Annotated in this window: 61 protein-coding genes, 1 other RNA gene and 1 riboswitch (2 of these 63 cut by a window edge); of the genes, 28 read left to right on the forward strand and 34 right to left on the reverse strand. The window is 51.1% G+C overall.

The window, feature by feature from the left end:
- A protein-coding gene (locus PsAD37_RS02585; RefSeq protein ID WP_063294804.1) for an NAD-glutamate dehydrogenase crosses the window boundary here: on the forward strand, positions 1–1,387 show its end. The gene continues 3,422 nt to the left of window position 1, outside the view; only the last 1,387 of its 4,809 coding nucleotides appear in the window; its start codon lies off the left edge, out of view; it ends in the stop codon at positions 1,385–1,387.
- Between the two features lie 76 nt (positions 1,388–1,463).
- On the opposite strand, the gene PsAD37_RS02590 is transcribed toward PsAD37_RS02585, so the two are convergent.
- The 11 genes from PsAD37_RS02590 to hisB all read right to left on the reverse strand — a co-directional run bounded on the left by PsAD37_RS02590 (position 1,464) and on the right by hisB (position 9,238).
- The gene (locus PsAD37_RS02590) at positions 1,464–1,769 is read right to left on the reverse strand and encodes a hypothetical protein (protein WP_063294282.1); all 306 of its coding nucleotides are present in this window, start codon (positions 1,767–1,769) and stop codon (positions 1,464–1,466) included.
- 152 nt (positions 1,770–1,921) lie between these two features.
- Positions 1,922–2,179: a SemiSWEET family sugar transporter gene (locus PsAD37_RS02595; RefSeq protein ID WP_057463038.1), complete on the reverse strand. Its 258-nt coding sequence runs from the start codon at positions 2,177–2,179 to the stop codon at positions 1,922–1,924.
- A 166-nt stretch (positions 2,180–2,345) separates the two neighbouring features.
- Positions 2,346–3,125 carry a GNAT family N-acetyltransferase gene (locus PsAD37_RS02600; RefSeq protein WP_063294805.1) on the reverse strand — a complete coding sequence of 260 codons (780 nt, stop codon included), beginning with the start codon at positions 3,123–3,125 and terminating at the stop codon, positions 2,346–2,348.
- A 92-nt stretch (positions 3,126–3,217) separates the two neighbouring features.
- Entirely contained in the window at positions 3,218–4,180 is a 963-nt protein-coding gene (locus tag PsAD37_RS02605) for a hypothetical protein (protein WP_063294806.1), read from the reverse strand.
- A 325-nt stretch (positions 4,181–4,505) separates the two neighbouring features.
- Positions 4,506–5,471 carry a type I pantothenate kinase gene (gene coaA / locus PsAD37_RS02610; protein ID WP_057463035.1) on the reverse strand — a complete coding sequence of 322 codons (966 nt, stop codon included), beginning with the start codon at positions 5,469–5,471 and terminating at the stop codon, positions 4,506–4,508.
- A 54-nt stretch (positions 5,472–5,525) separates the two neighbouring features.
- Positions 5,526–5,849: a phosphoribosyl-ATP diphosphatase gene (locus tag PsAD37_RS02615; RefSeq protein ID WP_063294807.1), complete on the reverse strand. Its 324-nt coding sequence runs from the start codon at positions 5,847–5,849 to the stop codon at positions 5,526–5,528.
- A 54-nt stretch (positions 5,850–5,903) separates the two neighbouring features.
- On the reverse strand, positions 5,904–6,683 hold the full coding sequence (gene hisF / locus PsAD37_RS02620) for an imidazole glycerol phosphate synthase subunit HisF (RefSeq protein ID WP_057463033.1): 780 nt from the start codon (positions 6,681–6,683) through the stop codon (positions 5,904–5,906).
- Complete coding sequence (hisA, locus tag PsAD37_RS02625; protein ID WP_063294808.1) at positions 6,680–7,423, reverse strand: 1-(5-phosphoribosyl)-5-[(5-phosphoribosylamino)methylideneamino]imidazole-4-carboxamide isomerase; 744 nt, start codon at positions 7,421–7,423, stop codon at positions 6,680–6,682. Before hisA ends, hisF begins: the two co-directional genes overlap by 4 nt.
- 45 nt (positions 7,424–7,468) lie before the next feature.
- A complete protein-coding gene (hisH, locus tag PsAD37_RS02630) occupies positions 7,469–8,122 on the reverse strand; it encodes an imidazole glycerol phosphate synthase subunit HisH (RefSeq protein ID WP_063294809.1) in 654 nt (217 codons plus the stop codon).
- A gap of 13 nt (positions 8,123–8,135) precedes the next feature.
- Entirely contained in the window at positions 8,136–8,609 is a 474-nt protein-coding gene (locus PsAD37_RS02635) for a DUF2628 domain-containing protein (protein ID WP_063294810.1), read from the reverse strand.
- 35 nt (positions 8,610–8,644) lie between these two features.
- Positions 8,645–9,238, reverse strand: a complete 594-nt coding sequence (gene hisB / locus PsAD37_RS02640) for an imidazoleglycerol-phosphate dehydratase HisB (RefSeq protein ID WP_063294811.1) — start codon at positions 9,236–9,238, stop codon at positions 8,645–8,647.
- A 204-nt stretch (positions 9,239–9,442) separates the two neighbouring features.
- Between hisB and pyrF the strand changes: the two genes are divergently transcribed.
- The 3 genes from pyrF (at position 9,443) to PsAD37_RS02655 (ending at position 11,788) form a co-directional block, all read left to right on the forward strand.
- On the forward strand, positions 9,443–10,159 hold the full coding sequence (pyrF, locus tag PsAD37_RS02645) for an orotidine-5'-phosphate decarboxylase (protein ID WP_063294812.1): 717 nt from the start codon (positions 9,443–9,445) through the stop codon (positions 10,157–10,159).
- Positions 10,160–10,286: 127 nt separating this feature from the next.
- Positions 10,287–10,955: a pyroglutamyl-peptidase I gene (pcp, locus tag PsAD37_RS02650; RefSeq protein WP_063294813.1), complete on the forward strand. Its 669-nt coding sequence runs from the start codon at positions 10,287–10,289 to the stop codon at positions 10,953–10,955.
- Between the two features lie 395 nt (positions 10,956–11,350).
- On the forward strand, positions 11,351–11,788 hold the full coding sequence (locus PsAD37_RS02655) for a type III secretion system chaperone (RefSeq protein ID WP_153039665.1): 438 nt from the start codon (positions 11,351–11,353) through the stop codon (positions 11,786–11,788).
- Between the two features lie 69 nt (positions 11,789–11,857).
- Here PsAD37_RS02655 and PsAD37_RS02660 read toward each other — a convergent pair whose 3' ends face one another.
- The gene (locus tag PsAD37_RS02660) at positions 11,858–12,790 is read right to left on the reverse strand and encodes a S9 family peptidase (RefSeq protein WP_193778200.1); all 933 of its coding nucleotides are present in this window, start codon (positions 12,788–12,790) and stop codon (positions 11,858–11,860) included.
- 289 nt (positions 12,791–13,079) lie between these two features.
- On the opposite strand from PsAD37_RS02660, the gene PsAD37_RS02665 reads away from it, so the two are divergent.
- The 5 genes from PsAD37_RS02665 (at position 13,080) to PsAD37_RS02685 (ending at position 20,084) form a co-directional block, all read left to right on the forward strand.
- Positions 13,080–13,589, forward strand: coding sequence for a DUF2867 domain-containing protein (locus tag PsAD37_RS02665; protein WP_063294816.1), 510 nt, complete (start codon positions 13,080–13,082; stop codon positions 13,587–13,589).
- A gap of 344 nt (positions 13,590–13,933) precedes the next feature.
- Complete coding sequence (locus PsAD37_RS02670) at positions 13,934–15,991, forward strand: methyl-accepting chemotaxis protein (protein ID WP_063294817.1); 2,058 nt, start codon at positions 13,934–13,936, stop codon at positions 15,989–15,991.
- Between the two features lie 201 nt (positions 15,992–16,192).
- Positions 16,193–17,791 (forward strand): DUF4173 domain-containing protein, encoded by a 1,599-nt coding sequence (locus PsAD37_RS02675; RefSeq protein WP_208991649.1) that lies wholly within the window; start codon positions 16,193–16,195, stop codon positions 17,789–17,791.
- Positions 17,792–17,793: 2 nt separating this feature from the next.
- Entirely contained in the window at positions 17,794–18,495 is a 702-nt protein-coding gene (locus tag PsAD37_RS02680) for a response regulator transcription factor (protein ID WP_063294818.1), read from the forward strand.
- Positions 18,492–20,084 (forward strand): HAMP domain-containing sensor histidine kinase, encoded by a 1,593-nt coding sequence (locus PsAD37_RS02685; protein ID WP_063294819.1) that lies wholly within the window; start codon positions 18,492–18,494, stop codon positions 20,082–20,084. Before PsAD37_RS02680 ends, PsAD37_RS02685 begins: the two co-directional genes overlap by 4 nt.
- A gap of 408 nt (positions 20,085–20,492) precedes the next feature.
- Here the strand turns inward: PsAD37_RS02685 and rsgA are convergent, their stop codons facing one another.
- The 6 genes from rsgA to secB form a co-directional block, all read right to left on the reverse strand.
- Positions 20,493–21,533, reverse strand: a complete 1,041-nt coding sequence (gene rsgA, locus PsAD37_RS02690; RefSeq protein ID WP_063294820.1) for a ribosome small subunit-dependent GTPase A — start codon at positions 21,531–21,533, stop codon at positions 20,493–20,495.
- A 318-nt stretch (positions 21,534–21,851) separates the two neighbouring features.
- The gene (locus PsAD37_RS02695; RefSeq protein WP_063294821.1) at positions 21,852–22,652 is read right to left on the reverse strand and encodes a protein-L-isoaspartate O-methyltransferase; all 801 of its coding nucleotides are present in this window, start codon (positions 22,650–22,652) and stop codon (positions 21,852–21,854) included.
- A 193-nt stretch (positions 22,653–22,845) separates the two neighbouring features.
- A complete protein-coding gene (locus tag PsAD37_RS02700) occupies positions 22,846–23,367 on the reverse strand; it encodes a hypothetical protein (protein WP_063294822.1) in 522 nt (173 codons plus the stop codon).
- Positions 23,368–23,571: 204 nt separating this feature from the next.
- Positions 23,572–23,997: a hypothetical protein gene (locus PsAD37_RS02705; protein ID WP_063294823.1), complete on the reverse strand. Its 426-nt coding sequence runs from the start codon at positions 23,995–23,997 to the stop codon at positions 23,572–23,574.
- A gap of 41 nt (positions 23,998–24,038) precedes the next feature.
- Positions 24,039–24,488, reverse strand: a complete 450-nt coding sequence (locus PsAD37_RS02710; protein WP_063294264.1) for a hypothetical protein — start codon at positions 24,486–24,488, stop codon at positions 24,039–24,041.
- Positions 24,489–24,652: 164 nt separating this feature from the next.
- Complete coding sequence (secB, locus tag PsAD37_RS02715; protein ID WP_063294263.1) at positions 24,653–25,162, reverse strand: protein-export chaperone SecB; 510 nt, start codon at positions 25,160–25,162, stop codon at positions 24,653–24,655.
- Between the two features lie 231 nt (positions 25,163–25,393).
- Here secB and PsAD37_RS02720 point away from each other — a divergent pair, with 231 nt between their 5' ends.
- Positions 25,394–26,749 (forward strand): ActS/PrrB/RegB family redox-sensitive histidine kinase, encoded by a 1,356-nt coding sequence (locus tag PsAD37_RS02720; RefSeq protein WP_063294824.1) that lies wholly within the window; start codon positions 25,394–25,396, stop codon positions 26,747–26,749.
- Between the two features lie 131 nt (positions 26,750–26,880).
- Positions 26,881–27,426 (forward strand): ActR/PrrA/RegA family redox response regulator transcription factor, encoded by a 546-nt coding sequence (locus PsAD37_RS02725; protein ID WP_057463014.1) that lies wholly within the window; start codon positions 26,881–26,883, stop codon positions 27,424–27,426.
- Positions 27,427–27,514: 88 nt separating this feature from the next.
- Here PsAD37_RS02725 and PsAD37_RS02730 read toward each other — a convergent pair whose 3' ends face one another.
- Positions 27,515–27,913, reverse strand: a complete 399-nt coding sequence (locus tag PsAD37_RS02730) for a hypothetical protein (protein ID WP_063294825.1) — start codon at positions 27,911–27,913, stop codon at positions 27,515–27,517.
- A 269-nt stretch (positions 27,914–28,182) separates the two neighbouring features.
- Positions 28,183–28,821 (reverse strand): septation protein A, encoded by a 639-nt coding sequence (locus PsAD37_RS02735; protein WP_063294826.1) that lies wholly within the window; start codon positions 28,819–28,821, stop codon positions 28,183–28,185.
- A gap of 369 nt (positions 28,822–29,190) precedes the next feature.
- On the opposite strand from PsAD37_RS02735, the gene PsAD37_RS02740 reads away from it, so the two are divergent.
- Positions 29,191–29,658 carry a DUF1499 domain-containing protein gene (locus tag PsAD37_RS02740; RefSeq protein ID WP_063294964.1) on the forward strand — a complete coding sequence of 156 codons (468 nt, stop codon included), beginning with the start codon at positions 29,191–29,193 and terminating at the stop codon, positions 29,656–29,658.
- A 177-nt stretch (positions 29,659–29,835) separates the two neighbouring features.
- Here the strand turns inward: PsAD37_RS02740 and PsAD37_RS02745 are convergent, their stop codons facing one another.
- The 6 genes from PsAD37_RS02745 to PsAD37_RS28255 form a co-directional block, all read right to left on the reverse strand.
- Entirely contained in the window at positions 29,836–30,543 is a 708-nt protein-coding gene (locus tag PsAD37_RS02745) for a class I SAM-dependent methyltransferase (RefSeq protein ID WP_063294827.1), read from the reverse strand.
- 257 nt (positions 30,544–30,800) lie between these two features.
- Positions 30,801–31,802, reverse strand: a complete 1,002-nt coding sequence (locus PsAD37_RS02750; RefSeq protein WP_063294965.1) for an iron ABC transporter permease — start codon at positions 31,800–31,802, stop codon at positions 30,801–30,803.
- Between the two features lie 56 nt (positions 31,803–31,858).
- Positions 31,859–32,797, reverse strand: a complete 939-nt coding sequence (locus PsAD37_RS02755) for an ABC transporter substrate-binding protein (protein WP_063294828.1) — start codon at positions 32,795–32,797, stop codon at positions 31,859–31,861.
- A 12-nt stretch (positions 32,798–32,809) separates the two neighbouring features.
- Positions 32,810–33,592, reverse strand: coding sequence for an ABC transporter ATP-binding protein (locus PsAD37_RS02760; RefSeq protein ID WP_063294829.1), 783 nt, complete (start codon positions 33,590–33,592; stop codon positions 32,810–32,812).
- Between the two features lie 343 nt (positions 33,593–33,935).
- Positions 33,936–34,146: riboswitch (cobalamin riboswitch) on the reverse strand.
- A 124-nt stretch (positions 34,147–34,270) separates the two neighbouring features.
- A complete protein-coding gene (locus tag PsAD37_RS02765) occupies positions 34,271–34,897 on the reverse strand; it encodes an RNA ligase family protein (protein ID WP_063294830.1) in 627 nt (208 codons plus the stop codon).
- 381 nt (positions 34,898–35,278) lie between these two features.
- On the reverse strand, positions 35,279–35,455 hold the full coding sequence (locus tag PsAD37_RS28255; protein WP_193778201.1) for a hypothetical protein: 177 nt from the start codon (positions 35,453–35,455) through the stop codon (positions 35,279–35,281).
- 260 nt (positions 35,456–35,715) lie between these two features.
- On the opposite strand from PsAD37_RS28255, the gene PsAD37_RS02770 reads away from it, so the two are divergent.
- The gene (locus PsAD37_RS02770; RefSeq protein WP_063294831.1) at positions 35,716–35,988 is read left to right on the forward strand and encodes a hypothetical protein; all 273 of its coding nucleotides are present in this window, start codon (positions 35,716–35,718) and stop codon (positions 35,986–35,988) included.
- Between the two features lie 486 nt (positions 35,989–36,474).
- Positions 36,475–37,821, forward strand: a complete 1,347-nt coding sequence (locus PsAD37_RS02775; protein WP_063294832.1) for a hypothetical protein — start codon at positions 36,475–36,477, stop codon at positions 37,819–37,821.
- 11 nt (positions 37,822–37,832) lie between these two features.
- Here the strand turns inward: PsAD37_RS02775 and PsAD37_RS02780 are convergent, their stop codons facing one another.
- The 5 genes from PsAD37_RS02780 to ffs all read right to left on the reverse strand — a co-directional run bounded on the left by PsAD37_RS02780 (position 37,833) and on the right by ffs (position 41,733).
- Positions 37,833–38,351, reverse strand: a complete 519-nt coding sequence (locus PsAD37_RS02780; RefSeq protein WP_063294833.1) for a GNAT family N-acetyltransferase — start codon at positions 38,349–38,351, stop codon at positions 37,833–37,835.
- Positions 38,352–38,466: 115 nt separating this feature from the next.
- Positions 38,467–39,078, reverse strand: coding sequence for a recombination mediator RecR (gene recR / locus PsAD37_RS02785; RefSeq protein WP_057463003.1), 612 nt, complete (start codon positions 39,076–39,078; stop codon positions 38,467–38,469).
- A 177-nt stretch (positions 39,079–39,255) separates the two neighbouring features.
- Entirely contained in the window at positions 39,256–39,582 is a 327-nt protein-coding gene (locus tag PsAD37_RS02790; RefSeq protein WP_057463002.1) for a YbaB/EbfC family nucleoid-associated protein, read from the reverse strand.
- A gap of 80 nt (positions 39,583–39,662) precedes the next feature.
- Positions 39,663–41,585, reverse strand: coding sequence for a DNA polymerase III subunit gamma/tau (locus tag PsAD37_RS02795; protein ID WP_063294834.1), 1,923 nt, complete (start codon positions 41,583–41,585; stop codon positions 39,663–39,665).
- Between the two features lie 49 nt (positions 41,586–41,634).
- Positions 41,635–41,733, reverse strand: an RNA gene (ffs, locus tag PsAD37_RS02800) — signal recognition particle sRNA small type.
- Between the two features lie 192 nt (positions 41,734–41,925).
- Here ffs and nudC point away from each other — a divergent pair.
- The 9 genes from nudC to PsAD37_RS02845 all read left to right on the forward strand — a co-directional run bounded on the left by nudC (position 41,926) and on the right by PsAD37_RS02845 (position 49,637).
- Entirely contained in the window at positions 41,926–42,891 is a 966-nt protein-coding gene (nudC, locus tag PsAD37_RS02805) for an NAD(+) diphosphatase (protein ID WP_063294835.1), read from the forward strand.
- A gap of 61 nt (positions 42,892–42,952) precedes the next feature.
- Complete coding sequence (locus PsAD37_RS02810; protein ID WP_063294836.1) at positions 42,953–43,567, forward strand: histidine phosphatase family protein; 615 nt, start codon at positions 42,953–42,955, stop codon at positions 43,565–43,567.
- 144 nt (positions 43,568–43,711) lie between these two features.
- A complete protein-coding gene (locus tag PsAD37_RS02815) occupies positions 43,712–44,386 on the forward strand; it encodes a sulfate transporter family protein (RefSeq protein WP_063294837.1) in 675 nt (224 codons plus the stop codon).
- 46 nt (positions 44,387–44,432) lie between these two features.
- Entirely contained in the window at positions 44,433–44,909 is a 477-nt protein-coding gene (locus PsAD37_RS02820) for a GNAT family N-acetyltransferase (RefSeq protein WP_063294838.1), read from the forward strand.
- 261 nt (positions 44,910–45,170) lie between these two features.
- The gene (locus tag PsAD37_RS02825; protein ID WP_063294839.1) at positions 45,171–45,701 is read left to right on the forward strand and encodes a dihydrofolate reductase family protein; all 531 of its coding nucleotides are present in this window, start codon (positions 45,171–45,173) and stop codon (positions 45,699–45,701) included.
- A 464-nt stretch (positions 45,702–46,165) separates the two neighbouring features.
- Positions 46,166–46,564, forward strand: coding sequence for a succinate dehydrogenase, cytochrome b556 subunit (gene sdhC / locus PsAD37_RS02830; protein ID WP_063294840.1), 399 nt, complete (start codon positions 46,166–46,168; stop codon positions 46,562–46,564).
- Between the two features lie 13 nt (positions 46,565–46,577).
- Positions 46,578–46,958, forward strand: a complete 381-nt coding sequence (gene sdhD, locus PsAD37_RS02835; RefSeq protein ID WP_208991665.1) for a succinate dehydrogenase, hydrophobic membrane anchor protein — start codon at positions 46,578–46,580, stop codon at positions 46,956–46,958.
- Between the two features lie 5 nt (positions 46,959–46,963).
- On the forward strand, positions 46,964–48,829 hold the full coding sequence (gene sdhA, locus PsAD37_RS02840) for a succinate dehydrogenase flavoprotein subunit (protein ID WP_057462992.1): 1,866 nt from the start codon (positions 46,964–46,966) through the stop codon (positions 48,827–48,829).
- Positions 48,830–48,854: 25 nt separating this feature from the next.
- On the forward strand, positions 48,855–49,637 hold the full coding sequence (locus PsAD37_RS02845; RefSeq protein ID WP_063294842.1) for a succinate dehydrogenase iron-sulfur subunit: 783 nt from the start codon (positions 48,855–48,857) through the stop codon (positions 49,635–49,637).
- Positions 49,638–49,717: 80 nt separating this feature from the next.
- Here the strand turns inward: PsAD37_RS02845 and PsAD37_RS02850 are convergent, their stop codons facing one another.
- Positions 49,718–50,404: an outer membrane protein gene (locus PsAD37_RS02850; RefSeq protein WP_063294843.1), complete on the reverse strand. Its 687-nt coding sequence runs from the start codon at positions 50,402–50,404 to the stop codon at positions 49,718–49,720.
- Positions 50,405–50,654: 250 nt separating this feature from the next.
- A complete protein-coding gene (locus PsAD37_RS02855) occupies positions 50,655–51,254 on the reverse strand; it encodes a TetR/AcrR family transcriptional regulator (RefSeq protein WP_063294844.1) in 600 nt (199 codons plus the stop codon).
- 209 nt (positions 51,255–51,463) lie between these two features.
- On the opposite strand from PsAD37_RS02855, the gene PsAD37_RS02860 reads away from it, so the two are divergent.
- Positions 51,464–51,817 carry a carboxymuconolactone decarboxylase family protein gene (locus tag PsAD37_RS02860; protein WP_063294845.1) on the forward strand — a complete coding sequence of 118 codons (354 nt, stop codon included), beginning with the start codon at positions 51,464–51,466 and terminating at the stop codon, positions 51,815–51,817.
- Positions 51,818–51,955: 138 nt separating this feature from the next.
- On the forward strand, positions 51,956–52,780 hold the full coding sequence (locus PsAD37_RS02865; protein WP_208991650.1) for a DNA polymerase beta superfamily protein: 825 nt from the start codon (positions 51,956–51,958) through the stop codon (positions 52,778–52,780).
- Positions 52,781–52,922: 142 nt separating this feature from the next.
- Here the strand turns inward: PsAD37_RS02865 and PsAD37_RS02870 are convergent, their stop codons facing one another.
- Positions 52,923–53,300: an MAPEG family protein gene (locus tag PsAD37_RS02870; protein WP_063286410.1), complete on the reverse strand. Its 378-nt coding sequence runs from the start codon at positions 53,298–53,300 to the stop codon at positions 52,923–52,925.
- Between the two features lie 262 nt (positions 53,301–53,562).
- Between PsAD37_RS02870 and PsAD37_RS02875 the strand changes: the two genes are divergently transcribed.
- From PsAD37_RS02875 to zapE, 3 genes are all read left to right on the forward strand, one after another.
- Entirely contained in the window at positions 53,563–54,021 is a 459-nt protein-coding gene (locus PsAD37_RS02875; protein WP_063294847.1) for a low molecular weight phosphatase family protein, read from the forward strand.
- A 188-nt stretch (positions 54,022–54,209) separates the two neighbouring features.
- Positions 54,210–54,749: an AprI/Inh family metalloprotease inhibitor gene (locus PsAD37_RS02880; RefSeq protein ID WP_063294848.1), complete on the forward strand. Its 540-nt coding sequence runs from the start codon at positions 54,210–54,212 to the stop codon at positions 54,747–54,749.
- Between the two features lie 234 nt (positions 54,750–54,983).
- Positions 54,984–55,529, forward strand: partial view of a cell division protein ZapE gene (gene zapE / locus PsAD37_RS02885; RefSeq protein WP_063294849.1) — the 5' end (the start) only. Its footprint extends 612 nt past the window's final position; 546 of the gene's 1,158 nt are visible here — the first part of the coding sequence; the start codon lies at positions 54,984–54,986; the stop codon falls past the right edge of the window.

The following is a 55,529-nucleotide window of genomic DNA, read 5'->3' on the forward strand; positions in this document are numbered from 1 at the left end:
CGGCATCACTCAGAAAGCTCGTATTGAGTTCTCTCGTGCCGGTGGCCGTTGTAACTCCGACGCGATCGACAACTCTGCTGGTGTAAACTCCTCCGATATGGAAGTGAACATCAAGATTGCGCTGGGCGCAGCTGTCAAGAAGGGTACTCTGACCACTCCGGACCGCAACGTTCTCCTTGCAGATATGACAGATGAAGTTGCTCAGCTGGTGCTGCGTAACAACTACTTGCAAACTCTGGCAATCTCACTCTGTGATCGTCGTGGTCTCGAAGATTTGGGCTATCAGGTCCGTATGATGCGTCAGCTTGAATCTCAGGATCTGCTGGATCGTGTTGTTGAAGATCTGCCGGATGATGTGACTATTGAGGAACGTGAAAAAGCAGGCCAGCACCTGTCTCGTCCAGAACTGGGCGTGCTGCTGGCATACGCAAAACTCACGCTTCATGATGAGCTGCTGAACAGCTCCGTTCCTGATGATGCCTACCTCGCGAAAGAGCTTTACCGCTACTTCCCGAAACAGATGGCAGAAACCTATACTCAGGAAATCGAAGGACACCGTCTGCGTCGCGAAATCATCGCAACAATGCTGGCGAACTCCATTATCAACCGGGGTGGCCCTGCATTCCTGACCCGCATTATCGATCAGACCGGTGCGTCTGTTGCAGATGTAGCACGTGCCTTCGCCGTGGTGCGTGATGCGTTTGGATTGACCCAGCTGAACGAAGAGATTGATCGTCTCGACAACACCATCTCCGGTGATCTACAGCTAGAGCTCTACACTCTGGTTCAGGATCTGGTGCTGGGTATGGTGATCTGGTTCCTGCGCAACGTCTCCTTCGAAGATGGTTTGGAAGCAGCGATCAACCGCTTCCGCGATACCGTCAAGCGTCTGTCTCCACGTCTGGAAACATTCCTTTCCGAAGAACGGGCAGCAACGCTCAAAGCGGAAACAGATCGTCTGGTAGAAGCTGGCGTTCCAATCATGATCGCGGCTCGCATTGCCCGTCTCATTGGCGAAATGGTGATCCCGGATATCGTTCTGGTCTCCGAAAAAGCCAACCGTGATGTGGACGAAGTTGCAGCTTCCTACTTCCGCGTAGCCGAGCACTTCAAGTTCGGTGCGATTGAAGAGTTGGCTCGTGAGTTTGTCATTCGTGATTACTACGATGGACTGGCACTCGATCGTTCCCGCTCCATTCTGGCGAATGCTCTGCGTGATCTGGCTGCCCAAGCTCTGGCAGATGCAAACGGCTTTGACGGCTGGCTGGAACGCAATGGCGGTAAAGCTGAAAGAACGCAGCAGGCAACCAACGAGATTTTGGAGAAGAACCTGTCGGTTTCCAAGTTCTCTGTGGCAGCTGGCATGCTGGCAGAGCTTGCAAACTAAGCTCTGCAAACAGTACAAAAAACAAAACCCCGGTGCAGCACCCTGCATCGGGGTTTTTCTATGCCTGAGACCAAAGTTATCTGTTCTTGGCGTTCTTCTCTTTTTCCATCGCCAGCCGCATCTCAAGGTCGGAGATATGCTTCATTGCGGCCTTTTTGTCCTCATCGCCGGTAGCAGCGCGGTACTTCTCACGTGCTGCGGCAATGTCATGGGTCAGCTGCACTTCGCGAGGGGCGGCAGCACGATCAAGCACACTCTTGTCTACGCCTTCGATGCGCTCTTCTTCGACCTTGGTTCCTGACTTTGAACGGAGCGCTTCCAACTGCGCTTTGAGTTCTTGTTGGGCGGCGGCGTTCTTATTGTTTTTATTGAGGTCGAACATGCTGGTTCCTTCTCACGTGTCAAAACATATCCTCCCCATAGATATGAATTTAAACCAGCGTCTCTGTCTATTACGTCCCGAAAGGTGTGCTGAACCTGAGCTTAATGCTGTGGGCCTCTATCTATTCAAATCCGACCATTCTGTGCGCGATCTCATTTATAGATCAGCTTGGCAGTCACAATCGCACCAACCGCGATAATGGAAATGATATTGCCAACAACAAGCGGCCAGGCCTCCATCATGATGCCATAGACAAACCAGAGCACTACAGTGCTCAGCACAAGAAGGTTTGCAGCAAGGGAGAGGTCTTTTGTCTCGCGAGACCGCCACGTTTTCACGGTCTGCGGAAGCCAACACAAGGTGCCAATAATGGCAGCGAGATAGCCGATGTAATCTGCGTAAACGAGCATAGTGATAATCGCATTTGTAATGTGAGATAAGAAAAGCTTGGGTAGGTGAAAACAGAGTAGCACAACATGAAATCTAGCGTAATAGGTGCATGTGCGGCAGGTCTTCGCACAAAAAAAGCCTCGGGCGTACCGAGGCTTCATCATCATTAGGTCGGCAAATAGGTCGTTAAAAGACTCGGACCTCTTCTCGTGCAACCAGTTCGGACAGCGTTTTGATGCGCGCGCCGTTTTCCTTGAAGTTCGCAGGTGAAAGCCATTTTTCAAAGGAGGCACGCAAAACGGGCCATTCGCTATCAAGCACCGAGAACCAGGCCGTATCCAGGTTCTTGCCTTTGACAACGGATGCCTGACGCAATGTTCCCTCGTAGCTGAAGCCAAGGCGCACAGCTGCTTTGCGGGAAACTTTGTTCAAGGCATTACACCGCCATTCATAACGACGGTAGCGCCATTTATCGAACACTCGCTGCATCATCAGGAACATCGCTTCCGTACCGCCGCACTTGCGTTGCAGCAGGGGAGAGAAGTGGATGTGCCCAACTTCGATGCTGCCAGTTTCAGGCACAATGTTCATGTAACTCGCAACACCAAGAGCTTTCCCGCCTTCTTGTTCAATGATAGCAAATGAAAACGGGTCGTTCCCGGCAGCCAACTCCTTGATGTATTGCTCAAAGCTTTCAAAGTCTAGAAAAGGGCCTTCATCCAGATAGGTCCAGTTCCGGCCTTCTGTATCGACACTGAACGCCTCATACAGGTCTTGCGCATGCTTTTCGGGGTCCAATCGCTCCAGTCTGCAAAAGTGACCGACCATCGTCTCGTCTGTCGGCAGCTGAGCCTGAGCCCAATCCAACATATCTTCGCCCACGACCTGCCCCAGTTCGTTCTGGTTTTGAGAGGGATCCTTTTCGGATTTCTCTGCGGATTTCAGTGCAGCTAGATATGCAAGCATTTTAGGCCTCCTCGGAATGTCCCGATCTGGAAAGTTTAAAGCACCAAAATGACAAAACCCCGACCTTTCAGTCAGGGTGTCATCATCAGGTATTAAAGGCGTTCAGAAGGATCGTTCTTTCTTACAAGAGCAGAACTTCCGCGTTCATTGTCGTCCTCGTCTTTCCTCGAAGACGTAAACGCCCAGAAACTTCGCTTAATGTCACCTTTGGCAAAACAGTCGTAAAAGTCGCGACGTCCATACATGGAGTTCTTGCTACAGCCGTAGCCGTACCAGTAGCAGGTATCGCTTTTCTTCACTTCAATGTGGCCGTGGCGATTGCGTTTGTCGCGGTTATAAACGCAGATCGAGCCATCTGGCGCACGGTCAGGGCTGCTCACGCGCAAGCGTTTGAAGCCATATTTCGGGAGAGCCTTGATCGCCATGTAAGCCGAGCCACCCGGAATGTAGGTGTCTACCAGACCTTCAGAAATCAGATGCTTCTTCACATAGCGGTAGCAGTAGGTCATACCGCGTCGGCGGCGAGCAGAGCGAACACGGCCAGAGCTTGCAGCCAGCACTGCGCCAGCATAGCCAATATAGCTGTCTTCTTCGCTACCGGCGATCTTGTCTGCTTCGTCACGGCTGAGTTTGGCAACTTCAGTCAGCGTGTAGGTCGAAAAATCTGCTTTGGAAATGTAAATGTCAGCGGTGATGCTGCCTTCTTCGTCCGGCTGGTCAACGCCCAGACGAACCAGCTCGCCTTTGGTTGGGTCAGTCGCCCAGTCCAGCACGCTCAGCTGTGCACCAACAGGTAGGATTTGTTGAAGAGAGGAGCCTGCCTTGCCGTCTTCAGCTGTCGCCCAGCCTTTAGCAAGAATTGGCTTGGCAACATTATAATTGCCGGAAGTGGTCAGCTTGTTTTGCGGAAGAGTATCTTTGCCGGAGAGCAGAGAAACTGGCTCCTCAGACAAGGAAAGATCCCCAAAAGAAGCGTTTGGCCCTGCAGCAACTGCTGTAGTGAGAACCAGAAAACTAAACCCTGCATACGCGGATACTTTTGCAAGCTGTAGCATAATTCCTCCGAAAGCCCTTTTTAGGCACAGCGGCACCGGTTCCCGCGCGCGTTGCATGCGAGATTGCTGGAACTTGGCAATAAGAAACGGTCGAGGCGCTCACGCGCTTCGTGGTTCATGCCAGTCTGATGATGGTGCGCAGCTGTCGTTTTACTGACGCAAGCTCCTGCTCGGGGGCATCTTGCACGCCGGCAGGCAAAACTTTCCAGCAAGCCTTCCAGAGAAAGCCTGCGGGCACTCAGTGCTCAAACACATGCAATACAGGTTGGCGCCTGCCTCTCGGTGCCAGTCTGTTAGTCAGCAATGTAAGAGCGCATTTGCTCGTTTAGATCTTGCGCAGCGCCACGGTTTCGATGCTGTGGTCTGTTCCCTTTGTCAGGATCAGATCAGCGCGTGGTCGCGTCGGCAAGATGTTCTGGCGAAGGTTCTCCAGATTGATGTTCTGCCAAAGGTCCTTCGCGATCTCTTGCGCCTTATCATTCGAAATTGTGGAAAATTTATGGAAATATGAACCGGGATCTCGGAATGCCGTCTCACGCAGACGCATGAAACGCTCCAGATACCAGCGTTGCAGCACTTGCTCTTCCGCATCAATGTAGATGGAAAAGTCAAAGAAATCAGAGACAAAGGGCACTGCCTTGGCCGCTTTAGGTTGATGCGAAGTCTGCAAAACGTTCAGCCCTTCGACGATCAAAATATCTGGCTGTTCGACTGTGACATGCTGTCCCGGCATCACATCATAGAAGAAATGAGAGTAAATCGGGGCACGAACTTTGCGCTCCCCACCCTTGATGTCTGTCAGAAATTTGAGCAGTGCAGAGCGGTCATAACTCTCAGGAAAGCCCTTCCGACGCATCAATCCTTCTGTTTCCAGAACAGAGTTGGGATACAAAAATCCGTCGGTGGTAATCAGGTCCACTTTCGGGCTGGCGGGCCAGCGCGAAAGCAATGCCTGCAACAGGCGAGCTGTCGTTGACTTGCCGACAGAGACCGAACCCGCAATACCAATGATGAACGGCGTTCGGGTCAGCTGCATGCCCAAAAAGCGCTTCGTTGCAAACTGAAGGCTTTGGGAAGCTTCCACGTAATAGGCAAGCAGACGAGACAGTGGCAGGTAAATATTCTTCACCTGCTCCTGAGACACAAAGTCATTGAGCGATTGCAGGTCTTCAATTTCCTGCATGCTCAACGTCATTGGTGTACCTGCGCGTAAAGACGCCCATTCAGTCTCTGTAAAGACAGAGTAGGGGGACAGGTCCAGCTCTTGGACTGGAGCGATTTCTTTATGCATAGCGTTAGCGCTCAAGGCCCCTCGTGCCTCCCACTTCGCGTGACAGGAAGAAAACTAGTCGTCCGTACGAGACGCTTTTTCTTCCAGTCCGGTTTGGCCGGTGCGTGCTGCAAGCTTAGCTAGAACTTCATCCAGCGACACATCGGAAACCTTCATAACAACAAGTAGATGATAAAGCAGGTCAGCTGCTTCAGAAGCAACACCGTCTCTATCACCTTCTACGGCTGCAATCGCAGTTTCAACGGCTTCCTCTCCAAGCTTTTGTGCACACTTGGAAACGCCCTTTGAAATGAGTTTGCGGGTATATGACATTTCATCGTCACTGTTCGCACGTGCAGCAACAATAACCTCTAGGTCCGAAAGGGTAAAATTGGTCATTTGGCTAGCCTTGTTGAGGCCGCTTCAGGTTTACTCTTAATACCTGAGCGAAATTTACTTATCCAGACGCATAGGAATTCCAGCATCTGCCATGTGTTGCTTGGCTTCTTCAATGCTGTAAGTCCCAAAATGGAAGATTGAAGCAGCAAGCACAGCAGTCGCGTGTCCATCACGAACACCCTCAACCAGATGATCCAGAGTTCCAACCCCACCGGAGGCGATCACAGGTACATGTACAGCATCCGCAATTGCACGGGTAAGCGGCAAATTGTAGCCCTCTTGCGTGCCATCACGGTCCATAGATGTAACAAGCAGCTCACCAGCGCCCAGATCCACTGCCTTACGAGCGAACTCAACAGCATCGATGCCGGTTGGCGTACGGCCCCCATGGGTGAAGATCTCAAAGCGCTCTTCTTCGCCTTCAGCAGAAACGCGCTTGGCATCAATGCTGACAACAATACACTGGCTGCCAAATTTCTGAGCTGCTTCCCGAATAAATTCAGGATTTTTCACCGCTGCGGTGTTGATTGAAACTTTGTCAGCCCCGGCGATCAGCAGTTTGCGGATGTCTTCAACGGTGCGCACACCGCCGCCTACGGTCACTGGCATAAAGCAGGCTTCCGCAGTGCGTTGCACAACATCATAGATGGTGTCGCGGTTGTCGCTGGAGGCTGTAATGTCAAGGAACGTCAGCTCATCTGCACCAGCTGCGTCATAAGCTTTAGCTGCCTCAACAGGGTCGCCAGCATCGATCAGGTCAACAAAGTTGACGCCTTTCACAACACGGCCATCCTTCACATCAAGGCATGGAATAATGCGCGCCTTCAGGGTCATGCGAGGCCCTCACGGCTTTTCTTGATCAGATCAAGCGCTTCAGCAGGGTCAAGACGACCGTCGTACAGCGCACGACCAGAAATCGCGCCCTCTAGAATATCGCAATCCGTTTCCATCAGACGCTCAATGTCCTTGATGTCAGCCAGACCACCGGAAGCAATAATCGGAATGCTTACTGCATTGGCCAGTTCCAGCGTGCTTTCAATGTTCAGGCCTTTCAGCACACCATCACGGTCAATGTCGGTGTAGATGATTGCAGCAACGCCAGCATCTTCAAACTGCTTTGCCAACTCAATCACGGTCAGTTCGGAGGTTTCTGCCCAGCCTTCAACTGCAACCTTGCCACCTTTGGCATCAATGCCAACAGCAATGCGGTCAGGGTACTTCTTGCAAGCTTCCTTCACCAGCTCAGGATCGCGCAGGGCTACGGTACCAAGAATGACGCGCGCAACGCCTTTTGCCAGCCAGTTGTCGATGTGTTCCATAGTGCGGATACCGCCGCCCAGTTGAACCGGGTTGGTGGTACTGGCAAGGATCGCATCAACAGCTGCGCCGTTCTTGGTCTCACCTGCAAACGCACCATCAAGGTCAACAACGTGCAGCCATTCAAAGCCTTGATCCTGAAACGTCTTTGCTTGCGCACCTGGGTCATCGTTAAACACGGTTGCCTGATCCATGTCGCCCAGTTTCAAACGAACGCACTGGCCGCTTTTAAGGTCAATCGCTGGAAAAATAATCATAATTCTGTCCTTGGACTTGTCTGTGTCACTGAAAGCGGGCAGCCGTTACGGCGCCCAGCTCAGGAAATTGGAAATCAAAGAGAGGCCGAGCTTCTGGCTCTTTTCCGGGTGAAACTGCGTGCCGACCATGTTGTCTCGTCCAACCATCGCAGTGAACTCACCCGCATAGTCAAAGCTTGCCAAACGGTGTTCAGGGTTCGCGGTCGCAAAGTGATAGGAGTGCACGAAGTAAGCGTGCAGGCCATCACCGCCGGTATTGATGCCTTCAAGCACCGGATGCTCATCACCGGTAACGTTGATGGTGTTCCAGCCCATGTGAGGAATTTTCAGCTCAGGATTAGCTGGTTTCATCGCTGTGACGTCACCACTGATCCAGTCCAGCCCTTCGGCCTTTTCAAACTCAAGCCCGCGAGTCGCCAACAGTTGCATACCCACGCAAATCCCCATGAAAGGTTTGCCTTTGGTCAGCACAGCTTCCGCCAATGCTTCTTCCATACCGTCAACAGCCTGCAGGCCACGACGACAATCGGCAAAAGCGCCCACGCCTGGCAGCACAATGCGGTCAGCCTTGGCAACAACTGAAGGATCAGAAGTTACCGTCACCTCATGAGTATGATGATGGTTATGGGCTGCATGCTCAAACGCTTTTGCTGCGGAGCGCAAGTTGCCAGAACCATAATCAATAATTGCCACACTCATGAAGAAACTCCTGTTATCGCTTGAGTGTCATTCCAACGACGTCAGTGTCGCTGGTTTGTGGAGCCATTGGCCCCTGTGGAAGCCGCACTTCACTTTTGGTTTTGGAAACGCGGTCGAAGAAACGAATTTCTGCCTCATCCAGATTGGCGGCAGTGATAAACCCGACAGTCTGCCAGTTTTTGCGGCGCAGGCTCCAGCTTTTCAAGAACCCGGCTTCCATCGCAAAAAACAAAGTGGCCAGCACGGTGATAAAGCCGCCAGTGGTCGACCCAAAGGCTTCAGCAATAAACACCAGCGCAATGATTGCTGCCAGATAACTGAGGAAGACCAGCCACATCCGGTTGTACAAAGACCAGAGCAGCGGGAAGAGCATCGCCCACCACGAGAAACCGTCTTTCACGAACTTGATGTTTCGTGCGTCCTCGTCCTTCAGGTGGTCAAGTGAAACCCCTGGTTCGGTCATGACATAATAGACAGCCAATTGCATTCTCCCTGAACAAGCAGAGCTGCGGGCCGAAAAGGTTAGCCGCCAAGCTGACCTTTTGTAGTTGGCACGCGTCCACTCTGGCGTGGATCTGGTTCGATAGCTGTGCGTACAGTACGCGCAACTGCTTTAAAGCATGTTTCCGCAATATGATGGCAATTGGTGCCATATAGGTTTGCAATGTGCAGTGTAAAACCTGCATTCATGGCAAACGCACGGAAGAACTCCTCAAAAAGCTCAACATCAAACGTGCCAACCTTGTCCCTTGGGAAGTCTACCTGCCAGACAAGGAAAGGACGACCGGAGACATCCAGAGCCACACGGGTCAGGGCTTCATCCATCGCAAGGTGCGTGTCTGCATAGCGGGTGATGCCGCTCATGTCGCCAAGCGCTTCTTTAAACGCTTGCCCCAGAGCAATGCCCACATCCTCGGTGGTGTGGTGGTCGTCAATATGGATGTCACCATCTGCGCGGATCGTCATGTCCACGAGCGAATGTCGGGAAAGTTGTTCCAACATATGATCAAAGAAACCAACACCGGTTTTGATGTCGTACTTGCCTGTGCCATCCAGATTGATGGAAACAGAGATCGTCGTTTCTTTTGTGCCGCGGGCAATAGTGGCCTGACGCATGGGATGTCCCTTGATAAGTTTATAGTCCTTATACTCATGCAAAACCCCTGCACAAGCATTTAAAGACGCGCCGTTTTAACAGGCTAAGGGATCGCTGAAAATACCCAAAGATGAAAAAGCTAGGATCTGCTACTCCCTCTGGTATTTCTCGGCACAAACTGTTAGGAACTGAGCCGTTTATCTAGCAGATATTTGGAGCCTCGCATGTCTTATCGCCCAGCAAGTGCAGTCGATCGCCTGATCCTCCCTCTGGATGTTCCAACAGTTGATGAGGCCCGCCAGCTCGTCAAACAAACACAAGGACTTGTCGGCACTTACAAAATCGGCATGCAACTCCAGTTCGCAGGTGGTCTTCATTTCGCTGAAGAGATGGCGAAGGAAGGGCATTCCATCTTTCTGGATGTGAAGCTTCTGGATATCGACAACACCATCACCAGCGCAGTGAAAAACGTTGCAAAAATGGGCATGAAGTTCATGACTGTGCACGCCTACCCGAAAAATATGCGCGCAGCCGTGAAGGCACTGGAAGAAGTCGGGAACAAAGACCTCTGCCTGCTGGGCGTCACCGTGCTCACCTCAATGGATGAGCAAGACCTCAAAGACGCAGGCTATGTCGGCCCTACAGCAACCTTGGTGGAACAGCGTGCGCTTGATGCGGTAACTGCTGGCGTCGGTGGCATTGTCTGCTCGCCAATGGAATCCGCCACCATGCGTGCCAAAGTTGGCGACAAGCTCTGCATTGTGACACCAGGCGTACGCCCTAAAGGCGCAGATGCAGGCGATCAGCGCCGCGTGATGACACCTTACGACGCAATCAAAGCTGGTTCCGACTACCTCGTCATCGGCCGCCCAATCTACCGCGCCGAAGACCCCCGCGCCGCAGCTGAAGCTGTCGTGGCAGAAATTGAAAGCGCTCTATAAAGTCACAAACGTGGGAGCCTCTGTCATGCAGAGGCTCTTTTTGCTTCATCTGTCTTTGTCTCTTGAACAAAGGCTTAAGCTGCTCTGGGTACCATTTGCGCGATCTAAACGAGAGGGAGCGCATTTTATGGAAACCATTCTCATCACAGGCTTTGGCGCCTATGCCAATACGCCCACTAATCCGGCAGAAAAGCTTGCGCTGGCACTGGATGGTGAAGAGATCGCTGGTGCTAAAATCGTCTCCCGCATCGTCTCTGGCAGCTATTTTCACTGCATAGAAGAAACCGTCGCTGCCATGGAAGAGCTGAAACCCAGCTCTGTCCTCATGCTGGGTGAATATGGTGGTCGCTCCATGATCACGCTGGAGCGCCTCGCACAAAACCTCAACGACTGCGCCCGCTATGGCGTAACCGATACTTCAGGCGTCACACTTCAGGGCGAGCTGACCGTGCCAGATGGGCCAGTTGGCTACTACGCAACTGTTCCTCTGCGCGCCATGACACAAGCCATGCGGGATGCAGGGGTGCCAACGGATATTTCGGACTCAGCTGCCACGTTCTGCTGCAATCATCTCATGTACGGCGTCCTGCACCACATCGCGAAACACAATCTCCCAGTTCGGGCTGGTTGGGTGCATCTGCCTCATTTGCCGGAGGTTGCCGCTATGATCCAGAATCTTGGTGCACCAAGCATGTCCGTCGACACTCTGGTCAAAGGTATGCGTGCCGGCATTGAGGCGTTGCAGGCAAATCATCAGGACCAGAACATCAACATCATCTCCAAGATGCTGATCTGAAAAGGACACACCCGAGCACCAAAAAACAACACATCGGGCACAGAAGCGTCTTTCAACACTTATCCAAGCCCTCTGACGCCGAGTTCAGTAGATGTGATCGATATGAGTTGTGCCTCACGGATCACACAACTTACCTTCCTGCCCTCGCAGTTTTGCGGTTCAGGCCAGATCACAGCAGCGTTATTTAGGTGGTAAGATTGACGATTTCCGCAGGTACATCACGGCTTTGTGTCTCATAGAAGACAGTTTCTGCCCTTATTCCAATTCATAGTGGTCACTGGAACTTCCTGCCTCAAAACCAGGGAGCTCTTAGGAGAATATTCGATATTTTCCGCCACTATAGAAACAAATGGATTGGATGGTCTGTCTTGCAGAATATGACACCGCAAACACTTATGAATAAGGTTGCATCGGATGGCGGCATGGAAGCGCCTGTCTTTAATACAGACGGTGAGTGTACGCTGAATGCCGATGATATTGAGATCCACATGCGGGCCTGCGACAAGCGCCTGAAGATGATGGCCTACCTCTCAGAGGATGCCGACGTACCGCAGCATGTCATGGTTCAGATGCTGCACGAGAACCATACCGCAAAGAACCGCTTTACCTTCATTCGTGTTGCCCTTGGCCAGCCTGCCGTTGTTTCCTGCATCGCTCTTGAAGAGCTTGATGCCACAGAACTAAAACTGTTCCTTGCAGAATTCAAAGAAGTTGTCCGTGCGTGGAAGCCAAAGTTCACCCCTGCCTCCCAACGTCAGTGCGAGCGCAAGATGAAGCGCGATGGTGTCTGTCACTCGCAGGATAGCGCCAAGGCAAAGTTGGAACTGCATTAATCAGCAGCCCAAGCTGACAATCCATCCCCCACCATAAAAGAAAAGGGCAGAAAACTGCCCTTCGATGGATCAATCCAGCTGCGCCAACCATCCCTTAATGTCGGTGATGACCTGCTCGACCATGCTTTCCCCTCCAGCCCCCTTAAAGGAGTGGGTCATGTCTGGGTAGGATTTGTAAGTAATATAGGTCTTACTCAGCTCCGTGAGTTTCGCAATCTGTTGATCAACAGCTTCAGGTGAAACGCTTTGGTCTTGCCCACCTTGCACAATCAATAAAGGGTTCTCAACTTGAGCCAGAATCTCTAACTGATCTAGTTTCAGCATAGCGTTCCACCAGCTATAGCCGTGCCCACTCATGTTGACGTCAAACGGTTTGCTTGTGGTGATCTGCTGCGCAAAGCCTTTGAACCCAGCAGAGGCTTCTTTAAACGCCTCATTAGGCATGCCGCTGGACTTCATGTTGTGCAGGATATCATCAATAAAGTGACGCCCTCCACCATTCAGAGCAACACTGGCCGTCACAAAATCAGTTTTTGCAGCAATCATATTGGCAACCACAGCACCTTCACTGCCGCCAACTAAGAACACGCGCTCGTAAGTCCCGCCTTCTTTCAGCTGATTGATAGTCTTGATGTAATCTGCTGTTCGACGTTCCGGAGAGGCATTCTCGATGTAATCCGCTGGGCAATCAGGGTGAACATCGCTGCTGCGATCCCACGAGAGGTCCGATGTGATCCCGTATTTCTCAACGGTCAGAACATCCGCTTCGGGCAAAACTCGAGAAAACTGCTCATTGATCAGAGTATTGTGAGCAAGGCTGTTGCAGTCTGAGCCTTGAATGAGAACAAGGAGGTCGGTCGCGTCCTTCGGGCTTTGGGATTTCAGATAGATTGTGATCTCACTGCCGTCTTCACGCACAAGATAAAGGCCTGATGCAAAAGCGGCCTGAGCAGTGAAGAGAACGGAACACCCAATAGCAACACGAAGCAAACTAGATTGCATAAATTCCCCCATGAGCATACCCAGCAAGCGCACAGAGCCATACAAAAAAGCCTGTCTTGCTGTACCTCATACTCAACGTGATCTGCCCGTAATATAAAAATAGAAACACCGAACTGGTGCAAGGAAAAGTGTGCTGCAATCATAAGGCGAGAGTGTGGCACCTAAGATATATAATTATAGTTTCAGGCAAGCTGCGTAACAGGATCTAATCCGTTGTCTATAAAAGTACTTTAGATTATTCTAAAGAGATGGTCACATTAGTCATGGCTGCATTGAAGGAGCATCAGAAATGCCGGAAATCTCATCCCTCCCGGTCCCTCAATTGGTTGCTCCACGCGAAGAGCTTAACTTCTATCACGTCAATTCTTTGAAGATAAACGCACAGCCAACCGCATTTGAAATCTACCGTGCGTTGTTCAGCAAACGCTCCGCTTGGCTCAGCGCTGCGTTTTGGGTGAGAGACCAAATCTCCGCATTAGCGGGCGTCACAAAGATAAAAGGATTTGGAGACAAACGTACAGCCACTCCGCCTGCTGCGGGAGAATATCTCGACTTCTTTTTGGTGGAACATATCGAGGATCGCGAGTTAGTGCTCACCTCAAGAGACAAGCACCTCTCAGTCATGACCACCATCAGTGTCGACGCTGCAAATGAAGGGGCGCTGGTCCGCATCACGTCCTCAGTCATCACCCACAACTGGTTCGGCAACCTCTACATGCTGCCGGTTGGCCCAGCCCACAAGTTCATTTCCTGGCGCATGCTACGTAACGTAAGTCGTGCATTTTGCTCAACTAAGTAAAACGCTTAATCAGAATGTATTAGTCTACTGAATGAGGCGTTTTATTTCGAATCTCTGCTCTGATTTAAGTTTGTCTGCGAATAATTGTTGATCTGATTAATCAGTTTACTGATATCTCTAATGTTTGTTTTTAAAGAATATGCGAAATAACTAATGTTTTTTATCTGATTAACAAAAGGACTTGATTTCCAGAAAAAGAATTTCTGAACAAGGCTCTATCAAAAGTGCAGCTTTCACACGATTCCAAATGCTACTCGCATGCATGAAATCGGCCCTGTATCGTTAACTAGCCGTAAATAAACAAGGGAAAATGCTTAGCTAGATTTCAGCGGACCCATATTATCATGTTTGCATATTTAGCTAAGCTCAGAATTGTTCATACCATTACACTGCTCTCAATTATTCCAAGTATTGCAGCTCTCGTTTTTCTCTATCAGCTCATCAAGGTGGATACCGAGGACGAGCAGAAGCTGGCAGCACTGTCTCAGCTCACGCGCCTGTCGGTCAAAATCGGCAGTCTGGTGCATGAGCAACAAAAAGAGCGTGGAGCCACTGCCTTGTTCCTCGCCAGCAAAGGCCAGCAGTTTGCGGTTGACCTGAAAGAGCAACGCCGGGCAACTGATACAGCGCGCATCGACTACCTGCAGTTTCTAAATGGCTTTGACCTGACCATCTATCAGCCGGAATTTGCAGCAGACCTGGAAGGCATCAACGCACAACTGCAAAAGACTCCAGCCCTGCGTTCTGAAGTGGATGACCTTAACGTGCAGATTGGAGAGGCTGTCAGTTTCTACACCCAACTAAACTCCGAGAAGCTGGATATCATCGGCTCCATGAGCGAGCTCAGTCCCAACGCGGAAATTGTAGATCGAATTGTGAGTTATCATGCCTTCCTTCTGGCAAAGGAGCGGGCAGGCTTGGAGCGGGCGGTTGGTGCCGCTGGCTTTGCAAGCAATGCGTTCCCACCTGCAGCTATGAAGAAGTTTCAAAAGCTGATCGTGGAACAAGAGGCCTTTACCCATATCTTCCAGACCTATGCCACACGTGAAATTTTTGCAGACTTCACAAAGGTGCAGGAAGGGGCTGCCAACACGAAGCTGAACACCTACCGCGATATCGCGCTGGGTGGTGCAAACTCCACAACTGACCTGGAAGCAATAAGCGGTCCGGAGTGGTTTGAAACAGCTTCCCAGAAGATCAATCAGCTCAAGACACTGGAAAACACCATCGCCGCAAGCCTGATCACAGATACGGAGCACCTTCAGGCCAATGCCAACGGACGCCTGACACTGCACATGAGCATCGCAGCAGCTGCCTTCCTACTGGTGTTCCTGATGTCTTTCATCCTTATCAAATCCATCCAGCGCTCCTTCGCAGGTATCATTGAGGCCATGGAGCAACTTGCGAGTGGCAATCTGAACATCAAACTGCCGGAGTCTGCCAAAAATGAAGTGGGTCAGATGATCAGGGCGGTATCCGTATTCCAGGAAAATATGATCCTGATGCGTGATCTGAAGCACGAGCAAGACACTCAGCACGCAGTCCAGCTTGAGCGTGGTGAGTTTCTGGAAGGGCGTATCGCCGATTTTGAGCAGGCCGTCTCATACGTGCTGGAGACCATGGGCCGCAACTCGCAGACCATGCAGCTCTCCTCTCAGGAAATGTCGAATATCTCCGAACTCACAAGTTCCCAATCCAAAGCCGTGGCTTCCGCAGCTGAAGAAGCATCCCGCAGCGTCCAGTCCGTCGCCTCAGCAACGGAGGAACTCGACAGTTCTGTCGCTGAAATCGGTAACCAGATGCACCATTGCAGAAAAGCAGCCTCAGAGGCCGTAGAGCAAGTGCACAGCGCCAATTCCGATGCAGCAGAACTGCGCAAGGCTGCGCAAAGTGTGGGGGATGTGGTCAGCATCATCACAGATATTGCCGAACAAACCAATCTGCTTGCGCTCAACGCCACAATAGAGGCCGCGCGGGCAGGGGTAGCTGGCAAGGGCTTTGCTGTGGTGGCAAGCGAGGTGAAGTCGCTGGCAGAGCAGACATCTCAGGCCACCGAGCAGATCCGCAACGAGATTGCAGATATCCAGCGCGCAACAGAGGGCTCTCTCACGGCAATGGAAGACATCGACAAGATCATTCGTGAGATCGACGAACGTGCCAGTGCTGTCTCCAGTGCAATCAGTGAGCAAAAGTTCGCCACGCAGGAAATCGCAACCAACGTCAGCGAAGTTGCAGGTGGAACGGCGGAGGTCACGGAAAACATCTCCAAGGTCAACGAGGTCGCCATCCAAACCGGCGTAACCTCCAAGCAAGTCCTCATCGCTTCCGAAGAACTCCGCACGGAAGCTGATCACCTCCGCACGGAAATCGACCAGTTCCTTGGTGACATAAAAGCGGCTTAGGGAGACTGAAACAACAAACCAAAGGCAGTTTGCACATCAGTGTAGGCTGCCTTTTCCGCTGCCCAACACATCATGAAAGCCGCTTGCACAGAAACTGCACAAATCTGCACGCGATCTCATGTGTTTTGCCCAACTCCCTGCAATCGAGGTCTCTAGATCTCCCCCAACTTCATTCTTTCAAATGATTTTGGGGCAAAATCAATGTTATCGACCTCTCGCAAACAGCTGCCATGGATGCCTGTCCTTGGCATTCAGGCGCGTCTTATCCTCGGCCTGGGGCTCTGCCTGCTCGCAGATTACTTATTCTTTGGCCACCGCGCAGAAATCGGCTTCAGCATCTTCATCGTGGCCGTTGCCTTTGCAATCATGCTGGCAGGTGCGGGCAGGGTAAGTGCTCACCGTGCATGGATCGCAGGACTGACAGTGATTGTTGGCGTTGCGCCAAGTGTGCTCCAGTGGGATTTCCTCAGCGGCCTTATTGCGATCCTGTCACTAGCCACAAGCGCACTGATCATGAACTTGCGCATAAACGCCTTCGACCTGAAGTTAATAAGAGTGCTGCTCATTTTCCTGCGCCGTTGGCCGCTGGGCTTTGTGAAGGACATGATCACCCTAAGTCGCGTGAAGCGTCGCAAGCGGCCATTTTCCAACTACGCAAAACTGGCGTTCGCCTGGTTCTTGCCGCTAACGCTGTTCCCAGTCTTCCTCTACCTGTTCAGCTCTTCCAACCCAGTCATCGAGCAATGGTTGCTCAACATCAATCCTGGAAAGTTCTTCGAAAAACTGAACATGGCACGCATCGTGTTTTGGTCCATTGCCTTTGCTCTGGTCTGGCCGTTTCTGCGGGTCAAGTTCAGGAAAAAGCTGAAGAAAGAGAAAACTACTGTACCGAGTGTCAAAACACCGGAGCAGGAAGTCGTCCAGGCCTATCAATCAGTGATGGATGATCTCTTTGGCTACAAGGCAGTGGTTCGCTCACTGGTCCTCTTCAACGGCCTCTTCGCCCTGCAAACGGTGTTGGATGCTGTCTACCTGTGGGGTTCTCAAGAACTTCCTGCAGGAACCACATACGCCAATTACGCACACTCAGGCGTTTATACGCTCATCATCGCCGCTCTGCTTGCTGCAATCTTCGTGTTGTTTGCCAGCCGTTCAGGGGCTGCGACTGCAAAATCCAAGCTCGTGCAGGTACTACTGCTGGCATGGACAGTTCAAACCACTCTGCTTGTGGTCTCCTGTCTTGCGCGCCTCGGCAATTACGTCAGCGAGTATTCAATGACTTACCTGCGCTTTTACGCGTTGATCTGGGTGATGCTGGTGCTTATCGGGGTGCTTAGCATTGTTGTGAAGCTCGCGCTGAAGCGTAACAACAGCTGGCTTGTTCGGGTAAACATGCTTGTGGTCGCGGTGATCCTGTATTCCCTCAGCCTCACAAACACTGCCGCTTTGATCGCAAACTACAATGTGACCTACGCCGAGGGCACCAAGTTTGACCATTGGTATCTGATCAAGCTTGGTCCGCAGGCAATCCCCGCAATTGATGCGAAGATCAGAAGCGAGTTGGACCGCGAAAGTGAAGGCAAAAGTAAGTATCTGATAAAGTTGCAGTCCTCCCGGCGTTACATGGCTCTCCACGTGCGGCTCGATGCAAGGGATTGGCGCCTTTGGAGCCTTAGAAATCAGTTGCTGCTCGATTATCTGCAAGAGAATGAGGTCCCGGTTGAATTGCAAACCCCGACTGAGTTGCAAACGGCACCAAGCGACAGTAAAACTCGATATCGTGACGATCCGGGCCTCTGAAAATGCAAAATATTCTCGTAGTTGATGATGACGCTCATATTCGCGACGTCATAACCTTCGCAATCGAAAAAGCCAATTACAAAGCAAGTGTTGCTCAAGATGGGTTCGAAGCTGTCGCCCGTTTCAGGAACGAGCCGGTAGATCTGATCGTCCTCGATATCGGCATGCCTGAAATGGATGGTTTTGAGGTTTGCCGGGAAATCCGCAAGCACTCAGAAGTGCCGATCCTGTTCCTGTCCGCACGTGATGAAGAAATTGACCGAATCCTCGGTTTGGAGATGGGCGGTGATGACTACGTCACCAAGCCATTCAGCCCTCGGGAGCTTGTCGCGCGTATTGGCGCAATTCTGAAGAGAACGAAAGGCCCCAAGCTCGCAGAACCGGCAAGCTCTGCTCAACGAGAAGCCGGAGGCGTGCAACTGGATGCCGCGTACCGATCCGTGACGTATCGCGGGCAACCTGTGGAGCTGACGTCAATCGAGTTTGAGATCCTGAAACTGTTTCTTGACCGTCCAAGAATGACGTTTTCGCGCGACAAAGTTATAGATCTTGCATACCCGCCAAATATCCATGTCTCCGATCGCACCATCGACAGCCACATCCGCAATTTGCGCTCGAAGCTGACAAATGCAGGGGCTCCCAATCTTATCGAAACTGTTCATGCCGTCGGGTTTCGGTTAGCAGCCATGTCTGCAGCATCATGAAGGCTGCAATAACACGTAAAAAGTGGCGCCCGACCCTAAGCATGGTTGTCGTTGCCGTGTTGCTAAGCGTGCTTCTGCTGCCATTCGCCATCATCTTGTTCTTCCGCATCTTCGAGCATCAGATTTTCCAGCAAACAGAAAATGCGCTGATTGCTCAAAGTGCTGTCCTGTCTGCAGTCATGTCACGCATGGTGGCCGAGCAAGAGGAGATAGAGCTCGGTGAGTTTGCAGCCATTAAGCAAACCATCTCCATTGAGAATGGTCCATACAAGCCCATCGCCCCCCGTAACTATCTGTTTTCTGCAAAAACATTTCCACGCCGAGCAAGAGCGCGTCCTTCAAACGATCCTTCGAGCGACATTATGCAAGAGATCGGGAGCCGCTTGTCTCCCTTGCTCATAGAAACCCAAAAGGTCACTTTGGCTGGTTTCCGGGTGCTGGACCACAAAGGAAACGTCATCGCTGGGCGCAGCGAACTAGGGCTCTCTCTAAGCCACATTGAAGAGGTTCAGGCCGCGCTTTCGGGGGAATACAAGAGCGTTTTACGAGAACGCATTTCAGATGAACCAGCTCCGGCGTTCTCATCCTTAAGCCGCGGAACGGCAACGCGTATTTTCTCCGCAATGCCAGTCATCTTGCACAACAAGGTTGTCGGCGTGATTTATGCGTCCAGAACCCCAAGCAACACCATGCGCCAGCTCTTCAAGCAATGGGAAATTGTTGCCATAGCAAGCGCATTCACATTGCTGGTGACAGCGCTGATTGGCTTTGTCTTTCTGCGGGTAATCACGAAGCCAATCCACGAGCTCATAGAGCGCACGCAGCGAATCAGTACGGGTGATGCAAACGCAATCGCCCCGCTCAAGCACAACGGTACACGTGAGTTTGCATCGCTGGCAGATAGCTTCCTGTCAATGGCGCGCAAGATATCTGAGAGAGCAGATTACATCTCAACATTTGCCTCACACGCCGCGCATGAACTGAAGTCTCCGATCACAGCAACCAAGGGCGCGGTAGAGCTGCTCATGGAGTCTGGTGAGGACATGTCGAAGGAACAGCGAAACCGCTTTCTGAATAACATACTCAAAGACTCCGACAGGGTAACAGCCCTGCTGGATCGCTTGCGTCATCTGGCGCGTGCAGACAACCCGAAATCAACGGGTCAGTTGGATCTGGAAAACCTGCTCAACCACCTGCAGAATCAATACGCTAGTCTTGAAGTGAACTGTAAGAGCCAATCTTCGGTCCAAGTGCCGATCACGCTTGAAAATGCAGAAATCATTTTCTTCAACCTGGTGGACAATGCGATCAACCACGCGGCCACAAAAGTTACTATCCAAATCGAAGAAACGCCGACAACACTGCGATTCTACATTTGCGACAATGGAAGCGGTATTTCTGAGGGGAATGCAGGTAAAATTTTTGACCTGTTCTTTACAACCCGTCGCTCAGAAGGTGGGACCGGAATGGGTCTCGGCATCGTGCAGTCGATGGTGAAGTCTCACTACGGCTCTCTCACCTTTTTGGCGGATCATGCAGAAACAACCTTCTGTGTTGAGCTGCCCAAAGTCCTGCCACAGGACGCATAATCCCGAATCTGTGTGTGGCTTCCCCCTGCTTCGCGGGGAGCGTCTAGCCTAAAAAAAAATCTTGCGCTGTTCTTTATAGGACAGCTTGTTTCATGGATCCGCGCGACACTCATCTAAAGCAGCTGCAAAAACAAGGCTGCCACACCGAGTACGGTATTGCAGCACTGCATTCGGTTAAAAAATAGGTGAGCGTCACCACTTCGGTCAGACAGCAAATTTACCGAGTGGATAAGCCTCCCGAGGTCTTTGAAGTTGCCTCAACACAACAACACTTCAAAGACATCTGGCCGACCTGCGGAAACTGCCAAATTCGTGGGTCGGCTCCCCCTTGGAAACATAAAAAAACGCAAGAACCCGCCCTTATGCACTCCCGCAAACTTACATCCACGGGAGCACATATCATGAGTGTCAGGCGTCGCCGTTCATGTGTCGGTTACCGCTTTGCACGCGTTTGATCATTTTTGAGAAGTTTTTTGAACGGGACCGGGACTGCGCAACAGTCTCACTGTTGTATTGCTCTTCCCGTACCAGCTTCTGCCAGCGTTTCAACCGGGCAGCATCCAGCTCACCCGACTCAATCGCAGCCTGGATGGCACACCCAGGCTCTGCATCATGGCTGCAATCACCAAACCGGCAGTCCTCAGCAAGATCAACCAGATCCTGAAACACCGCCGAAACGCCTTCGGAAACCTCATAGAGCCTCAAGGCACGCATACCCGGCGTGTCCATAAGCCAGCGTCCTTCACCAATCGGGTAAAGGCAGCGTGCCGTCGTTGTATGCCGACCTTTGGCATCATCTTCACGAATTCCAGAGGTTTTGGCGGAAGACCCGCTCAAGCTGTTGAGAATGGTAGACTTACCAACACCAGATGACCCAACCAAAGCCGCTGTTTGTCCGGCTTTCCACCAATCAAAGAGCGGCGTGATTTGAGAGGCATCGCGGGTATCCAGCGCGATGACCGGCAACAAAGGATCAATCTTTTGCACCTGGACTTCAAAGTCCCGCGTGTCCTCCACCAAATCGGCTTTTGTCAGCAGCACAACAGGTTGAATGCCAGCTTGCTGGGCAACAGCCAGATATCGCTCAAGGCGCGCAATGTTGAAGTCTTTGTTGCAGGAGGTGGTTATGAACAGCACATCCAGATTAGCCGCAATCAGCTGCGTGCGTGCATCTTCCCCCGCGGCCCGTCGTTCCACGACAGTAAGGCGGTCAAGAACACGCGTAACCTGAAACTGAGAATCATAGATCACCCAGTCACCAACGGCATAAGAGCCGGTAGAACCATGGCCTGGGACGCTCAAAGAAAACTCTCCCTCACTGCTGATGGCGACCATCTGGTTCCTATGAACCTGAGTAATGCGCGCAACAGAAAGGGTTTGCAGCTCGTCATCACGAAGCTGCATCATAAAATGAGCCGACCAACCCAGCTCAATCAATTTATGGGACATTTATCTGCCTGAAATAGAACAGCACCATAGGGTCGCCGTAGCTATCGCATACGGACCCCAAAGTGGGTCAGGCAGGTAAGGCGTGTTGCCTATTTAAACGAACCTGCCTGAGGCACCTTTATTACAATCATCAAACACCTCCTTTGGTTACGTTTCGGGCATCACACTCTTGTGCAACATCTATGAGCTTATAGAGCTACCGGGTGTTTGGCAAGCAGGATTCCCGTGCGGCATAATGGCCAAAGCGCGTTGTGTCTGATTGGCTTCAGTCAAACTACAAGAAGTCGCTGCACTAAAGATTTTGGAGCGCGATGTGCTCTAAGAATTCGACCTGGCTTCGAGCGCCAGATGGATCATTTTTGCCACGTCCAGCACGTCATCATTCAGCGCTTGCTCAACCAAGCTGATGTCCACCGTCATGTCATAGAGCTCGCCAAAATCGTCTGTAAACGGACTGTTCTTGTATGTGTGGCTGACAACAAATGCACACGGGGAGCTGACCTTCAGCTCGCACGTCTTCTTTTTCTTCTTCAAGCTGACAAAGAAGCCATGCCCCCAGTCATTGGTAAAGGGAAACACGATTTGCCCCCGCAGCTTGGTATTGAGATAAAGCTGGGCCGGGATCGTTGTTGTGCCATAGCAAAGGTAGACCCGATCTAACGGTGCGCCTTTGTAATCTGCATGAACGTTCGCAATGGACGCCAGATTCTCACGACACGGATCATGCAGTTTGTCATGCGGTTCATCGAAGTAGACAACGCCTTCAGCGCCAACCACATGAGCAATGATGGCAGTGAAATAACCAAGGCCAGAACCTGACTCAAAAACTGCCATACCCGGCTTGAGGTCTGACCAGTTGAAGATCTGCGCCCATAAAGACGGCTGACCAGTATTGATATTGGCCTCGTGCACAAGCTCTACCAGCATGTCCTGATAAAGGTCCTCAGGATCCTCCAGAACCGCCCTGCGGCCATATCCTTGCGTTGTGATAGCGACACGCCATGGAGGAGGAAAGAGGAAACCTTCTTTGCGAACAGTGGCAAACGCATCCATCAGCAATGCCCGGTTCCCACCGCGCAAATTGTAACAAACTTCTTGTGCGTATGCGTTTTCAGACATCGCAGAAAAACCGCCGCCTCAAGAGAAGAGAGAAAGTATGACCCATGCGGCCGGATTCAATCAAACCGCATCGGTTTACTCAAATCAAATATTAGAGCGCAGCACGTGAGTGCCACAAACTCCAGGACAGACTAACTTTTCCCAAGAGTAATTGAAGACCAGTTGAAATAAGGGTCCAAACTTTAACGGAGCCCTATTGCGCGGAGCTGGTCCCAAGGCTTGCAAGCTTCTTCGCAGAGGGAGCCCGCCAAACTTGGTAAAGGCCATATCCAATCAATGGGATATAAATAAAGTTTGAAATGAAAGAAGAATTGATGAGCCAGTTTATCATCTGATCTGGTTCAAGAAGTAAGAATAACGTTATGTGGGAGTAAAGTCTAAATACAACGGAATAAAAACTAATGGCAAATGAGATCCCGATGTAAAGCCCAATAAAACTCAGAAGATTAATTCGTTTAGGAGCTACAAAGAAGCCTGCGAGTATAAAGAACAGGACAATTGCGGACCGTAAATAGTAGATTGTGACAAGTCCAGGGATAGGAGGGAGGTTTGAAACAGCGTTAAGAAAGATGCTGCTGAGTAGTCCCAATAATGCCTCTGAGGAAAGGACAATAAAAGCATAGCATAGGTATGTGCGGATCAGTTCAGCACGGCTGACACTGAACATTGCGATGTCAGGACGAGGCTGTCCTGCTGGTTCTTCTGGTGTTTTCATAAATCAATATTTTGGTCAGATAAATGCAAATTGACCGATGAGACGGTCCGTGAAATTGCGGATCATCTTATGTTCTATACATGCATATGCAACCTAAAGTGCAAAATCTAAGACTTATGGTAGTAATAGGAAGCGCAGAACCCGGCTCGCCTGATCAGAGGCTCCGTATTTTGCACAGCGCTTATTTGGGTGCAATGTGAAGTTTTATCCAGGCATTTCATAGCTGTAAGAAGCGCAGAAATTGGATTGGCTTTCCATGCCTTCTACCGTCATAGGCGGCATATCACCGTCAAAAACATCGATTGCCAGCATGTTCTTGCTTGGGTAGCTGAGAACGAGGTAGCCATCTGTCGTGTCTGGCAAACAGAGATTGTTGTCACGGATCAGCATGAGCATATCAGCGCCCGTAAAGCGGTAGAGATTGGGAACTTCGCTGGTTACAGGCTTAATATGCAACACACTTCCTGTCGCCATCGTGATTGAGGTCATCCCCACGACGATGTCACCGGTAATACTCGTCGCGGTGGTGCTGGAGGCACCCCATTTTTTATCAGGAGCCTCGCCAGCATAAGCAAGCGGAATAGAAGCAAGAGACAAGCCCAGAAAGACAGAAGTAATCTTGATTTTCATTTGGAACTACCTTGATTGAAACAGTCAGGGCGTAGGTTGCCCTACGACTTGTTGTAGGTAAACGAGCCGCAGAACCCGGCTTGCTGATCAACGCTCTTGCCAGCTTCAGGCGGCACATCACCTCCGAAGACATCAATCACGAGAAAATCTGGCTGCGACCGGTCGATGATCATGAAACCTTTATCGACGTCTTTCTCGCAGAAAACTTTGCCCTCTGGCAGGTCGAGAGAAGTTGCACCAGTGAAGGAGAAGAGGTTGGGGGTATACCCTTCAACGCCCGTGATTGTCAGAATTCCAGATTTGCCCATCTCGATCGTCCCGGGAGCCAGAATAATGTCTCCGGTGATCTGCTCAGCTGAAAAGCTGTAGGCGTGCCAGTCTTCAGGGCCGGCAATTTCCGGCTCGTCCTGAGCAAGGGAACCAACAGGTGTCATCATGAGGGCAACAATGCCCAGAGCACCAGCGATACTTCGTAAGTTTGGATGCCGCATCTTAAGTCTCTTGAGGCCTCTCTCCGTTTATCGCGGAGATCCTATGCGGCGAACATAAATATCTTCCTAGATCGAAATATCGAATTGCAGGCAAAACAAAAGCCACGCTGGAATCCAACGTGGCTTTGTCAAAGTACCGACGGAATGCCGGAAACTTAAAATTCTTAGTTTGGCTTCGCTTCGCCGTTTTCGCCTGCAGCAGGTGCCTGCTGAGCAGCAGCAGCCTGAGCGAGGTTCTGACGGTACAGAGCTGCAAAGTCGATTGGATCGAGCAGCAGTGGTGGGAAGCCGCCATTGCGCGTGGTGTCTGCAAGGATGTTGCGAGCAAACGGGAACAGCATGCGTGGGCACTCGATCAGGATGAACGGGTGCATATGCTCCTGAGGAACACCGGTGATCTGGAATACGCCACCGTAAACGAGTTCAACAGCAAACAGAACCTGCTCAGGAGTGTTCGCTTTTGCGTTCAGAGTAATAATAACTTCGAACTGGTCTTCGCCAATTGGGTTTGCACCAACGTTTACGTTGATGTCCAGCTTTGGCTGCTCACCTGGCTGAAGAGACTTTGGAGAATTAGGGTTTTCAAAAGAAAGGTCTTTAATGTACTGAGCCAGGATGTTCATGCCTGGTGCAGCTGCTTCACCCTGTTCACCAGCAGTATTAGCTTCACTCATATCGTTTTTCCCGTGTCGCAATAATAATCACTGGTACAACACACTGTCACTCTTAAGCGTTTGTTTGCCGTACCTGCGCAACTAAATGGTGGCTAGCATGCCCCAGAGGCGGATACAAGGCTATGCTAACATTTCAGCGGCAAAACAAGATAGTTCTGCCACATAACCCATTGGCAAGTGGATCACCTGTGATTTATGAAGGGCCTCTGTGACATATTGGAGCAAGATTAAATGATAGGCACACCGGAAGGGCAGTCGCGACTGTTAGACCCGCAGATCAAGCTGGATACGCTTGTGCGCCTGCGTTGGTTGGCAGTGGCAGGACAAACTGTCTCTTTGCTTGTGGTGCACTATCTGCTCAACTTCCCGCTGCCCATCGGTTACAGCTACGTTCTGGTGGCCGCATCCGCCTGGCTCAATGTCATCCTCAAAATTCGCTGGCCATCAAGCACGCGCATTTCCAAAAATGCAGCAGCAGCTCAGCTGGCCTACGATATCATTCAGCTCGGTGGCCTGTTCTACCTCACAGGTGGTCTGGGCAACCCGTTCTGTTTCCTCATTCTTGCACCTGTTGTAGTCTCTGCAACCGCTCTCTCTTCCCGCAACACCATCATTCTCGGCGCGCTGGCCGGGGCAGTCGTCACGCTGCTCACCGCGTTCCATATGCCGCTGCCATGGTACGATGGCACGCAGATTGATCTGCCGCCGCTCTACCTTGTCGGCGTCTGGTTCTCGCTCATGTGCTCCATGTTCTTTATGGCAACATACTCTTTGCGGGTTGCAGAAGAAGCTCGCCAGCTCTCCAATGCATTGGCAGCCAGTGACATGGTTTTGGCTCACCAGAAGCACCTGTCCGCGCTGGACGGCCTTGCAACAGCTGCCGCGCACGAACTCGGCACACCGCTGGGCACCATCTATCTGACGGCCAAAGAACTCTCCACCGAGTTTGAGAAGGGCGATCCACTGCGTGAAGATGCTGAGCTGGTTTATTCTCAGGCCGCGCGTTGTCGTGAAATTCTGAAGAAGCTCACAAGCCTGTCCAGTGATGCCGATCAGGTGTTCCAGCGCATGCCGATTTCGCTGTTGCTGGCAGATGTATCTGAGCCGCACAGAGGCCTCGGCATTGAAATCAATATCAAGGCCGAAGGTGTTGGACCAGAACCTGTCGGCGTCCGTGATGCTGCCATCAGCTATGGCCTCGGAAACCTGCTCGAAAACGCTGTAGACTTCGCAGAAACCACCGTTCTTTTCGAAGCAAAGTGGGATGATAAGCACGCCGAAATCTTCATTCTGGATGACGGACCAGGCTTTGCGCCGGACGTGCTTGCCAGAATGGGCGAACCCTATGTTTCCAAACGCTCTGCGCCTGCAATTTCAGAGGTTGGCGAAGAAGAATTTGAGGACGAAGCTGAACGCCAATCAGGCGGAGGCTTGGGCCTTGGCTTCTTCATTGCCAAAACATTGCTGGAGCGCTCTGGTGGAAGAGTGAATTTTCATAATCGAAAAGATCCTGACCACGGAGCGCTGGTTCATATACGTTGGCTACGTGAAACTATGGATCAGGGAGCGCAAACCCCAGAATCTTGAGAGTAAATCTCTAGGTATCCTAGTAAAAATACTTTAGCGAAATCTGGCTATAAAAGCCCATGGGAACTTCCCTTAACTGAAAAATATACTAAAGTGTCCTGTGAATACCGTAGATTAATCGGACCTGCAAAATGACAGAACCAGAAGTTGCACCTCTTGGACGCCTTCTAATCGTTGATGACGATCGTGCTTTCCAGCAGCGCTTGGAACGTGCGATGCAGAAACGAGGGTTTCACACGGAAACCGCTGACGGCGTAAGAGAAGCGCTGAGTAAAGTTGCAGCACAGGCACCTGATTATGCTGTCGTAGACATGCGCCTCGAAGATGGCAGCGGTCTGGACGTGGTTGAAGCCATCCGCATGAAAAAGCCGGACGCGCGCGCAATCATCCTGACCGGCTATGGCAACATCGCAACCGCTGTAACTGCCGTAAAGCTTGGTGCCATTGATTATCTCGCAAAACCAGCTGATGCCGATGACATTCTGGCAGCCCTGACCCGTCGTCCAAACGATAAAGCCCCACCACCAGACAATCCAATGTCTGCTGACCGGGTTCGTTGGGAGCATATCCAGCGCGTTTACGAACTGTGTGACCGCAACGTTTCAGAGACAGCCCGTCGCCTGAACATGCACCGCAGAACACTCCAGCGGATCCTGGCAAAGCGCGCACCGCGCTAATCCAGCGGCATTCATTGCTACAAAAACACAAAAGCGCGGCTCAAACCGCGCTTTAATTTTGTCTGTACTTGGGAAGAAGACAGATGTGTTAGTTCAAAACGGAAGCCTGATCCTTTTCCCACTCTTCTTTGCAACGATCCCAGCCTTCGAACATTACTTTCAAAGTTACGGCGTACTGTCGCTCGTTTATGAGTTGTGCGACAACTTCAACTAACGCCACTTTGTCTTCGCATCCTTTGAATAGCCAAGCATTCAGGTATTCTTCTTTACCTTGTGTAAACTTGTGTTTCCAAGTTTGGCTGTCAACTCGAGATTTGTAGTGAGGGTCTCCATAAGCATGAGTCGCAATGTTAAGTAGCTCCTCACTCTGTTTAATCACTGCTTGATGGTCACCAAATTTGGCAGGTAGATCAATAAATGCGGAAACGAGACAGGTTCCGGTGCGCTCATGGTATCTAAGTTGGTAAACATAGTTTCTTTGGGACATCTATGCATAGCCATATGTATTTGGTCTCGGCACATCTTCCGAGGGTTGATGGATCGGTTTCTGGTGTGATGCCAAATGGTCCTTTAGCAAGGGACGTAAATGGCGAGCAAAAGAAAAACAGAAATGATACGAAAAGAGTGAAGCGCTTCATTCGCACCTCCTAAGAACAGCTGCCCCTATCTTTCAGAGATTCTAGCCAAAGTGCAATCAGTATATGTATGTGTGTGAATTTGAAGATTAATGTCTGTACTCGGGAACGTGAGAGAGCTTTAGCTCTTCTCTTCGCTCTCTAAGCTGTGCTTTTGGATCAGCGGAAGCTGCATCATGGTGAAGACCATGGTGATTGGCATGAAACCAAAGACCTTGAAGTCCACCCAGAAGTCCGTTGAGAAGTTGCGCCAGACAAACTCATTGATCAGCGCCAACACAAAGAAGAACAGACCCCAGCGCATAGTCAGCTTGCGCCAGCCTTCAGCATCCAGCTTGAAGGCGCTGTCAAACACATAGCCCAGCAGAGACTTACCGAAGAACAGCCCACCCAGCAAAATGGAACCGAACAAGGTATTCACAATGGTTGGCTTGAGTTTGATGAACAGATCATCCTGCAAATACAGCGTCAGTGCGCCAAACACGAGCACCACAACACCAGACACCACCGGCATCACGGGCAGATGACGGGTGAGGATGTAAGACACGGTGAGGGAGATGGTGATTGCCACCATAAAGGCAGCTGTTGCAATAAAGATTGGCTGACCAAGGGCACCCAATGCAGGAAACATCTCAGCAAGCTGTGCGCCTCTGGAGTTGGCGATGAAGAAAACGCCCAATGGACCGAGCTCAAGGGCCAGTTTCAAAAGTGGCGAAACGTCTTGGCGCTCAGTTGTCTGCGTAGAGCGTTCTGAATTCATCTGCAAAGGCTTCCTTTTGTTGCTTTTCTCCCGACCTGAGAGATTTAAGCAGCAATTTTGCTATTAAAAGGGCAATTAAGAGCGAAATTGCAAAATCGTCAAGTTTTATGGCACCAATATAGCCGTTTTGAGGGGCTATAGCCTTAATTATGCGTTCATCTTGCAGTGAAGAAGCGTGAACTACTTGGTTTGGAGTGGAAGTTAAATTTCAGACCTCACTCCTACCCCTCACGCAAACCTGTAAGAGATGCCAACAGATTGTGTCGCACTCTAAACACTAGAATTTCATTTCGCCCGCAACCTCTGAATGAGTTATGCTTTGTGCAAGTGGGAAATCCGGGAACGATGATATTCAAAGGTCTTTCTAAAATGGCTGTTATTGCAATTCTTCTGGTCGCGCTTGTGGTTGGCGTCACTGTAAAACTTATCTGGCAAAACTCTAGAGTGCCGGATTCTGTTGGCGTGCATGATGGTCAGTTTGCAGCCCTGCCCAACTCCCCCAATGCCGTCTCTTCTCAAACAGAAGACACAGCCCGCCGTGTGGAGCCTCTGCCCATGCTCTCCTCCTTTGAGATCACACAGGCAGCTCTCACCAACACCTTGCAGGAGATGAGCAAGAACAAGATCAGCAAGGTGGAAGGATCATACCTCCACGCCGTCTTCACAAGCTCAAGCATGGGTTACAACGATGATGTAGAGCTCTGGATCGATGAAGAGGCAGGCGTCGTGCACTACCGCTCTCAATCCCGCGTCGGCTACAGCGATATGGGCGCCAACAAGGCTCGCTACGAGCGTTTCAGAAGCATTTATTCCACATTCACTGACACTGAGAATTGACTCAGAGGCAACTAACACACCTGTGAGTTTCGCAGAGTCAATATCCCCTTGAAATGACTCATGAATCTACCCGATTGCATACAGTGCAACTGACTCTGCGGGAGATAAACCGCAGAAACCTTGAGACTCACAAAACTGTAAGTAGCCAGTGAGTCTGAAGCGGGTCAGGAGAGCAACCTACTTGCTGCAGTGGCTCTGGCATTTGAAGAAGATGAAGCTTGGGTTCTTCTGCAGCTTCTCATAATGGATCGGAGATTTTTCCTTCATCTCGGCAGCTGGCATCCCTTCGCGCAGGTCCACAACACACATTCCGGCAGCTGAGAGCCACCCAAACAGCATAGAGAGTGGGCGGCGATAAAAACTCACCTTCACCGGCATACCAATGGTGTTCCATTCCTCCGTCACATGTTCCTGACGCAGATAACTGCCGCTTGGAGAACACTGCGCATCCACCAGCGGATGATGCGTTGAGAACACGAAGTAACCACCCGGCTTCAACACGTTCCCGATGTCTCTGAAAAGCTTGTTCAGCTCTTCGACGTAATGGATCATCAACGGACAGATCACGATATCAAACGTGCCTTCCAGTTTCTCCGGCAACCCATTAGACAGGTCAGAGGTGTAGCACTTTACGTTGTCGTCCAGCTTCTCTTTCACCAGCTTCAGCATCTGCTCAGATTCATCAATGCAGGTCACATCTGCACCGTGATCATAGAGAAACTGCGCATACACGCCGGGGCCGCACCCAAGGTCCAGCACCTTCAGCCCTTGCAGTGGCGGCAGCATGCCAAGCAGGGTGGGGCGCTCTAAAAGAGCGTTGTAGATGTTCTCCTGAATGGCCTCATCATACTGCTCGGCAAAATCGCTATACAACCGAGATGTCATTCACGTACTCCGCATCAAACACATGTTCCCGAACAAGACCTCTGATCAACGCCTAGGAATATGCGACAAAACCATAATTAAAAGCAGCCGAAACCAACCGGAATAAAGGTAAATACCTTTCAAAATCCGTGTTTCTGCCATGCTGCCAGATGGGCCTTGTATGAGTCTAACGCGAAAAAACTGTGTCGTGATGACGGCAAGCTCAAGCTCATATCACAGCAACTACGAGATGCCGGAGTGCTTGAAAAACGGCAGGCCTACCGCTTTTCTCTCAATAACCAGATAAAGAAGACCCCGCCAACAAGCCCAGTGATAATGCCAATCGGCATGTCCTCCGGCTTCATCAGTGTCCGTGCAGCCACATCCGCGAGCAACAAAAAGATTGCCCCGAACAATGCTGAGACCGGGATCAGACGGCGATAATCACCGCCCACGAACAACCGCACAATATGAGGCACCATAAGCCCCACAAACCCGATCATACCCGAGAACGCGACCATAACACCGGTAATCAGTGCCCCAATGACAAAGGTCTCCAGCCTGAATGCACCAACGGAGATGCCAAGCGTGGTCGCTGTCTCATCGCCAATGGTCATGGCGTTGAAGTGCCCGGCCCGCAGCCACAGCCAGACCCCGCAAAGCACTAGCACCACCAGCGGGTAGATAAGGTGTCCCCACTGCGCCAGACCTAACCCGCCCAGCATCCAGTAAACCACACTGTGCGTTGCCCGCGGGTCTGCCAGAAAGATGAGGATGTTCGCGCCTGCCATCAGCACAAAGCTCACCGCCACACCGGTCAGCACCAAGCGATCTGCACTGGTCGCGCTTGTAAACTTCGCTACCCCAATCACAATAAGTGTCGCCCCAAGAGCACCCAGAAATGCCAGCAAAGGCACGGTGAGCATCCCCAAAAACAGCCCCGTATGCAGCAGCGCCAGCACAGCACCAAACGCACCACCAGCTGAAATCCCGATCAGATGCGGATCAGCCAAAGGGTTGCGGGTAACGGACTGAAGGCAAGCTCCCACGATGGAAAGCCCGGCCCCCACCATGATCGCCAGCAGCGCACGGGGCAGGCGGATTGCCCAGAGAATACTCTCCCGCCCCAGCGACCAGCTCGGCTCAACGGCCCCCGGCACCAGTTTGTTGGCAAGAACACCCCATACAGTCTCCATGGAAATGGAAACCGCCCCAACGGAGACCGCAAGGCAAACAGAAAGAACCAGCGCAGCCAATCCCACGCAGATGATCTGCAGCATATGATGAGAGGAGCCCTCTTTGGGGGCAACAACAACACCGGTTCCTTCGCTCATTCTTAGTTCCCCCAGAATGCCGCTGCGAGTTTCTTGATCGCTTTGATGTTGCGCGGCCCTGGTGTTGCCTCTGCATATTCCAGCGTAACGAACCGGTCGTTCTTCACCGCATCCATATCCGCAAAGGCGGGGTTGTTGAGCATGAACTCACGCTTCTGCTCAGCAGTCACCTCGCCGTAATTCACAATCACGATCATCTCTGGATTAGCCTCAACAACAGCCTCCCAGTTCACCCGCGCCCAGCTCTTTTCCAGGGTATCCATAACGTTGGTGCCGCCGGCAGCCTCAATCATAGCCGTCGGCATGGCATAACGCCCCGCCGTAAACGGAGAATCCTCACCACTGTCAAACACAAACACGCGCAGCGGCGTGTCGCCAGCGCTCAGGCCAGCCTTGAACTGCGCAAGATCATCGCGGTAGGACTGAACCAGCCCTTCAGCACGCTCCTCAACATCAAAGATGCGGCCAAGGTTCAACAGGTCATTGTACATATCATCCATGGAAACCTTAGGCTTCTCGCCAATATGGATGCAGCTCTCAGTCAGCTCGTACACCTTGACCCCAAATGGTTCCAGCGTCTCCGGTGTGAGCTCGCCACCAACCCTCATGCCATAATTCCAACCTGCAAAAAAGAAATCCGCGTCAGCACCAATTAGGATTTCTTTGTTCGGATACTTTGGGGCAAGCTCCGGCAGCACAGCCACTTGATCCGTGAGCTCTTCATCCAGCGTCTTCCACCCAGAAATACCGGTGTAGCCCACCATGTTGTCCTGCAACTCCAGTGCCAGCATCATTTCTGTGAGGTTGGAGTCATGCGATACCGCCCGCTGCGGTACGCTATCAAATTCGACGGTGCGGTTACAGCTCTTGACGGAAACGTCTGCCAGCGCAGCGGAAGAGGAAAGTAGCGCCACAGCCAGCGCCAAACCAAGTTTTTTCATGAAAAAGTATCCTTAAGAATGCAGGTTGAATGTCAGAAGAGAGTGCTGTCGGTCCACCAGCTGATCGCGCGTTGTACGCACCTGAAAAGCCTTGGAAACCAAAGCGGGGGAGAGGATTTGCTCCGGCGCCCCAAAGCCAAGCATTTGCCCGTGGTCCAGCAACAGGATCTGGTCACACACCTCAGCCGCCATGTTCAGGTCATGTAGACTGGTGATGATCGTCAGATCCAGCTCTTCAATGAGCTTCAGAATTTCCAGCTGATGGCGAATGTCGAGATGGTTGGTCGGCTCATCCAAAATGAGCAGCTCTGGCTCTTGCGCCAGTGCTCGCGCCACCATCACCCGCTGCCGCTCCCCGCCAGAAAGCGTGCCAAACAACCGCCCGGCCAACCCGTCCAGCTGCAAAGCGCGGATAGCACGGTCTACCACCTGCCGGTCGCGCTCGCCAGATGCCGCCAGACCGCTGCGATAAGGTGTGCGCCCGAGCTCCACGATCTCACGCACCTTCAACGCAAAGTCCGTCGGTTGCTCTTGCAACACCGCCGCCACCCGCTGCGCCGTCACTTTGGCGGAGAGCGACCAGATGTCATCGCCGCCAACGCAAATCTGCCCGCTCATCGGCTTGTTGAACCGATAGAGCAGCCGCAACAGCGTAGACTTGCCAGCCCCGTTCGCGCCAACCACGCCAAGCACTTGCCCCGCAGCCAGTTCAAAACTCAACGGCTGCAACACCAACGAACTCTTACGATCAGGCGCCCACGAAACATCGCGCACAGAAACAAAAGCCGCGCTCATGCCAAAGCACCCTTGCGCAGCTCAGCCCCAATCAACCAGCCGAAGGTGCCCAATTGATGAGAAACAGGATCAAGCATCGTACCAACCCACCTGAGTGAAACGCTACACATCATCAATGTAACGTTATAACGTTACATTGATTGTCGAATCCTGAAGCAAAAGTCAAGCGCACACGCGCGTCGACCATCAGCGGTTCGCAAAACGATCCGGGATAAAGTTTAAGTCTTGAGGAAACAGGTAACATAACGCCCTCCGCGCAACGGCAGGGGCAAACAGAAACCGGATATGTGAGAGGCTTGCGCCAATGCAACCATTATGGCCTCCTCCGGGACGCCCCGCCCGGGTTGAAGTGAAACATAATGGCAGGTCTCCTGACTCGCGGGTCTGTGCTCAGCCAGCCTTCCCGGATCTCTCCAGTGGCATGCTTGGCGTCGCTCGCCGCTTACAGTTGCGGGGGCAGTCACGGAATTAGCGCCTGTTGGCTACACTTCACCGTGTTCCCTTTTAATCCCGAGGCCTTTCGCACCTCAGAAACCATAGGCCCACATACTGAATTTTGCAGACCCCAATTGCAAGCGCTTTCGAGAATAGACCTGAGGTGCTGTTGATAGCAGCTATCACCACACCAAAGTCACCCCGCACTAGATGCGGGACTTAGAGCCACGTGCTCATGTGCTCCTAGCTCTTTCGCAATCCGTTCTTGATAATCTCACTATGCATCCAGTGGGTGTCACTCTGTACGTGATCTGCCCGCACATACTTGGCCATATGTGTCGTCATGTCAGGCTCTTGGAATGCCTCACTGGTTCGCACGACAAAGCCCTCCTGCTTGCTCAGGTTGAGCCCGTTCAGCACTCTGTCAACGCTTGCTTGAGTGAAAACGCCCCTGTGCAACACCGGAACAGGAGCGATGCCCAGCTCTGAGAAACGGTCCAGCGTCGCATCCCAACTCTGTGTGACGCCGCCAACAATCCATGCAAAACCTAGAAAGTAAGTGGGCAACCTGTCATAAGCGACGGAATGACGGGCAAACAGATACTCACCGACGATCCGCTCATCCTCAGCAAGACACGGCGAAACACCTGCCGCAAAAGCTTTCATCCAATCACGGGATGGATGATACCCACTGTCAGGGCTACGCGCATGGCATCCACTCTGCAGGATAGTCGTGTTCTCGCCGTCCATCTTCTCGGTAAAGACGACCTCTGCCGCGCTTTCCAGAACCGCCAAATCCCGCAGGATCTTGTCATCGCTCATAACACCGGGAGAGCTGGGTAAATGATAGGTGCGGCCATACTTCTTCATGGATCCCGCAGCTCCTTATCTCCAAAGCGAATAAGGGAACTCCGATTTTAATTCCTATGCTCATTGAGCCAGGACACCGCCCCTTCTTCTTATCGGGTGGTGATTACAAGCTTTAACGAGCAACCACAACCACCCACCGTCTTCCCGGACAAACGCAGTGCAGATCCGGGATCCAGAGCAACACGCTCAGGCATAAGCCACGGCACAAACACCTTGCTCCCCCCCACCATCCACATCCCTGTCAAAACTACCAGTTTGACAGGGTAATAACCTCATCCCATTCTCATGCATGAAGCGCACAAGTCCTTTGTTATGGGCGGGAGGGTGGTGAATAGAATACCCTTTCGAGGGGAATAAACTCGCCTGTCTGTTTGCAGGTTTCTAGCCTCCCGCCCGCCAAAGGGTTCTCACGCCACCCTCCGTCTTCCCGGACAAGCGCAGCGTAGATCCGGGATCCAGAGCGACATGCTCAGGCATAAGCCACGACACAAACGCCTCGCTAACCCCGTCATCCACATCCTTGTAAAAACTGTCAGTTTGACAACCGTCGGTTTTCATTCCACATTCATCTGTGAGGCTTCGAAACCTCCTTTAGACAGCGGTAACCGCTCCCGTTAACTAGCGGATTTTTTGTGCCTTTTTTCTAAGGGCGCAGACCCTTTGCTATGAGCGGGAGGGCGGTGAATACAATACCTCTTTCGGGAGGGAATAAACTCGCCTGTCTGTCTACAGGTTTCGAACCTCCCGCTCGCCAGCGGGCCGTCGAAAGCCTTGTTGTCGCGCGGTTGTTCAACACCCTATAGACAGAGGGATTGAGAATGACCGACTCCGCATGTGCGTGTGGCACCACAAATACTTTCCAAAATGAAATTGACGAAGTCATCGTTGCTGTCTCGGATTTGCAGAACCTCTCGTATATTCAGCATCTCGTGCTGACAGAGAGAATGCAGCACTCCAGCGAGCACGATGCCCTGTTCACTCTGCATCACGCCTTCCGCGATCGCCTCGAAGCGCTCAAGAAAAGCTGCGGAATGTTAGAGCGAGTCGCTCATCCGCAGCCAATAAACACAAAAACTCCGCTTCCTGATTAAGCCGTGCAGCTCTTTGCTCGCTGGCACCCTCCCGAAAGCCCCATCGGTTTTCAATCAGGGAGATGCACAGGAGCAAAGAAAAAAGCCAGCCTCATAAAAAGGACTGGCTCACAAAATGGCTTGATCGTGCAGCGCGCTCCACGTGATCGGTACCCCTGACCACGCAGAGCTCGTTCAACAGCACTGTGATGGGTAAATGGCACGAACCCGTGCCACTTGCCTCCGGTACCAATGGCGAAACGCAAATACACCCCGCATCCTCGCCAAATGGTGCCCTGCTGGTCTGCGGCAATACCACCCCGCCGCAGGCCAGCGCCTCCTTAAAAATACCAGTGCCACCCACACAACGTCCACTCCCTGAAAAATAAGGGGTAGTATGCATCTCATCAAATCGATTTGCCGAAACTCGGTTGAGAAAATAAAGCTGAAGGCTGATTGAATGCAATCTATTCGATTGCTTATTTTCGAGCTTGTCGTGGGGAATTAATGAAAAAACAGAAAATTAGATTGAATGAGGTCATCAATAAAATTCTAAGTGAGTTTGCTCTGATCAATCAGCAGCAAACCCAACGCATTTGGAAGCGGCAAATTATGACTGATACTGGTCATATCGTCTTCGTCTCGCAAGCCATTTTGGACTACATTTATGATCTGGCCGTTCTTGAGACAGAAAATAAGAACGAAGCGCCCCCGTTTGTTGCAAATTTCAAAGACTTACAGAAGGCATGTTCAAATGCCGTTGCAACAGCGTTGTTGCAAACACAAGATGTTCAAAATTCAACTCGCAACAAGCTGTTCAGAAGAACCTATAAGAGCTTTTTAAAAGCGCATTTTGAGGGGCAAGGGAAGCGTGTTTTTGTTTTTGGTGTACATTTCTTCTCCACACAAAGAGATTTTACGATTGAGCTTGGTGGGGTCAAGTTACAGCATAGAGAGCAGTGGCTGTGGGAGGCCAAAGAGCAAGGATACCTATCATCAAAGCAAACGTCAGATATTGACCAGTTTTGGAACAACAAAAGTTCTATAAGTTCACTTAGCTTGGGAAAGGAAATCGCAAATGCAACGTGCGATGCCGAATACATACTAAGTGTACCGATAGATGGTTTTGACAAGGTTGCAGGCTATGAGCGCGCATTATTTGCTGCCCGTATTTGCATTGCTCTATGGTGTCTTCTTTTGTCGGATCGCCCTGAGAAGTTTTTATCAGTGTGTAGTCTAACTAATGATCGCCCATCTCAATTTCGAACAAGAGCATTTCTTTCTCAAGAAAGTGAGTTTGCACGCGAAAAAGATGCAGGTTCAATAGGAATCGACAGTGATAACTGGATGCTTTTTTGTCAGCACAATCCTGAACTCATAAGTTTCGCCGCTTCACTTCTTAGGTTTATTGTTTCGTCAAAGCCAACGATTGCAAGAAATCGTTTGTTTCTAGCTTTTGCTCATTCCCTGATGTGGTTCTACAAGGGATGTAATGAAGAAATTTCTCCAATAGCAGTTAGTAATCTTGGAGCCTGTTTAGATGCGATTGGGGAGCAAAATGGACGGAAAGGTATTGGGGCGAGAGCTGAAGGTGTTTTTGGTCAAAATCTTGATGCACCTTTCTTGAACTACGGGTTCTCTTTCCAAGAGTTAATTGATGCAATCTACCATTCTGGTAGAAATGCGACTTTTCATGGAAGCAATCGAATGTTGTTTAAAGATTGGTCCTTAGAAAAAAATCGAGCTATTGCATTTTGCTTTGAGCTATTGAGGAAGGCCATATCATTAGCCGCACATGATATCGAGATAGATTGCACCTCTAAGCTGATAATGAAGAAAAACAGGCTTCTGTGAAATGTGTATACTCACCCCAAATCAAACCGCTTACAAATCCGGTCTACAGGTGTCCCGTCAGCCAGCGGAACTGCCTCCAGCAGTTTGTAGTCTTTGAAGCCGCGGGAGGTGTAGTAGGCGAGGCCGCCGGTGTTGTCGGCGCGGATGGTGGCGTTGATGGTGGTGAGGCCTTTGCCTTCCAGATTGGCAAGTGTTGCTTTGAACAGCGCACTGCCGATGCCGCTCTTGTGCAGACCCGGTTTCACAAAGGTGCCGATATCAACCCAGTCAGCGGGGATATCTCCGTAATGGCTGGCGATCTGAAAGCCAAGCGGCTCGCCGCTCTCACGGTCAATCGCGCAAACAGTGCTCTCCAGAATATCCGCTTCAAGAAACCACTCGATGAACTCACCTTTGTTCAACGGCTTCTCAAGCGCAGTTGTCCCCCCGGCCTCAATAATCCGGTTGAGCAGGGCGAGCAGTTCATCCACATCGTTGCGCTGGGTTTTGCGGATGAAAAACTGGGTTGGTTTGGCGGAAGACGTGTCCATTTTTAAAAATCCTGTTCAACGCAATAAATACGCAAATCTTTCAAATCAACGCACATAGCAACGCAAACGACTTATGCGGCGGAAATACACGCATAAGCACAGAGCAAGAAACCTGCTAAAACTTTGTTCTTGCTCGCAAAGCCTGCGCCAGCGTGCCCTCGTCAAGGTAGTCCAATTCCCCACCAACCGGCACGCCATGGGCAAGACGGGTCACTTTCACATTCTCAAATCGCGCAAGCTGGTCCGTAATGAAATGCGCAGTGGTCTGCCCTTCAACGGTCGCATTAACAGCGAGGATAACTTCGCTCACCACACCGCCTTCAATCCGCTCAACCAGCTTGGAAATGTTGAGGTCATCCGGCCCAATCCCGTCCAGCGGAGACAGGGTGCCGCCGAGGACATGATAATGCGCGCTCACAGCGGATGCCCGCTCCAGCGCCCAAAGGTCAGAGACGTCCTCAACCACCACAATGGTTGCTCCATCCCGGCGCGGATCAGAACAAATTGTGCAAGGATCACTGGTGTCGACGGTGCCACACTCAGAGCAGATGCCGACCTGATCAACTGCCACGCCCATGGCTTCAGCCAGCGGGATAAGCAGTTGATCTTTCTTCTGAACCAGATGCAAAGCAGCACGTCTGGCCGAGCGCGGGCCGAGGCCGGGCAGCTTGGACAGCAGCTGTATCAGGCGTTCAATTTCGGGACCAGCAACCCTGCGTGTACTCATCTAAAATCTATGCTCTCTGCGAGAAAGAAAAGGCACCCGCAAAGCAGTTTTGCGAGACAATGCCAGATAAACTATGCCCGCCTGAAGAGGCGGGCAAGAGGGAATAAATCCGTTTCAGGCCTACCGCCAAATCTGCGCAGGGCCGCGGTGATTTGGCAACAGATAGCCTTGAAGATATTAAGAGCCGAACGGGAGTTTCATGCCAGCTGGCAGACCCATGCCGGACATCATGTCCTGCGTACGCTCCTGCACCAAAGCCTCACCTTTTCCCTTAGCATCGTTATGCGCAGCGAGGATAAGATCTTCCAGGATCTCAACTTCATCCGCATTGATGAGAGAAGGATCAATCTTCAAACCAGTCATCTCACCTTTACCATTCAACGTAACGGTGACCATGCCTGCGCCTGAGGTTCCCTCAACGGAAAGGTCGTTTACAGTCTCCTGAAGCTCGCCCATTTTTTCCTGCATCTGCTTGGCTTGCTTCATCATTTTAAGAAAGTCCATCGACTCGCTCCTTAAACGTCTCTTGAGCGCACATCAGCGCTCTATCAATTCGGTTCATAAGGTTTCATAGCACAGAAACCTTAGAAATCTTGGGTGAAATCCATAGAGTCCATGTCTTCTATGTCGACAGACTCGGACGCCGCTTCAAGGGGGAGATCTTCCTCCTGCTTCAAAATGCGCACGTCAACAACCTTAGCTCCGGGAAAGGCAGAAATAAGTTTCACCACTTCCGGATCAGAATGTGCATCCGAAACCAACTGTCTTTGGTTAGCTTCTTTTTCCTCATGCAAAGTCGGTCGGCCTTGGTCACGGCTAACCGCAACAATCCAGCGGCGACCCGTCCATTCCGTCAGTTTTCGGCCCAGCTCTCCAGCCGCATCAGCTGTCGCAATCTCAGTCGGCTGCACTTCAATGCGTCCCGGCTGGAAGTTGACAAGACGCAGCGCGCGCTCAACTGAAACCTTGACTGGAATGTCCTTCATGCGGGCTGCAAGTTGAGCAACCTCGGCCCATGAGCGGATCGCGATCTTCTCTTTCGCTTCCTCAGCCTGCCTCATCTGAGGGGCTGATTGCGGTGCAGCGCCAATAGCTTGCGTCATCGGCTGGCCACCAGCTACAGCACGTAACTGAGGTGCTGAGCCGCCACCGGATGGAACAGCGCTAGCACTTGATCCACCGCCGCCCTGTCGCGCGTTGCCCGCAGGCGCATTACCACCAGCCGGGGAGAACTTGCCAGACTTCAGCAGCTTCAGCGCCTCTTCCGGGTCAGGAAGATCAGAGGCGTAGCACAAGCGCACCAGAACCATGTCAGCCGCAGCCAATGGTTTAGGGGCGTTCTGCACTTCATTAATTCCCTTCAGCAATATCTGCCATGTCCGGGAAAGAACACGCATGGAAAGCTTGTCAGCAAAGTCCCGCCCACGCTGCCGTTCACTCTCAGTCACAGAGTTCTCTTCACCCGCCTTCGGCACTGCTTTCAGCCGAGTCACCAAATGGGTAAAGTCTGCAAGGTCAGAGAGGACAACTGCCGGATCGGCACCCACATCGTATTGGGCTTTGAGCTCATCAAGAGCGCTGGCAATGTCGCCGCGCATCACGTGCTCAAACAAATCTATCACCCGGCTGCGGTCAGCAAGGCCTAGCATCTGGCGCACTTCATTGGCTTCAATGCGGCCCGCACCATGCGCAATGGCTTGATCCAGAAGGGATAAACTGTCTCGGGCAGAACCTTCACCAGCGCGCGCAATGAGGGCCAACGCCTCATCAGAAATTTCTATGCCCTCTTTGCCGGAGATCTCGCGCAGCAGGGACACAAGCGTAGAGCTCTCAATCCGGCGCAGGTCAAACCGTTGACAACGAGAGAGGACAGTCACAGGAACCTTGCGGATTTCTGTGGTCGCAAAAATGAATTTCACATGCTCCGGCGGCTCTTCCAGCGTCTTCAATAACCCGTTGAACGCCGACTTGGAGAGCATATGCACCTCATCGATGATGTACACTTTGTAGCGCGCACTCGCTGGACGGTACCGTGCTGCTTCGGTAATTTCGCGAATATCATCAATACCAGTATGAGACGCAGCATCCATCTCGATCACATCGACATGACGCCCTTCCATGATCGCCTGGCAATGAGTGCCGATTTTGTCTAAGTGTATGGTTGGTTTATCGATTTCACCCGGAATGTCGTAGTTCAAGCCGCGAGCAAGGATACGTGCCGTTGTTGTTTTACCAACACCGCGAACCCCGGTTAGCATCCACGCTTGAGCGATACGGCCAGTCTCAAATGCATTCTGCAGAGTCTGAACCATCGGCTCCTGACCATAAAGGTCATCGAACGTACTAGGTCGGTATTTCCGGGCGAGAACGCGATATGCACCATCGCTGCTGGAAGAATTATCTTCTGCGCCTGTTGTTGTCTGGTGCTCGTCTTGAAGGTCTATTCCGTCCATATCGCCCAAATCCTCAGCCACTTCAAAGGCAAGGTAAAACTTACTCCCGGCCATTCAAGACGAAGACCGGCCGCTTGTCGAGTATGGGCGCGGGGAAAATTAGGTGGGAGGCTGGCACGATGACCCGTGCCATGGACTCGTTAGGGCTGCTTCCTTCCGGATCTGACCCGGTTGGCGAGTGGCTCGTCCACCACCAACCTCCCGATCGTGTATATGGTCGCTTTACCTGTATTTTGCAAGCCTTCATTGATGTTTACCGCTTGCTACTGTGGACGAGACTGTGAATCTTCAGAGAGTTCTGCCAAATCCGAATTCAGAAAATGTCGTCACAACATTGCATTTCAGTGCTATCTCGGGTTCACTTTACATAAGTTTATAATTTAAGGAATTCGAAATGCTGGCCGAAACAGCCGAGGTGTATGATGCCTCTGCAGCTCTTTGTTATTCTGCCAACTCGCTTAATCGCTGTGGTGAAAAACGTAAAGATACTGAATGGGTTAACTCGCTAAAGACGAGCCCGGATGCCCGCTTTTTAATTCAGGCAAACGACGCTTTCATCTTCAATAAAGAGGTCATGACTGAGCCTTTCGTTCATTCCGTTGAGATGCTCAAAACTCTGAACATCACTGATCGGACGACCATCTTTCTTGGCATTGACGAGACTGACGGAGACCGCCCATACTTTGGCGCGCGTTACACAGTGGATGCTGAAACGCTTGATGAGGAACTGGAAAAACTCGGAGCATTCGCGGCATACGGACTGCGCGGAATAGCGATAAAACGAGCAGCCAGCCAGAGAGTGCTTGGAATGATGGCACAGGCCGCATCGTTAGGCCGGTGGCATTCCACCCATAAGATGTGTTCTCAATGCGGTCAGCCAACGAAACTCGCCGAATCTGGTTATCGCCAGGATTGTCCGTCCTGCTCAGCGCAGCATTTCCCAAGAACGGATCCCGCGGTGATAATGTTGATCACCCATGGGGACAAATGCCTGATGGGACGTCCTTACCATCTGATGGAAAATGTCTACACCACACTCGCTGGGTTTGTGGAGCCGGGCGAAACCTTTGAAGACGCCGTCCGCCGAGAAGTTTTTGAAGAGGCAGGCGTAAAAGTCGGCAAAGTGGAATACGTCGCCAGCCAACCATGGCCGTTCCCGTCAAACATTATGATCGGGTTCCACGGCGAGGCGCTGACGACTGACCTGAATATCGACTATGAAGAAATGGAGGATTGTCAGTGGTTTTCCAAAGAGGAGACACTGAAGATGCTCCAAGGCGAAGCAGAGTCAGGATTAATTTGTCCCCCTGACATCTCTATCGCGCATCATTTGATCAAGAAATATATCGAGGAAAAATGACCCATGGATGAGTAGAGCCAGTGGTTATTTAACAGGTGCCTGATGGCACCGGGGAGGTGCCATGACTTACTGTATATATTTGACCCACCCAAATGTTGACATCGATCCGGCAACCCCAGTTCCGCATTGGGATTTGTCGGATAAAGGTCGCGAACGTTTAGAACAAGGCCTGCGTCAGCCATGGCTTTTGGAAATTGATCATGTCATTTCCAGCCGCGAAAAAAAGGCTATCGAAACGGGCCAGATTATCGCAAGCCACTTGGGTATGGAGCTGATTACAGCCCCAGGCCTCCACGAAAATGATCGCAGCTCCACCGGTTTTCTTGAGCCAGATGAGTTTGAGCGAGTCGCTGATGAGTTCTTCAGCCGCCCCGCAGTGAGCGTTCGCGGCTGGGAACGAGCGCTGGATGCGCAAAGTCGTGTCATCACTGCAATTAAACAGACGCTCACCACAATTCCAAGCGGCGAACCTGTTCTATTCTCTGGCCACGGAGGCGTAGGAACATTGCTCAAATGCCACCTCGCCAACAACGCCATCGACCGCGCCTTCGATCAGCCTCCAAATGTTGGAGGTGGTTGCTGGTTCCGTTTTGATCCAGTAGATCTTGAGAAGTGTTCTGCTAGTCTCGAGAGCCTGAAGTGGCAGCTGATCGATGAGATGGAACTCGCGCAGTAAACTTGGGAACGTTCTGGCGCACAGAACTGAAGCAGCTTGTTGATCCTGATGGATGGCAAGCTGCTTTACAAGCGTCAGCTCTTGTTGCAGCCCGGGGAAATGCTTATCTAAGTGCCATCTGTTTTCATAAATTTGGCACAAGAGATGTTATCGGCAGCAATAAAATCATTCTCGCAGGTTTTTGAACCGCATTTCAGAAGCATCTTTTTCAAAGCCTTAGGGCTAACATTGCTTCTTCTTCTTGTCGTCTGGATCGCCATTCAAGGCGTAGTCGGGTATTTCATAGACTTGCCACAGGACTGGCAGGATACGACCGTTAGTATCGTAACAGGCATCGGCGCATTAATCGGTCTTGGCTATATCTTAGCTCCGGTTTCAGCGATGGTCGTCGCCTTCTACCAAGATCAGATTTCCGAACTTGTTGAAGAGCACTCTTATCCCAATGAAAGGCGAGGCAATGCACTGCCGCTTGGCGAGGCTATTGTTACGGCTCTTCGTTTTGTCGGTGTGATCATTGTCGCCAACATTTTTGCCCTGATGTTGTTCTTCATTCCCGGCATCGGCCAAATCGCATTTTTGCTCGTGAATGGCTATTTGCTGGGCCGTGAATATTTTGAGTTTGTGGCAATGCGCTTTATGCCGCCACAAGAAGCGAAAGCTTTTCGTAAATCGCAAGGCGGAACCGTATTTGCAGCCGGAGTGATTGTTGCGTTCGTTCTTGCAATTCCAATCGTAAACCTGATCACTCCACTCTTTGCGACGATCTTTATGGTGCACGTTTTCAAGACATTGCGGACAAAACGCAATCTATCCGTTTAGACTCAAAGATAACTACAATTTTAAGAAATAGCAGGAAGTAGCTACGTTGCCTATTCGAAGCTTTATTGTTGATGATCTGACCTGGACGCATGCTCTGAACGAAGAGCATACCGTCGAGTTGTCCTCTCTGACACGTGATGGTTTTGCAGAGCTTATTGAGAAAGCAAGCTATGTAAGGATTGCTGAAAAAGAGACCGGCCTTCTCATCTCATACGACCAGGACGGTGATTATTCTTCGATTAATTTCAAATGGTTCTGCGCAGTCTACGACAACTTTCTCTATGTTGATCGGATTGTGATTTCTAAAGCTGCACGAGGGCAAGGCATTGCAGGCAAACTCTACGATGACCTGTTCAACTTCGCGAAGGCAAAGGGATACGAGCGCATTGTATGTGAAGTAAACTCAGATCCTCCCAACCCGGCATCAGACGCATTCCATGCTTCACTAGGCTTTCAAATCGTCGGTGAAGCTAAGCTGGAAGGAAAAGGAAAGACCGTCAGATACATGGGAAAAGCGCTCTGAAGAGTGTTGATCTATGAGATTTAAGGGAGTGAAGTTTGGCTGTCTCTTGTTACTCAAACATCACATCAACTCTCTTTTCCCTCCATTTGACTGCTCTTCGTTTCGTGTAGATTGATCCGGAGAGAAATCTGTTTCAGCATGTAATCCAGCAATGAGGAGGACTCTGTCAGTGAACAACTAAGGCAACTCAATTCTGTTGAACAGCACTCCCACAATCTACGTGGGTGGTGTTTGATGCCTGTTTGTTTTGATGGAGTCTTTATGAGACGCATTATCTATGACGTCGCCGTTAGTCGCGACGGTTTTATTGCTGGCCCGAATGGCGATGTTTCAATCTTCCCCCATACCGGTGATCATGTAGACGCTTACAACGAGCGTTTAACGACCTACGACACTGTCATCATGGGGCGACATACCTATGAGTTTGCCTACCAGTATGGTCTTCCCGCAGGCGCTAAAGCTTACCCGCATATGCGGCATCTGATTTTCTCAGAAGGAATTCAGCTGCCTGAAGACGCTCAGGTTGAGGCAGTGCGAGCAGACTTCCCCACGCACATCTCTGCGCTGAAGAATGAACATGGTGGCGATATCTACCTGTGCGGAGGAGGGATGTTTGCAGGTTTGCTGGCTGCGTCTAAACTGATCAATGTCCTACGCCTGAAAGTTGCACCTGTCATATGCGGGGTAGGGACACCGTTATTTGCGAATGTCTCTGAGCCGATTGATCTCAAATGCACCTCCTCAACGCTGTATGATAGCGGCGTTGAGTATTGTGAGTTTGATCTGCAGTAGCTTATTACCAACACGGGGCAGGCCACACCTGCTCCGTCTCTTTTTACCAGTGAATAGAGCACGGGATAGTTGCCTAAACTGGAAATCAAGATCGGCTGCTCTAAATTTGAAGTAGAGGGTCGCGTCAGCTTGCTCACATTAAATAAAGTTTACGTAAACGTAATTTGACTTTAAGTGATTTTCTGAAAAATTTCGCGCAATTTCAGTAAATTAAAACATGACTACAAAACTCAAGATAATAATTGCCGGATTCTTGTTACTTGATCGGGTAGAAACCAACAAAATTTACACCGCAAAATCTAATCATTTCGGCCAATTTTAAGGGCAAACCTAGTAGAAAAAGCATTTAGTCGCATAGGATGCTTTGACGCACCCCGAAACTGAAGGTATTAGAACCTCATACAACGCCTTGCTTTGTTACGTTTACGTAAGCGTAACTGTAACCAGGGACGGGAGAGAGATTTATGGCGAACGCTGACCTCAAGGCCAACCGGCCATTATCGCCCCATCTTCAGATCTATAAGCCGATCGTGACGATGGTGATGTCCATTCTACATCGCATCACCGGGGCGGCGCTTTATTTTGGAACGATTTTGATGGCGTTCTGGCTCATCTGCGCAGCAGCAGGTCCTGAGTCCTATCAATTCGCAATGGACGTGTTCGGTTCCTTCCTGGGCCGTCTGGTCCTCTTCGGCTTCACTTGGGCACTTGTGCACCACATGATTGGCGGTCTGCGTCACTTCATCTGGGACATGGGGCATGGCTTTGAATTGTCTGCAGCGAACTGGATGGCTCGCGCGACGATTATTGCCTCTGTTGCTCTTACCGTGATCCTCTGGATCATCGGTTTTATCGTCGCTTAAGGAGAGATCAATGATCGATATGCGCACTCCGCTCGGGAAAGTTCGCGGCCTTGGCTCTGCTAAGGACGGCACGTCGCATTTCTGGCGCCAGCGTTTGACCGCTGTAGCAAATGTGTTCCTTATTTCCTTCTTTGTTATCCTCGTCATCGCGCTGCAAGGCGCTGATTATGCGAGTTTCATTAAAGCACTTCAAAATCCGATCATCTCCACCTTGCTGCTTTTGGTGATCTTGGTCGGCTGCCTGCACATGAAGCTGGGCATGCAAGTCATCATCGAAGATTACTTCCATTCAGAAGGGCTCAAGCTTCTTCTTCTTATGGGAAACATTTTCTTCGCTTCTTTTATCGCACTCGCTTCCGTGGTTGCAGTGCTTAAAATCAGCTTCGGAGGCTGATCTAGATGGTTGAACAGACCGGTGTATCGACAGCGCCAAGCCAGAGCGGCAAGGCCTATGAGTTTGTAGACCACAAGTTTGACGTTGTGGTTGTAGGTGCTGGTGGTGCTGGCCTTCGGGCAACGCTCGGTATGGCTGAGCAGGGATTGAAAACAGCTTGTATCTCCAAGGTGTTTCCAACTCGCTCCCACACCGTGGCAGCGCAGGGCGGTATTGCAGCAAGCTTGAAGAACATGACGCCAGACTGCTGGCAGTGGCATATGTATGACACTGTAAAGGGTTCTGACTGGTTGGGTGATACCGACGCTATGGAATACCTCGTTCGTGAAGCGCCAAAGGCGGTTTATGAGCTTGAGCATTACGGTGTGCCATTCTCACGTACGGAAGAAGGTAAAATCTACCAGCGTCCGTTCGGTGGGCATATGCAAAATTATGGTGAAGGGCCTCCAGTACAGCGCACCTGTGCAGCAGCTGACCGTACCGGTCACGCCATTTTGCACACGCTCTACGGTCAAGCTCTGCGTCACAACGCTGATTTCTTCATCGAGTATTTCGCGCTTGATCTCATTATGTCTGAAGATGGCAAATGTGAAGGCGTTATCGCATGGAACCTTGATGACGGTACAATCCACCGCTTCTCTGCGAAGATGGTTGTGCTGGCAACCGGCGGTTATGGTCGTGCCTTCTTCTCTGCAACATCTGCCCACACCTGTACAGGTGACGGCGGCGGTATGGTCGCCCGTGCAGGTTTGCCATTGCAGGATATGGAATTCGTACAGTTCCACCCAACTGGCATCTACGGTTCCGGCTGTCTGATTACAGAAGGTGCTCGTGGTGAAGGTGGTTACCTGGTAAACTCCGAAGGCGAGCGCTTTATGGAGCGTTACGCTCCTTCTGCCAAAGACCTTGCTTCTCGTGATGTTGTTTCCCGTTGTATGACGATGGAAATCCGCGAAGGCCGTGGTGTTGGCAAAAATAAAGACCACATCTTCCTGCATCTGGATCACCTTGATCCTGATCTGTTGGCTGAGCGCCTTCCAGGCATCTCTGAAAGCGCACGCATTTTTGCTGGTGTTGATTTGACTAAGGATCCAATTCCGGTCCTTCCGACTGTGCACTACAACATGGGCGGCATTCCAACCAACTATTGGGGCGAAGTGCTGAACCCAACCAAAGAAGATCCAAACGCACTCGCGCCGGGTCTGATGGCCGTTGGTGAAGCGGGATGTGCATCCGTTCACGGTGCAAACCGTCTCGGATCCAACTCTCTGATCGATCTTGTTGTGTTTGGTCGTGCCGCTGCTATTCGCGCTGGTGAAGTTGTTGACCGTGAAGCTCCAATTCCAGAGCCTAACGAAGCTTCCAGTCAGAAAATCATGGCTCGTTTCGACAAACTGCGCTTTGCTAAGGGCTCTACCCCAACTGCTGAGTTGCGCTCCAAGATGCAAAAGACCATGCAGGAAGACGCTGCTGTGTTCCGTACACAGGAGAGCTTAGAGCAGGGTTGTAAGCGCATCTCCGCAATCTGGGGTGAAATGCAAGACATTCACGTGTCAGACAGCTCTATGGTTTGGAACTCTGATCTCGTTGAGACTCTTGAGCTTGAAAACCTCATGGCAAATGCAATCACAACTGTTTACGGCGCTGAAGCGCGTAAAGAGAGCCGTGGTGCGCATGCTCGTGAAGATTACAAAGATGGTCCTTTCGATGGTCGTAATGATGAAGAGTGGCGTAAGCACACCATCTCTCACCTCTCTGAGGATGGCAAGGTGACCTTGAGCTACCGTCCGGTTGTTCTTGAGCCGTTGACCACCTTTGAACAAGGCGGCATCGACATGAAGAAGATCGCACCGAAAGCCCGCGTCTACTAAGGCGCCGAGACCTGGAGTAACTGTTATGGCTGAATTCAAACTGCCACAAAACTCCCGGATGGGAGAGGGCAAGGTCTGGCCAAAGCCGGAAGGCGCCACTAACACCCGTGAGTACCGCATCTACCGCTGGTCTCCGGATGATGGACGCAATCCACGCATCGACACCTACTACGTTGATGCTGATGATTGTGGCCCAATGGTTCTGGACGCGCTCATCTACATCAAGGACAAGGTCGACCCAACACTGACCTTCCGCCGGTCTTGTCGTGAAGGGATCTGTGGGTCCTGTGCGATGAACATCGACGGAACCAACACACTGGCATGCACAAAGGGTGCTGACGAATGCTCTCACGAGATCGTCAAAATCTACCCTCTGCCGCACATGCCTGTTGTGAAGGATCTTGTGCCAGATCTGACGCGTTTTTACGCGCAGCATCGCTCAATCGAGCCATGGCTGAAAACCACAACACCTGAGCCTGAGAAAGAATGGCTGCAGTCCCATGAAGATCGCCAGAAACTGGATGGTCTTTATGAGTGCATTCTGTGTGCTTGCTGCTCCACCTCTTGCCCAAGCTACTGGTGGAATGGTGATCGCTACCTCGGCCCTGCAGTCCTTCTGCAGGCTTACCGTTGGTTGATCGACAGCCGTGATGAAGCTACTGGTGAGCGTCTGGACAATCTGGAAGATCCATTCCGTCTGTACCGCTGCCACACCATCATGAACTGCTCTCAGGCATGTCCAAAGGGGCTGAACCCTGCAAAGGCAATCGCTGAGATCAAGAAGATGATGGTCGAGCGCCGCGTTTAATCAGCGTGTGAGTACTTTATAAAATCAAGAAAAGCCGCCTCACTGAAATGAGGCGGCTTTTTTCATTTGAGGCTAATAGCCTAAAACTTATAGGAAACACCGATCCGGATAGCGTCGCTGTCAATGTCTTCCTTGAAGCGCGTTCCACCAACTGTGAAGCTACGACCAGGAAAGACAATGCGCTCATAGTCCAGGCGTACAATCACTCGCTCGGTGACGAACATCTCAAGGCCAGCGCCGCCAACCCAGCCAAGCATCGTGTTGCTGTCGGAGCCAGGACCGAAATTCGGGTTAGAGGCACGGAAGGTGGAAACAGCTGCACCACCAGTCACATACGCCATGAACCAATCGTAGGTAAGGCCAGCTCGGATCTTCGCGGCGGCGAAGTAATCAGAGCGCAATGACATTTCACCGCGAGAACGTTCACCAAAAGACCAGTAAGCGCCTTCGCCTTCCACGCCGATCAGAATATTCTGATAGGTGTAGTTGTAACCGCCATATAACCCAACAGTCCCGCCGTTATACTGCGTACCACTGTTGTTGAAGCGGTTCGTGCCATGAAGGCGAGCCCAGCCACCCTGCACACCGAGATAGAAGCCATCCCAGTCATATTTAGGCGGGGTGATCAGTCCATCGACAACTTCTTCCTCGTAAACTTCATAGGGCTCTTCCACCTCTACACCAGATGGGTATTCAACAGCATAGGAATGGCAGCTGAAGCCGAGCAATCCCAATACCGCAAACGCAAATACTCTTAAGCGACTCATTGGTTCCCCCAAAATACGCAAGAGGATGACACGGCTAAAAAATCAGACGTGATAGGTAACTTGATACAAATAAGTCTAGAACTGCGATCTTTATAAATGCTTGATTTTAAAAAGGAAAATTTGCGTTAAAGCTAGTTGGAATTGACAGGCACTGATGTGCTGATTTCTCAATTTTAAGGGGGAGATACCTGCAATCCCTACGAAGCCGTCAATGAGCTCATGGCAGGTTTACGAAAAAGTCAGCGACTCTCTAGCGTCGCTCAACGCCCCTCAGAACCAGCTTGATAACACCAATGCATTCTTTGCGCTGTATCTCATAGGGTTCGTGACTATGTAATTGAGGAAAGCGAAATTTCATGGTTGCAGCGTGAATGTGTCTTGCCACTTGGCTGACTTCTCTCAGGTCAAATTCCTCAGCAAGGTTGCCGGAATGTAAGACAGTATGCATTGGTTGGCGTACGAGCCGGAACAGTTCTTCAAAATCTTCCGGGCGTTTTTGCTCCAACACCTGTAAGCAGTCCGCTAGGCCTCGATTGAGTTCCAACAGACGATAAGTCTCCTCAAACTCCATCATAAGAAACTTGCTTAGACGGGCTGATGCACTGGCGTTGGGGTCAGTCGCTGTTTCAAGGCGCGCAACCAGCTTCACGACTTCTGCAGCGACAACAGCACATGCAAGGTCTATCTTGCTTGGGTAAAAATTATAGATATGCGCCATTGAGATACCTGAGGCATCTGCAATCTCGCTCACCGAGGTCTTTTTGTACCCTTGGGTGAGGAATGCATCACGGGCGGCAGCGAGCAGGTCAGCAGCACGGCCCTTTGCAGTCAGGATTTCTGCGATGGACATTTTAATTTCCGAAAATGAAAAAACGAGAGTTCCTTCAGTAATCATAGCTGAGTAGAGATTGCAATGACGTGTGCGTCACATTAATAGACAAATTATGTAAAAACACGAATGATATTAATGTGCTAAGCGCGATTTCTTTGATTTTAGTCATTGTTGGATTTTTCCGAAATATTAGTATTAGTAATATCTAATATAAAAGGAGACGAAGCATGGCTGTAGAAAATTGGCAAGAATTCCTTACCCAAACCGATGGTCGTATCGCTGAACTGCGCCCAGGTATCCCTGGCGTTATGAAGGGATTTGGCGAAATCTCAAAAAACGCGATTGGAACTGGCGTTCTTGAACCGAAGCAAAAAGAGCTCATCGCGATCTCCATCGGCGTTGCTGCACGCTGTGATGCCTGCCTTGGATACCACGCAAAAGCCTGCATCAAGTATGGTGTAACCCGTGAAGAGTTGATGGAAGCTCTCGGTGTTGCTGTTTACATGGGCGGCGGACCTTCCCTCATGTACGCAGCAGAAGCGCTCAGCGCATTTGATGCGCTGTCTTCAGAAGCAAAATAAGAAGTGACGTATCTTCACCCAATCTCTCTGTTTTCCTAAAACTTAGAGAGCAAACTGCTTGCGTGCACTTGCCCTGAATTGCGTTCAAGGGTAAGTGCAACGAGGGGAAGCCTCTTAGATTTCAGGTAGGCAATATTGGTGGGTGCACCTTCACAGGTTGGTTCGGAAAGCTCTTCTGTTTTTATGGAGCTGGAAAAGGGCTTTCGTAACTTGGAAAACGAAAGAAATCTGCGTGTTCTGCACGCGGGCGATCTTTCGCACCTGTATCTTCATAAAAAATCTGAAGCTCACTACGCCAATTGTCGGTTCATCTACATTCGATCAATTGAGCACTACCTCTCCCTTTTTCCGGTAGACGAGACGATAGACGTTGATGTGAATGTGCCAGCAAATGTGTCCGGCTGGGACTTGAAGAAAACGCTCATCGCTCTGCTTAAAGGCAATCCAGAGTCGCTTGACTGGGTTCAGTTGAGGGATCCATATGCGGGTCATGACGAGTTTCCGAAGTCGTTGATCTCCTTTGCCCTTGAACATTGTGACCCGGTTCGCTTCGCGCTTTATCATTACAATCGGATTGAGCGGCAGAAGCATAGGTTTGATGGTGTGTCTCTCGGCGAGATCGTGCCTGAACGCTTGTATGACCTCATCCGCTCATCACTGGTGCTGCGCTGGTACAATCAGAATCGCTATCAGGGCGTTCCGCCTTCTCGCCTCTCAGATATTGCCGAGGCGACCTTTATTCGCCCTGTGCTTCGTGGTGAGATTGAAGAATTGGTAGAACGTAGCGAGGCTGGGATGATCAAGGATGTCGTTCGCACTGCTGGCGCTGTCAGCGATCTGATACTGGCTGAATTGGAAGCGGGCCCTGCGCTACTTGCGCGCCGTCGTCGCCAATTTACTCAGGAAACTGCTGCCCAAGCAGATCGTTTCTTCCTGAAATGGGCGGTCATCCCTAAAAACTAAGGGTCTCACAAGGCCTTCTGTTTACTTCTCTCACCTGAAGCTCTGCAGAAACAGCAGAACCGTGCCAGTTTGCGTGAGAAAGATCTTTACCTTTCTCACAATACCTTGAAATCGCGGGGATTATGACCCTCAGCGCTTGCTGTTATGACCACGCCGGAGACGTGAACAGCGCAACAGCGCAAATCAAACCAACGAACCAGACAAGAGAACGCAGGGTGGCGCGGTTAAGCCAATAGCATGCGACGAACAGCACGCGCATTGCGATGAACAGACCGCACAATCTTTCAATCCAGTCTGGGTCACCGCCATAGGCGAGGGCAACGAGCACAGATACTGCATAAAGAGGGAAAGCTTCGAGGCCGTTGATCTCTGCGGAGCGTGCGCGCAAGCGAAATCCTTCTTTCCAGTACTCTGGGTCTCTTGGGTTTGAGTTGTCGAACTTGCGGGAAAATTTGGCAGGAAGAACAGAAAGCCATGGCATCAGACCGGCAATCAGTATGGTCCATAAAGGGAAAGACATTGTGCAGCTCCAAATAAACTCAGAAAAATCGGAGCCTTTATACAGGCATAAAGAAGCAAAGTGAACTGAGTTCACTTAGGTTTGAAGCCTCCACTGCGAATATTTCCGCACTTTGGCTTCGCTCATTCCAATTCTAATCGCAATTATTTTAAGCGCATCGTCTGGTTGTCATCGATCCGAAGAAAAAGGGCACTATGAAGTGCTGGAATCGAGTGACACCGAATGATTGGACATTGTCCGGCGCGCCAGTGGAGACGTGCCTATGACTAAGGCAAATGTACTGTTTGTTTGCGTAGATAATTCATTTCTGAGTCTGGCCGCAGAAGCCTACTTAAACCATACCTCCATGGGAGAGTTGCGTGCCTTCTCTGGTGGCCCCTTGCCACGAGAGGAAATGGTGTCGCTTACCAAGAAGGTTCTTTTCGCCAACGGTATGGATGAGGGGGGATTGCATCCGAAGCCCTGGACGATTTTTTCGCTGCCCCATGCGCCTCAACCTGACTATATAATAAGACTTCAGACAAGTGTGCTTCTTGACAAGCAACCAATGTGGCCCGGTCATCCAGTAAAGTTGAACTGGGATATTTGCCTAGATGAAGATATTCCCCGGAACATAAAAGAGGCAACAGATGCATTCCGCAAAATTAAAGAATCTATAGATCTTGCAACCTCCTCTAAGGTTTTTTCTAGTGATTCTCTAAATTGGCGTGCAGCTTGTTAAGGTTGGCTGGCCCAATGCTTTATGAGAGTTGTCAGATTTTCCCATGTTTCCCTTAGGAAATAGGGGTTTCAGTGGGAAACTCACATTTTTTTGAGTGGTAAACCTTTCACCTGCCTTGTTTTAGGGGCAGTTTCTTAAGGTCTTTATGGTTAATACGCCTTAATTCACAAGGCTGGGATGACACCACTATGAATCGTAGTTTGACGATTGCATTTGTTTCTGTAATTGCACTTTCCACAATAGCGTGCCAACGGACGACGTATACCCGTAGCTATGTCTCTCCGTTGCCTGCTTCTCCGATCTCACCAATCGAGGGTCAGACCCTGTCGCCGATCACTCCTGGTCAGCCAGGCGCTGAAGGCCAGATCTTGGTTGACGGTCAGGACGCGAACGCTAATTCGCAGGTTGTTTCTGCACCTCCTGCTCCAAACGTCAATGCAACAGGTGGTTCTGTGGGCCGCACCGATCTGCTTGGCGGCTGGAGCGTCTCTTCAGGTGGCGACAACTGTAAGCTCTTCATGACGCTGACCAAGTGGAGCGGCGGTTACCGTGCAAATACACGCGGCTGTAGCGATGCAACGCTCTCTCAGATTTCTGCATGGAATCTGAATGGCAGTCAGGTTGTCTTGAAAGACGCTGGCGGCGGAAACGTTGCGACCCTCTCTGGGGCTGGAACCAACTTCTCTGGTCAAACAGCGAACGGCGCTCCAATCAACTTCGCCCGCTAATCATCATCTGATGATCCTATAAGTTTCGAAGCGTTGCGCCAATATCAGGCGCAGCGCTTTTTGCGTTTGTTTAAGTGCGCCGCAGAATTTGATCAGATGTGAGACGTTGGTTTTACGAATAAACCCTATTGTACTTGCGTCTGGGTAGCGCTCTCCTTTATGCCATGGGCAAATATAGCCCATCGGATCGGCGTGATTTGCCCTCTGAAATACAGCTTAAGGAATGTGAGCTCCGTGCTTGAGAATACGTCTAACCTAACAACCGTCCTTGCCCACTACGAAGCGATGGTGGCGCGGGGCGACCTGGAAGCCGATCCGGCGCAAATTCAGGTGGCAAAGTCTCTGGATGCTTTGACTGCAGAAATGGTGCAGCGAAAGCCGGAAGAAAAGAAGGGGCTGTTAGGTCGCCTGCTTGGAAAAGGCAAGGAAGAGCCAGACTATATCAAAGGCCTGTATATTTGGGGATCTGTAGGACGCGGCAAAACCATGCTCATGGATCTGTTCTACGATCTAAGTCCTGAACCTAAAAAGCATCGTTCCCACTTCCATGAGTTTATGGAGGAGATCCACGATCGCATATTTATGGTCCGCAAGAAGATCAGTGCTGGGACGATCAAAGACCGCGATCCGATCATCCCGGTTGCTGAGGAGATCATCAGTACAACGCGGCTCCTGTGCTTTGATGAATTCACTGTAACCGACATCGCAGATGCCATGTTGCTCGGGCGGCTTTTCGGCAAATTGTTCGAGGCTGGCGTTGTCGTCGTGTGTACCTCAAAC

Source organism: Pseudovibrio sp. Ad37 (genome assembly GCF_001623075.1).
In the GTDB taxonomy this organism is placed as follows: domain Bacteria; phylum Pseudomonadota; class Alphaproteobacteria; order Rhizobiales; family Stappiaceae; genus Pseudovibrio.

Coding starts and splice junctions, on each gene's coding strand:
- sdhA (WP_057462992.1), top strand. CDS start 46,964: ATGGTTGAACAGACCGGTGTATCGACAGCGCCAAGCCAGAGCGGCAAG.
- PsAD37_RS02760 (WP_063294829.1), bottom strand. CDS start 33,592: ATGAGCGCGGCTTTTGTTTCTGTGCGCGATGTTTCGTGGGCGCCTGAT.
- PsAD37_RS02700 (WP_063294822.1), bottom strand. CDS start 23,367: ATGAAAACACCAGAAGAACCAGCAGGACAGCCTCGTCCTGACATCGCA.
- PsAD37_RS02735 (WP_063294826.1), bottom strand. CDS start 28,821: ATGAATTCAGAACGCTCTACGCAGACAACTGAGCGCCAAGACGTTTCG.
- PsAD37_RS02880 (WP_063294848.1), top strand. CDS start 54,210: ATGAATCGTAGTTTGACGATTGCATTTGTTTCTGTAATTGCACTTTCC.
- PsAD37_RS02665 (WP_063294816.1), top strand. CDS start 13,080: ATGCCGGAAATCTCATCCCTCCCGGTCCCTCAATTGGTTGCTCCACGC.
- PsAD37_RS02755 (WP_063294828.1), bottom strand. CDS start 32,797: ATGAAAAAACTTGGTTTGGCGCTGGCTGTGGCGCTACTTTCCTCTTCC.
- PsAD37_RS28255 (WP_193778201.1), bottom strand. CDS start 35,455: ATGAAAACCGACGGTTGTCAAACTGACAGTTTTTACAAGGATGTGGAT.
- PsAD37_RS02685 (WP_063294819.1), top strand. CDS start 18,492: ATGAAGGCTGCAATAACACGTAAAAAGTGGCGCCCGACCCTAAGCATG.
- PsAD37_RS02635 (WP_063294810.1), bottom strand. CDS start 8,609: ATGCAATTGGCTGTCTATTATGTCATGACCGAACCAGGGGTTTCACTT.
- PsAD37_RS02780 (WP_063294833.1), bottom strand. CDS start 38,351: ATGGACACGTCTTCCGCCAAACCAACCCAGTTTTTCATCCGCAAAACC.
- PsAD37_RS02775 (WP_063294832.1), top strand. CDS start 36,475: ATGAAAAAACAGAAAATTAGATTGAATGAGGTCATCAATAAAATTCTA.
- PsAD37_RS02600 (WP_063294805.1), bottom strand. CDS start 3,125: ATGCTTGCATATCTAGCTGCACTGAAATCCGCAGAGAAATCCGAAAAG.
- PsAD37_RS02605 (WP_063294806.1), bottom strand. CDS start 4,180: ATGCTACAGCTTGCAAAAGTATCCGCGTATGCAGGGTTTAGTTTTCTG.
- PsAD37_RS02660 (WP_193778200.1), bottom strand. CDS start 12,790: ATGCAATCTAGTTTGCTTCGTGTTGCTATTGGGTGTTCCGTTCTCTTC.
- rsgA (WP_063294820.1), bottom strand. CDS start 21,533: ATGTCCCATAAATTGATTGAGCTGGGTTGGTCGGCTCATTTTATGATG.
- hisH (WP_063294809.1), bottom strand. CDS start 8,122: ATGAGTGTGGCAATTATTGATTATGGTTCTGGCAACTTGCGCTCCGCA.
- PsAD37_RS02795 (WP_063294834.1), bottom strand. CDS start 41,585: ATGGCCGGGAGTAAGTTTTACCTTGCCTTTGAAGTGGCTGAGGATTTG.
- PsAD37_RS02720 (WP_063294824.1), top strand. CDS start 25,394: ATGATAGGCACACCGGAAGGGCAGTCGCGACTGTTAGACCCGCAGATC.
- PsAD37_RS02730 (WP_063294825.1), bottom strand. CDS start 27,913: ATGTCCCAAAGAAACTATGTTTACCAACTTAGATACCATGAGCGCACC.
- hisF (WP_057463033.1), bottom strand. CDS start 6,683: ATGACCCTGAAGGCGCGCATTATTCCATGCCTTGATGTGAAGGATGGC.
- hisA (WP_063294808.1), bottom strand. CDS start 7,423: ATGATTATTTTTCCAGCGATTGACCTTAAAAGCGGCCAGTGCGTTCGT.
- PsAD37_RS02810 (WP_063294836.1), top strand. CDS start 42,953: ATGACTTACTGTATATATTTGACCCACCCAAATGTTGACATCGATCCG.
- PsAD37_RS02725 (WP_057463014.1), top strand. CDS start 26,881: ATGACAGAACCAGAAGTTGCACCTCTTGGACGCCTTCTAATCGTTGAT.
- PsAD37_RS02875 (WP_063294847.1), top strand. CDS start 53,563: ATGACTAAGGCAAATGTACTGTTTGTTTGCGTAGATAATTCATTTCTG.
- PsAD37_RS02615 (WP_063294807.1), bottom strand. CDS start 5,849: ATGACCAATTTTACCCTTTCGGACCTAGAGGTTATTGTTGCTGCACGT.
- pcp (WP_063294813.1), top strand. CDS start 10,287: ATGGAAACCATTCTCATCACAGGCTTTGGCGCCTATGCCAATACGCCC.
- PsAD37_RS02655 (WP_153039665.1), top strand. CDS start 11,351: ATGAATAAGGTTGCATCGGATGGCGGCATGGAAGCGCCTGTCTTTAAT.
- PsAD37_RS02825 (WP_063294839.1), top strand. CDS start 45,171: ATGAGACGCATTATCTATGACGTCGCCGTTAGTCGCGACGGTTTTATT.
- PsAD37_RS02680 (WP_063294818.1), top strand. CDS start 17,794: ATGCAAAATATTCTCGTAGTTGATGATGACGCTCATATTCGCGACGTC.
- secB (WP_063294263.1), bottom strand. CDS start 25,162: ATGAGTGAAGCTAATACTGCTGGTGAACAGGGTGAAGCAGCTGCACCA.
- recR (WP_057463003.1), bottom strand. CDS start 39,078: ATGAGTACACGCAGGGTTGCTGGTCCCGAAATTGAACGCCTGATACAG.
- PsAD37_RS02670 (WP_063294817.1), top strand. CDS start 13,934: ATGTTTGCATATTTAGCTAAGCTCAGAATTGTTCATACCATTACACTG.
- PsAD37_RS02745 (WP_063294827.1), bottom strand. CDS start 30,543: ATGACATCTCGGTTGTATAGCGATTTTGCCGAGCAGTATGATGAGGCC.
- coaA (WP_057463035.1), bottom strand. CDS start 5,471: ATGCATAAAGAAATCGCTCCAGTCCAAGAGCTGGACCTGTCCCCCTAC.
- sdhC (WP_063294840.1), top strand. CDS start 46,166: ATGGCGAACGCTGACCTCAAGGCCAACCGGCCATTATCGCCCCATCTT.
- PsAD37_RS02675 (WP_208991649.1), top strand. CDS start 16,193: ATGTTATCGACCTCTCGCAAACAGCTGCCATGGATGCCTGTCCTTGGC.
- PsAD37_RS02590 (WP_063294282.1), bottom strand. CDS start 1,769: ATGTTCGACCTCAATAAAAACAATAAGAACGCCGCCGCCCAACAAGAA.
- PsAD37_RS02750 (WP_063294965.1), bottom strand. CDS start 31,802: ATGCTGCAGATCATCTGCGTGGGATTGGCTGCGCTGGTTCTTTCTGTT.
- PsAD37_RS02695 (WP_063294821.1), bottom strand. CDS start 22,652: ATGTCTGAAAACGCATACGCACAAGAAGTTTGTTACAATTTGCGCGGT.
- pyrF (WP_063294812.1), top strand. CDS start 9,443: ATGTCTTATCGCCCAGCAAGTGCAGTCGATCGCCTGATCCTCCCTCTG.
- PsAD37_RS02705 (WP_063294823.1), bottom strand. CDS start 23,997: ATGAAAATCAAGATTACTTCTGTCTTTCTGGGCTTGTCTCTTGCTTCT.
- hisB (WP_063294811.1), bottom strand. CDS start 9,238: ATGCGTCAGGCCACTATTGCCCGCGGCACAAAAGAAACGACGATCTCT.
- PsAD37_RS02850 (WP_063294843.1), bottom strand. CDS start 50,404: ATGAGTCGCTTAAGAGTATTTGCGTTTGCGGTATTGGGATTGCTCGGC.
- PsAD37_RS02740 (WP_063294964.1), top strand. CDS start 29,191: ATGGCTGTTATTGCAATTCTTCTGGTCGCGCTTGTGGTTGGCGTCACT.
- PsAD37_RS02595 (WP_057463038.1), bottom strand. CDS start 2,179: ATGCTCGTTTACGCAGATTACATCGGCTATCTCGCTGCCATTATTGGC.
- PsAD37_RS02770 (WP_063294831.1), top strand. CDS start 35,716: ATGACCGACTCCGCATGTGCGTGTGGCACCACAAATACTTTCCAAAAT.
- nudC (WP_063294835.1), top strand. CDS start 41,926: ATGCTGGCCGAAACAGCCGAGGTGTATGATGCCTCTGCAGCTCTTTGT.
- PsAD37_RS02710 (WP_063294264.1), bottom strand. CDS start 24,488: ATGCGGCATCCAAACTTACGAAGTATCGCTGGTGCTCTGGGCATTGTT.
- PsAD37_RS02815 (WP_063294837.1), top strand. CDS start 43,712: ATGTTATCGGCAGCAATAAAATCATTCTCGCAGGTTTTTGAACCGCAT.
- PsAD37_RS02855 (WP_063294844.1), bottom strand. CDS start 51,254: ATGTCCATCGCAGAAATCCTGACTGCAAAGGGCCGTGCTGCTGACCTG.
- PsAD37_RS02860 (WP_063294845.1), top strand. CDS start 51,464: ATGGCTGTAGAAAATTGGCAAGAATTCCTTACCCAAACCGATGGTCGT.
- PsAD37_RS02870 (WP_063286410.1), bottom strand. CDS start 53,300: ATGTCTTTCCCTTTATGGACCATACTGATTGCCGGTCTGATGCCATGG.
- PsAD37_RS02790 (WP_057463002.1), bottom strand. CDS start 39,582: ATGGACTTTCTTAAAATGATGAAGCAAGCCAAGCAGATGCAGGAAAAA.
- PsAD37_RS02765 (WP_063294830.1), bottom strand. CDS start 34,897: ATGAAGAAGTATGGCCGCACCTATCATTTACCCAGCTCTCCCGGTGTT.
- PsAD37_RS02845 (WP_063294842.1), top strand. CDS start 48,855: ATGGCTGAATTCAAACTGCCACAAAACTCCCGGATGGGAGAGGGCAAG.